The organism is Paenibacillus camerounensis (genome assembly GCF_000723885.1).
GTDB classification, from domain to species: domain Bacteria; phylum Bacillota; class Bacilli; order Paenibacillales; family Paenibacillaceae; genus Paenibacillus_AQ; species Paenibacillus_AQ camerounensis.
In genome coordinates this window covers 1-42,706 of the sequence record NZ_CCDG010000077.1, presented here as the reverse complement: position 1 = coordinate 42,706, position 42,706 = coordinate 1, and the positions used below count along the sequence as shown (strand labels likewise).

Here is a 42,706-nt window from a genome sequence, read left to right as displayed (position 1 = left end):
TGCACCGCGCTATTCGTCGGCAGCGCCAGAGGGGTATAAGAGACAGGGAAGGCCGTCAGCTGGGCGGCGGAGCAGGGTGAGGGCTCCGGCGCGGCGGTGCGGCGCGAGCCGCAGCACGGCGCAGGCCGGGCCGCAGGCGGACGCAGCGGCGCGGGTTCAGCCCCTGCCGGGGGGGGCGGCAAAGCCCGCAGCAGCAGTGCGGAACGCGAGAAGAACCGCAAGAACAAAGGAGCGCCAAAGTGGCTCAAGAACAAAACCACGGGAGGTGACGGTCAATGAATAATGCCCCCGTACTGCAAATTACGGGATTAAGCGGCGGCTACAGCCTGAATAAGCCGGTACTGCATGATATCGGCCTGCAGGTGCAGCCCGGCGAAATGGTCGGGCTGATTGGACTCAACGGAGCCGGAAAAAGCACGACGATGAAGCATATCCTGGGATTGATGTCGCCGCATAAAGGCGAGATCACGGTCAAGGGTAAAACCCGGAGCAGTAATCCGGAAGAGTATCACAGCGCGCTGACCTTTGTGCCGGAATCGCCGCTCCTGTATGAGGAGATGACAGTCCGCGAGCATGTAGAGTTTACCGCGAGGGCTTACGGCGTGGAGCGCAGCGATTATGAATCCCGCAGCATGCAGCTGGCCGCACTTTTCAATATGGAGGACAAGATGGATACGTTGTCCTCTCATTTATCCAAGGGTATGAAGCAGAAAGTAATGATCATGTGCGCCTTTGTGGCCCGCCCGGCGCTCTATGTTATTGATGAGCCGTTTCTGGGTCTTGATCCGCTCGGCATCCGCTCCCTGCTTGACTTCATGATGGAGCTGAAGAAATCGGGAGCGTCGATTCTGCTCAGCTCGCATATTCTCTCTACCATTGAGAATTACTGCGACCGCTTCATCGTGCTGCACCGCGGCAAGGTTATTGCAGAAGGTACACTGGCAGAGATGACCGAAGCCGCAGGCCTGCGGGGATTGAACCTGGAGCAGCTGTTCTACGAACTGGTGCAGGGAGGGAAATGATATGGATTTGAAAGAGCTGCGCCGGCAGCGGCGTAGCCGGTTCATGGGCAGCATGATCCCTTACGTGGGCTATGTAATCAGGAGCGGAGTAGCGATGGTGCTGCTTATGGTGCTGATTGTGTTCTCCGCCTGGTATACAGCGCTGCTTCGCGATATACCGGCAGATCTGCCGATCCGCTGGATTATGCTCGTGCTCCTGCTGCCTGCAGCAGTGCACAGCAGCTTCCGGACGTATCTGCAGAGTCCGGATACGATTTTTCTGCTGCCGCAGGGCCACCGGATGAAGGAGTATTTTGCTCCGGCCTGGGTGAGCGGGAATGTCTGGAAGCTTCTGCGGATGGCCTTTATCCTCATTACATTATGGCCGCTGTACATACGCACGGACGTTTCGCCTCAATCCCTGCTGTACACAGCTCTGCTGCTGGTTGCAGTGAAGCTGCTGTCCAGCTATGGGCTGTGGCGGGAGATCGCCATGCTGTCGCGTCCGGCTGCAGCCGGCTATCAGCTGCTGCGCTGGGCGGCGGGGGGATTAATGCTTGCGGCATGGCTGTGGCAGCCGCCGCTGCGGGCCCTGATGTTCGCCGCCCTGCTGGCAGCCGCTTATGTAGCGGCGCTGCGTGTTCCAGGCCGTCATGCCGTTCCCTGGGAGCGGCTGATCGCCACCGAGAAGAATCAGGGCACAAGAGCGCTGATGATACTCGGCTGGTTCGTAGATGTGCCGGGACGCGAGCAGCGGGCTTATGCCCGGCGTTATCTGTCCCGCTGGGGCAGGGGAATTGCCTGGCGCCGCGATAGCGCGTACCGCTTCCTGCTGACCAAAAGCTTCGCCCGCGGTGACGTCTTCGGAATTGTAATGCGGATAGCGTTACTTGGTATGCTGCTCGTCCTGTGGAACCGCAGCAGCTATGCCGGCACCGGCATCTACCTGTTGTTCCTGTTTTTGACCGGCATTCAGCTGTCGGCGCTGCGCAAGCTGCACAGTGAATCCTTCTGGCTGACCATCTACCCGTTGCCTGCAGGCAGCAGGGCGGACAGCACTACACAGTTTATTTTCCGGACCTTGCTTGTGCTGGCGCTGCTGCTGGGCTGGCCTTTCCTGCTGACGGTTGGCGAGCGGCCGCTTCCGGCCATCGGCAGCTTGCTGGCAGGGGCAGTGCTGGCTTTCTTGTTCAAACTGTACATGCAGCGTAAATCGGCTGATCCGGATGATGATCTGTAGCTGAACGTTTACAGAAGCCTTGTTAACAGAAAGAAGCCTTGACGGGGCTTGCGCCCGCATCAAGGCTTCTTTGCTGTATATCAAGAATTTCGGTTAGACAAAGAGTGAACGGCTGATGATAACCAGCAGGATGAAGAGTACCAGAATTGCGCCAGTGCTTGTGAATCCGCCGTATCCGTATCCGCCTCTTACTTCTTCGCTCATGTTCATTCCCCTTTCGAATGTGTTGTTGTACTTGAGTACACCGTATTGTATGTACGGAGGGAACAACGTGTATAGGCCAATGCCGCGAGACAGTAAAATAACCCGCAAAGCGGGAGGGAGATGAAAGCTTACACACATACTTAACAGAGACCCCGGAGAATCAAAAACAGTCCCGGGTGTCCGGGACTGTCTGCTGGTATTATATCCTCTTATTTATCAGCCTGCTCCAGGTCACGGATACCGGCATATACCATGTCGAACAGATCTTCGAGCTGGTCTTCTTCAATACAGGAGAAGGCGATGCGCAGATCGGTCTCACCGAGGGCGATCGTCCCCAGTCCGTACTGGTGGATTAGGTGCAGGCGCAGTGCTTCGGCCGGCACAGTGTTCAGCTTCAGGCACATGAAGTAACCGGAGTTGAACGGATAATACGTCCATACGTCATCTCCGTACTTACCGCTGTCCAGCAGCGCCTTCACTTTATTGGCACGGCCTTTCATAATCTGGAACTTTTCTTCCTTCTGCTGCGGGAACTCCGGCGCTTTTAGGGCATCCAGCACAAAGGTCTGCGAAGGATGGGCTCCGCTGGAGATCGTTGCGCGGATAATGCCGAGCGTCTTCTGCTCCAGTGCAGCCAGCAGCTCCTTGTCTTCAGAAGCGTAGGTGATGAAGCCGACGCGGAAGCCCCAGACGAATTCTTCCTTGGTGGCTCCGTCCACCTTAACTGCAAGCACCCGCGGATGCAGGTTAGCCAGGCGTCCGAACAGTGATTCCTTGAGTGAATCCTCGAAAAAGAGTCCGAAATAAGCATCATCGCTGACAACAACGACATTGATTCCCTCTTCAGCAGCACGGAGGACGGCGGCAACGATCGCTTCGCCTTCTTCAAGTCCCGGTGTGTAGCCGGTAGGATTATTAGGGAAGTTCAGCAGCACGATGGCTTTGCCGCGGTCCTTCTGGGCCAGCAGTGCATCCAGCAGCCCGTCGCTGTTAAACTTCATATCTTCAGTAAAAAGCGGATAATTCACGATGCGGCTGAGCCGGCGGATGCCGAAGGTCAGCTCGTAATTCTCCCAGTTCTTATCCGGATAGATGACGGCATCGCCTTCCTCAGCGAACAGATCGGCAACAATGCTCAGCCCGTGTGTCAGAGCGTTGGTTACAACAGGATTGCCGAAGGATTTGCCTTCAAGCGACGGGTTCTCGCGCAGCATCTTCTCCCGCCATACGGTCCGCAGCTCCGGTTTGCCGGCTGGAGGTGCATAGCCGTAGAGGTCTTTGGGATTGTAAGCGGACAGCTTATCCTGAATGACGGCAAGGTGCATAGGCACGCCGTGCTCAGTTGCAATACCGATGGTAGCATTATATTTCTTCGCATGAGCCGTCGCTTCTGCAGATTGGCTCAGAATGCCCTCTTTTGGAAAATAGATCGCTTTGCCGAGATTGGAGAGCATATCGTATACATGTTCATTGCCTGCCTTGATGTTGTCGTTCAATTGTCCAGCCAGTGGATTCATCCGTTTCATCCTTCCGGTATTCTTCTGGGATATATACGTTAACATTGCCTAACATTATATCACCGCGGCTTGCCGCCGTCACTGAAGAAAGCCGCGTTTTATGAATACTTTTCGAAAAATTTCTTTATGGATGAAAAGGACAGAATTTCTGCATCATCTCCAGCGTTTCTGCATCACGCGCTCCGCCGCGCTCTGTGAGGCCGCGTACAACGCCGGCACGCTTATCCTCTTTGAGATTCTGGCCGAATTTGAATTTGGCGGTCAATTCATCCGGAGTAATCCGGACAACAGCTACGCCTTTCAGCCGCGGCCGGTAGACGGGGTCCTCAGCAGTGATCAGGGTATAGCCGCCCTCAGGCTGGAGCTTCTGCATAAAGAGTGACAGGACGGCTGCTTTTTCGGCGAGGTCCTCAACCGGCTCGGCCTTTCCGTAGGCGGTTACGCTTTTGAAATAGGCTGTTGCGGGACAGGCCAGCTCGGGATCACTGAAATAGGACGGAATGAGCGCATATTCATCGGCTACCGTGAAGCAGACCTGCTGCTGGCGGCGGATACTGTCCATTTTGCCTCCGGCATGGCTGCCGTGGAAATAGAAATGGCCGTCCGAATATACAAAGTTCAGCGGAGTTACCCGGGGAAACCCCTGTTCATCTGCCGTTCCCAGAAAGCCGAAGCTCATCCCCTGGAGAAAGGATACGATCTCCTCCTCCTGTTCGATCTGGAATTCTTTTCTGCGCATGGCGTATCACCCTTTCCTAATTTCATCAAGCATAAAGCAAGAATTGACAATAAAAAAGGACCGGTTTACATTAATTTTATTAGTCCACTCTTGAGGAAGAAGGATAGGGATGAACTTTACACTTCCATATGAACAGTATCTGGACATCTACCGTTACAAATATCTGGCGCTGTACCACGCACTCCGCTCAGCAATTCTGGACGGAACACTGCCCGGAGGGACGAGGCTGCTTTCAACAAGAAAGCTGGCCGGGCTGTACCTGCTGTCCCGCGGCTCGGCATCCCAGGTGTACGATATGCTGCTGGCGGACGGTTATATCAGGACGGAGCGGGGGCGGGGGGCTTTTGTCTCGGAGGGCGGTTTTTTGGGCGATGACGATGAAGGGCAAGACGCCGGAAGCCTTCCATTTGTCCGGCCTGGAGTGGAGCGTGACGGCTATCTGAAGGCCGGTAGTTCAGCGCTCAGGGAGAATGGCGGGAGTGAGGCGGAAGCTGGCGGTTCTGTAACGGGGAACGGCGGCGGGAGCGAAACGGAAGCTGGCAGTGCTGCACCGGGGAATAGCGGCGGAAGTGAGACGGAAGCTGGCAGTGCTTCCACTCTTGTCAGCGTGGGATTGACTGCGGAGGGCGTATCTGGTTACGGGAGCGGGCCGGCTGCTGCCGGGCCGGTTAAGCTTAGTGCCTGGGGAGAGCGCCTTATGGAGCGTCAGCTCACTGTGTATGAGAGGACCGGGGATGGCTTCATCAGCTTCCGCAGCAGCGGAATGCAGGCAGGACAGTTCCCGTATGCGGAGTGGCGGAGCGCGCTGAACTATGCCGGAGGCAAGCAGGGCGGCCTGCTGGACAGCTACTGTCCGCCCCAAGGAGACGAAGGGCTGCGGCGGTCGATCGCTGCTCATCTGCGGATTACCCGGGGTATCCGTGCCGAGGCAGGACAGATTGTGCTGTTCAGCGGCTCAATGCAGGGCATCATGATCCTGACCCAGCTTCTGCTGGAGCAGGGCAGCAGCGCGGTGGTTGAAGACCCGGGCTATCACGGTATCCGCCGTGCGGTGGAGATCAGCGGCGGCAGGCTGCTGCCGGGCAGGGTGGATGCAGAAGGGCTGGTCCCCGAGGACTGGGCGGCCCGGCTGCTGTTCGTAACGCCGAGCCGCCAGTTTCCTACCGGGGCTGTACTTCCGCTGGAGCGCCGGCGCTGGCTGCTGGAATGGGCCCGGCGTCATGAAGCTGTCATTATCGAGGATGATTATGACAGCGAGTTCCGTTGGGGCGGCCGGCCTATTGAGCCGCTTAAGGCGCTGGACCGGGAGGAACGGGTCGTATATGTCGGCTCGTTCTCTAACAGTATGTTCTTCGGGCTGCGCGTGGGCTTCGCCGTGCTGCCTGCTTCGCTGGCTGCGCCCGTGATTGCAGCCAAGGCGCTGTATGAGCCGCTGCCCGCAGGCCAGCTGGAGCAGCGGGCTTTGGCGCGGTTCATGAGTACCGGCGGTTACGGCCGGCACCTGCGGCGCATGACGCGCATCTACGGTGAACGCGCGCGGCTTCTCCGGACGCTGCTCACAGTGCGGCTTGGAGGTGTTCTTGAGGTGCTGCCGGGTGACGCCGGCCTGCATCTGTATGCACGCTGGCTGCGCAGCGATGCGGAGTTCGCCGCCTTTCGGGCAGCGGCGCTCCGGCGCGGCACAGACTTCCGCGACGCTGTGCTGTACAGGATCAGGGCGGGCAGCGCAGCGGCCTGCTTCTCATTCGCCCACCTCGATGCCGCAGCGCTGGAGGAGGGAGTAAGCCGGCTGCTGCAGGCCTGGAATGATGTGCAAAACCTGCCGTGACAAGGTATTATTAAAGATAAGAAATAAAGTGTCAGCCATATTAGTTGTGCTTTACGGTGCTGGTAACACTAATCCGTCTGAACCGCGTCCAAAGCTCGGCCCTGACATACATCCATAAAGTAACAAACGATCAAGATCGTAGATGGCACCTTAATGCCCGGGTGCGTTTAAGGCGGGGCTGGTGAGTAAAGGGGGAAATACTTTAAAGAACCAGTGGCAAGTGGCGAGCTGCTTGAATAGGCGGAGCGGTAAATCCCTTTAATAGCACCAGTGCGTGCCGAAATGCTCTGCTCAAAGGGAAAAATCCCTTTCATGACACTATTAGTAGGCTAAACGGCTCTGTTTAAAGGGAAAAATCCCCTTGTTAATGCTAGTGCTGCTTTGGAGGTACCTGACTAAAGTGAATAATTCATATGGTAAGTTTTCGCCTAAAGCGGACGCCTAAGTAATGAAGAGCACAAATGCCTCTGAATCCGCTAAATGTAGGCTAATAAGCGAAATGAAGAGTATATATACCCTTGAATCCGCCGAATGTAGGCTAATGAGCGAAATGAAGAGCATAACTCCACAGCCCCCTAAAGAAGTTGGAGTCCTCCCCCACAAAAATGTAGACTAGATACAGGAGGAGGATGAACGGTATGGGACACTTAACAGGAACAAGAGAGAAGGCCGCGCAAGAGGTGTTGTCCGGCATTAAGTCAGCGGCGGTTGCCCGAAAGTATGGAGTGACCCCATCGACGGTGAATCAGTGGGTGAGAGATTACCGGGAAGCCCATGGGGAACAAGATCATCCGTATCCCCAAGATCAGGTAGAGGAACGGAAACGCCTGCTGGATGTCGAGCAGAAATACGAGAAGGCTGTGAAGATCCTTGGTGAAAAGGAGCTAGAGATTGAAATTCTGCGTGAACTGCTAAAAAAGCCAACCCCTGCTTATCCGAAAAAATCGAGGTAGCCGATATGTTCATTAAGCAGGGGAATAAAGCAGCGTTGGTACTACGTCTCGTGGGGCTAGCAGAGTCTACGTATTACGACCGTAAGAAACGCAAGTCACAGGATGAACAGGCCGTACCTCAGGGGTGCGGAAGACCCGTACCCGGCTATTCCCTGACCGAGTCTGGAGAGAAGATTAGCGACGGGCAGATCCAGGAAATGCTTCTGGAACTGGTCGCTGGAGAAGAGCACGTGTACGGGTACAAGCTCCTGGCCAAGTGCTTGTGGAACCAGCACAGGCTTAAGCTCAATCACAAGAAAAGCTACCGGCTGTGTCAGGCGCTGGAGATCCTGCAGCCCCAGCGTCACAAGCGCTTTAAGCATCCCCGGAAGCTGCCGGAGAACCGGGTTATTACCGGAGCGGGCCAGCTCTGGCAGATGGACATTAAGTACGGATACGTGGCGGGCCGGGACCGGCATTTCTTCGTCCTGAGCATTATCGATGTGTTTACCCGTGTCATTGTGGGCTACCACCGAGGATCGTCGTGTGAGGCCAAGCACGCCTGCCAGACGCTGGGGCGCGCCATGGACCGTCACTGTGCCCCTGACAGTGAACGCCCTGTCATTCGAACGGACAACGGCCCACAGTTCGTCAGCCGCCTGTTTGGAGACATGTGTGAAAGTTGGGGAATGACTCATGAACGCATTCCGCCTCGAACGCCGGATTTAAATGCTTTTATTGAATCGTTCCATAGTAATATCGATCGGGATTTGTTCCGCAAAGAGGCATTCGAAACGTTCGACGAGGCCTATGAAGCTGTGGACCGGTACATGGATTTCTATAACAACCGGAGAATGCACACCAGCCTTCGCAACATGCCACCGGTTGGATTTTCAGAGTGGGTCATGGGCCTAGAAGACCGGTCCGCCTTCTTCTGGCCGAGGAAAAAAGCGAAATAAAGAGCATAAATGCCCTTGAATCCGCCGAATGCAGGCTAATGAGCGAAATGAAGAGCATAATTGCCATTGAATCCGATGAATGTGGCCTAATAAGCGAAATGAAGAGCATAAATGCCCTTGAATCGGCCTGGCACAGGCAAGGGTTCCGCCTTTCGGACAGGCACTTTGAAGTTCCGGGAGTCGATATAGCTTGGCGGGAACCGGGTATTATGCCACCTGCCCTATGTCGGCTAACAGCGCCATACACATTTAATGAGTAATCTTTAGGAGGGGAATATTATGCTTCATGCATCGCCGTCCTCTTTTGTGATCCTGCCGGCCCTGGCGAAGATTGTTTGCGAACCGGGCTGGAGATGGCAGAAAAGAGAGAAGCCGCTGCAAAATTATGATTTGTTCTATGTCTGGAGCGGGGAGGGGACGGTTGTACGCAACGGTACTCCTTTTAAGGTGGGCAAGGGAAGCTGCTTCCTGTTCCGGCCGGGCGATCATACGTATGCGACACATAATCCGCAAAAGCCGCTGGTCCTTACATATATTCATTTTGATATCACCGAACCGGTGACGGAAGTTCCCGAGCCGTACCGTGAGCTGGGCGAAACCGTGGAGTTCGAGCATCTGCTGGCCCGTTATGTACGGCTGTTCCTGGTGAAGACCTTTGCCGCAGAGGAAGAGGGGTGCCTGATTCTCAAACAGCTGATGATTCATCTGCTGCGCGAGGACCGGATGATGCCGGTGGAACGCCATGTCAGCAACCAACTGAGTGAAATAATCCATGAGGTTGCCAATTACGTAAGCCAGCATCCGGGGGCATCGCACCGGGTAGAGGATCTGGCTGCCCGGGCGGGGCTGTCCCCCCGCTACTTCTCGATCAAATTCAAGGAGATCACCGGGTCGTCGGTGCAGTCCTATGTCATCAGAGCCCGGATCGAGCGGGCGCAGCATCTCCTGCTGTATGCGGGAATGAATGTGACGGAGGTGGCGGATGCGCTGGGCTACCGCGATATTTTCTTTTTCAGCCGCCAATTTAAGCAGCACACCGGCAAAAGCCCGTCCGAGATCCGCTGACTGCCTGGACCGATCCGCTTCCGGCTGCCATGTTTCAGCTTTTACATCCGGGGGTAAATACGTTGCAACCTGGTTTAACAGATGATCTAGATGCAGCTTGGAAGGGGAGAACACAGGTATGTTTAGAGGACGGAGAATATCCAATAATGCCCTCAAGTGCGGAAGCGCCGGATTTTGCCGGAGCCGCTGGAAACGCTTGAAGCAGACGAACAGCACAGGCATTGACCAGTGGTTCTAAAGCTATCAGCCCATACGTGCACGTATAGAGCAGGACAGACAGGGAACCGGGGCCGGCAGGCTGCCGGTTTTTTAATTTTGTTTTATATAAAAAAAGAAGTTCACGCTATCAGCAACTGGAATGCAGATTGATAATTATGCGTAGGCTAAACAGCAAATGAGCCATCGGGTGAAGGAGAGTGTGAGTATGTACGAAATCGTATTAATCCGGCACGGAGAGAGTGAATACAACCGCCAGAATCTGTTTACGGGCTGGAGTGATCCGGATCTGACGGAAAAAGGGGTTCAGGAGGCTAAGGCCGCCGGCAAGCTGCTGAAGGAAGCAGGCTACTCCTTTGATCTTGCATTTGCCTCGGTGCTGAAGCGTTCAATCAAGACGCTGAACTATGTGCTGGAGGAAATGGACCTGCTGTGGATTCCGGTACAGAAATCATGGAAGCTGAATGAACGGCATTACGGGGCGCTGCAGGGGCTGAGCAAAAGTGAAACGGCCGTTAAATACGGTGAGGAGCAGCTGCAGATCTGGCGGCGAAGCCTCTCGGTCCGCCCGCCGCTGCTTACACCGGATGATCCGCGCTATGCCCGAAATGATGTCCGTTACAAGGAAGTCCGTGCCGGTGATATCCCGCGCGGCGAGAGCCTGCAGGATACGGTGGGCCGTGTCGGTGATTTCTGGAACAACCGCATTGTTCCCCTGATCCGCAAGAAGGAACGGGTACTGATCTCAGCACACGGCAATACGCTGCGGGCGTTAATTAAATTCATGGAGGATCTGGATGAGCCGACCCTGCTGAAGCTGAATGTCCCTACAGGAGTCCCGCTTGTCTACAAGCTGGATGATAATGTGAAGCCGTTGAGCCGGTTTTATCTCGGTATTCCCGAGGAGGTCCAGGAGAAGGCGCGGGAAGTGGCTAATCCAAGTAAGGTAACGGAATAATACGTATACAAAAAGGGTACTCCCAGACCTGGCAGGCAGGCGGAGTACCCTTATCTGTGTGCAGTTCTATTGCGGTCTGCCCTGTGTGCCCAGCAGCTCGCCCATCCTGACCTTGGTTCCTTCCTGAAGCCCCGGGCGCGGGGTGAAGGTGCCGTTCTCAAGCAACAGCACTACGGTGGAGCCGAATTCAAAATAAGCTAGGTCATCACCGATCTGCCAATTCTCAGCCTGCTCATCCGCATAGCGGATGCTGCTGACATTCATTGCCCCCACCTTTACAACGGCAGCTTCACCGTTCGTTCCGGCAATATAAGTAATGAGCCGTTCGTTGCGGCTCAGCACGCTTGTCATATGTCTCATGCCGAATTCGTTGACTGGATATGCCCGGCCGCGGATATAATCGCTCTCAACCTTGCGTCCGGTAAGCGGTGAGTGAATACGGTGGTAATCGGTCGGGCTCAGATAAAGGACGAGATAATAGCCTTTCTTGTACAGCTCCTGGTGCGGTGAGTGGTTAAGCAGCTCCTCCAGCAGATAATTCTGCCCTTTAACATTCATTAGTGTTCCGGAATGAATCTCGCCCATCGCGGTAATCAGGGCGTCTACGGGACTGGCTACAGCGTTAGCCCCTTCAGCGACGGGACGCATGCCCGGCTTCAGCCGGCGGCTGAAAAATTCATTCAGTGTACGATATTCTCCGGACGGCTTCTCCGCTTCAGCGGCAGGAATATGATAAGCCCGGATAAATGTCGGGATCAAAAGACGGCTGAGTCTGCTATGGGCAAAAGCACCCATTAACCGCGAAAGCCACCGGTACGAGGACAGCTCGGTCATCAGCCGCAGCAATTGTTTAACCATGATTATCTCCTTCCGTCTTGCAGAGTAACGGTCCCGCAGCGCGGGACCGTTACTGCTCTGCATTATATTGACATAGAATGGGAGACAAATCAATAACGGATATACCTGGAGGGATCATCAAGCAGAAAACGGGCATAGCCCATCGGCTTGCGGTAGCTGTCTTTCCAGAGGTTGCCAAGACCGGCCTTCTGAAAGCCGTAGCGCTGGTCGCGGCCGTTGCATTCGATGAAATAGAGCCGGCCGTCCCGGGTAACCCCGATATCCAGGCCGATATCGGCAAGGCCGGGCAGGCTTCGTTCCAGCTGGCGTGCAATCATAACACTAAGCGCTTCGACAGACATACGGATGCTGGCAGCCGTCTCACCGCCGAATACCTGCTCCAGCACCGAAGAGCTGCTGTACGCTTCGCCGCCCCTTGCGATGTTGGAGACGAAGCCGCCCGGCGCCGCCAGCTTGGCGAACATGCCGGTAATCTGCCAGTCTCCCCCCCAGCCGCGCTGTACGGTAACACGCAGGTCAAAGGGGCGGCCGTTCAGCTCAGCCAGCGGAATGCGCTCCTGCACCAGATAAGGCATAGCAGACAGGCGTGCCCGCAGCGTCCGGGGCAGAGCCCCCGGATTCACTGCTCTATGCATCCAGCGGCGCGTTCCCGGAGGAAGATAGCTCCAGATCCAGCGCCGTTCATCCCTCCGTGACAGGCGCATAACCCCCTTCCCGACACTGCCGCGGCACGGCTTCAATATAAGGTCGGGATAGCGGCGCATCATGGTCTTCAGCCCGGACAGACCCGCCGCAGAGTCGGGCAAAAACCCCCGCAAAGCATCATTCTGCGCAAGCAGCCTGTGAATCTGATCCTTGCCATAGCGGTTGCATGTATTAAAAACTAGGAGGCCTTGCTCCAGCAGACGGTCGGTTCCGGTACTGTTCTGGCTATAGATCGCCCGGTTATGAATAACAGACGGTGTCGGGACGGCCATCCGCTGGTACCCCTGGCTTCCCTTTACATAGGCTAGACTGTAGCCGGATTCAAGGTTAATATCGGACAGCTGCAGGAAGCAGGGGACCATTCCGTATGCGGCAGCGGCCTCCTCATAGAGCTCCAGCGACTCCTGTCCCGTTTTTAACCGGGGAACGCCCCGGTGCATAGCGGCATTTAGCAGTATTCCCACGAGCTTTTGCCCCATGTTCGTTCCTCCTGTTAGCTTCTGTAGTGACGGCGGTTCCGCTTCTCTAGCATTGTATGTTTGTACGGGGCGTCCAGGATGGACGAATGCGCGGCGGCAGATGCCCTTTTTTAGTAAGAAAGGATGTATAAGCTTTCGGGGTCCCCGCAAAGCACCTGAGTCCGCGTCGATGTAAAGGCCCAGCTTCATTAAATGAGTGATCCGCTGCTGCAAAAGGGTGTCACCCGCCTATTCCACTGCATATGATGCCTAGAAGAAACATTCGATGGAAGGAGGAGACTGCTTGTGAAGGGCTCCAGAAAGAACCGGAATAACCAATCCAAACGGCGTCTTTATTACGTGGATAATCCCAATAAAAAGGAACTGGGCATGCTGCGTAGCGGTCCAAGGGCACAGGGGGATACAGCAACAGGGGAGACGGAGAGGATAGCCGACACGCCGGATCAGTCTTTGCAGGTCAGCGGGGTAGGCACGGCGGAGCTCCCGGCTCTGGCAGAGGCGGTTACAGCTGAACCGGCTCTGAAGCCGCAGGTGCTGCAACAGCCGGCGGCAGAGGCTCCGCCCGGAAGTGAAGCGGAAGTACAGGTAAGCCTCCCGGCCGCACCGCTGCTGACAGAGAAGGAACGCCTGCAGAAGGTGTACACTGACGATATCTCGGAAGCTGCTGTTACCGGCCCCAAAATCGCCCCCCGCACCATTGACGGGTCCAAGCTGAAGTTCGGCATTATCGGTACACCGTGGCTGCAGGATTACGCGGTACAGAGCATCAACATTGCGGAAAAAGCCGTTACCTCGTCAAAAATCGCCCATGAATCCATTTCAGGCGAGCATTTGGCGGAAGCCAGTATCAGCGGCGGCAAGCTGCTGGATCATTCTATCGGCGGTGAAAAGCTGAAGAACGGCAGCATCGGCCCCGAAAAGCTGGCTGACCGGACCATCGGCGGTGAGCAGATTGCAGACAGGTCCATTTCCGGCCGCCATCTGAGCGAGCTGCTGATCACCTCAGAGCTGCTGGAGGACGGTGCCGTAAGCGGTGAAAAAATCCTCAGCAGCAGCGTTGTCAGCCGCCACCTGGCGAACGGTAGTATTGACCGCTCTAAGCTGGCAGATGATGCGGTATCAGCAGACAAAATCGCCGACGGTGAAATCAGCGGCGACAAAATCGCCGAAGGCGCCATCGACAGCCGCCATCTGAAGGAAGGAACGGTGTCTGCGAGGCACCTGGCACCAGGAGCGATCGGGCGTGAACAGCTGGCCAGCCGGCTGATCGGCAAGGAGCAGCTGGGTTCTGCTGTCATTGAGAGCGGGCATCTGGCCGACGGGTCAGTCGGTGCGCGGCAGCTTGCAGAGAAGTCGGTGCGCAGCCAGCATCTTAGTCCGGAGAGCATCACCGGGTCGCATATCGGCGACGGGGAGATCAGCGGGAATCATCTGGCTGACCGGAGCATCTCTTTTGTGAAGCTGGCAGAGGGAGCGGTAGGGACAGCCCAGATCGTGGAGCAGGCAGTCACCTCCTCCAAAATTGCCGACCAGAGCATTCTGGCACATAAGCTGGCAGACGAAGCGGTAGCAACCCGGCATCTGGCGAAGTCAGCCGTCCGCGGCCCTCAGATTGCCATGCAGTCCATCTCCTCCGGCCATCTGCAGCTTGAAGCGGTGGACCAGTCCCATCTGTCGGCAGAGTCGGTCGGTTCAGACCAGCTGCAGGCTGGTGCCGTGCTGGGCAGTCATCTGGCCTCCGGCTCCGTTAGCGGTAAAGTGCTGGCGAATGACTCTGTCAGTACAGAGCATCTTCTTCCTCACAGCGTGACCGCAGCCAAACTGGCAGACGGTGCTGTGACAGGCGCCAAGCTGGCCCACAGTGCAGTGAACGCAAATGCGCTTGCCCGAGAAGCGGTGAGCGGTGAGCATATAGCCTTTTGTGCGGTGGAGGAAAAGCATCTGGCGGATGCCAGTATCAGCGGCCGTGTGCTGCAGGGCGCCGCAGTAGATACGGAACACCTGGCTACCGGGGCTGTAGAACGCAGGCACCTGGCTGAGAACAGTGTTAACAGCTCAGCACTCCAGGCCGGGGCGGTAACAAGCGATAAGCTGGCTTCCGGTACAGTAAAGGAGATACATCTGGCTGCCGGTGCAGTACAGCCGCATCATCTGGCTGATCATGCGGTTACTTCATTAAAGCTATCACCGGAAAGCATCTCGACGGATAAGCTCAGCGATTTATCTGTTACCTCCATTAAACTTGCGGACAGCAGTGTGACTTCTCCCAAGCTGGCACCTGCTGCTGTAACTGCCGAGCATCTGGCTCCGGGGGCAGTCGTTCCGGCCTCACTCAGCGATACCGCTGTACAAGGCAGACATCTGGCGCCGGGCAGCATCGGCGGAGCCCATATCCGGCCGATGTCAGTCGGCAACGGGCATATTCTTCCTGGTTCGATTTCCTCCATACAAGTGCAGGAAGGCAGTATCAACAGCTCCAAGCTGGCTGATGCGGCAGTGGTTTCCCGCCACCTGTCGCCGGATAGTGTGCGGGGTAGCCATCTGGCGGATCATGCGGTAGAGAGCCGTCATATCAGCGGAGGCGAAATTACGCTTGCACATCTGGCCGATGAGGTGCTTGATGCGCAGTGGCTGCCCGATGGCAGTATCGGCAGCGGTAAGCTGGCTGAGGGCGCCATTCAGGCTTCACATCTGGCTTCCGGCAGTGTGGATGAAGGGCACCTGGTTCAAGAAGCGGTAGACAGCTGCCATATCAAGAGCGGCAGCATCCTGCTGAAGCACCTGTCCGGAGAAGTGTTCACCTCAGAGCTTCTGCCGGACGGAAGTGTTGAAGGCTCCAAGCTGGCTGAAGGGTCTATCGTGGCACAGCACTTGTCGGCGGACAGTGTGTACAGCAGCCATCTGACGGATGATGCGGTACAGAGCCGCCATATCGGCGAGGGTGAGATTACACTTGACCATCTGGCTGAGGAGATCCGCAGCGCCCAGTGGCTGCCCGACGGCAGCATCAGCGCCGGTAAACTGGCAGACGGTACGATCGGTCCGCTGAAGCTAGCACCCGGCAGTGTGTATGGAGACCATCTGATTAAAGATGCGGTAGACAGCCGTCATATCAGGAACGGCAGCATTACCCTGAAGCATCTGGCTGATGAGGCGTTCACCTCTGAGCTGCTGCCGGACGGCAGTGTCAGCAGCTCCAAGCTGGCTGAGGATTCTGTAAGCTTCCGTCATCTGTCAGCGGACAGTGTGTACGGCAGCCATCTGGTGAACGATGCAGTAACAGGCCGTCATATCGGCGAAGGCGAAATCACGCTGGACCATCTGGCGGCGGAAATCCGCAGTGCGCAGTGGCTGCCTGAAGGCGGGATCAGCGGCGGAAAGCTGGCCGACGGGACAGTCGGTCCGCAGCAGCTGGCTCCCGGCAGCATTGACAGTGCTCATCTGGCAGAGCATGCAGTGGCAGGCCGCCACATCGCGGAAGGCGAAATCACGCTGGCGCATCTGGCAGATGAGGCTAGAGGTGCGAAGCTGCTTGCTGACGGCAGTATTGGAGCTGATAAGCTGGCTGATGGTATCATCGGTTCCCGGAAGCTTGCCGCGGGCAGTGTGTACGGAGGCCACTTGGCTCCTGAGGCAGTGGATGGCCGCCATATCCGCAGCGGCAGCATTACGCTGAAGCATCTGGCTGAAGGGACGCTGACCTCTGACCTGCTGCCTGACGGCAGTATCAGTGCTGCGAAGCTGGCCGAGGGTTCGATCGGCTCCTTCCAGCTGGCGCCCGGCAGCATCTACGGAGGGCATCTGGCATCAGAGTCGGTAGACAGCCGCCACATCCGCAGCGGCAGCATTACGTTGAAGCATCTGGCTGAGGAAGTGGAGATCTCGGATCTGCTCCCGGACGGCAGCATTGGAGCTGTGAAGCTCGCTGAGAGCTCGGTCGGTTCCAGCCAGCTGGCCCCGGACAGCGTGCATGGCGCCCATCTGGCTGCGGAGTCAGTCGATAGCCGCCATATCCGCAGCGGCAGCATCACCTCCGGCCATCTGGCTGAAGGAGCATTGAGTGCTGATCTGCTGTCTGAAGGCAGTATTGACGCGGAAAAGCTGGCTGCCGGAGCCGTGCATTCCCGCCATGTGCAGCAGGAAAGTATATACGGTGAGCATCTGGCTGACGGTATTCTGGAAGAGCGGCATCTGCTTCCGGAAACGATTAAACTGGCGCATCTTGCAGAAGAGGTCCGCACAGCCGATCTGCTGCCTGACGGCAGTATCACCGGAATCAAGCTGGCTTCAGGCAGCATCGGGGAGGAGCAGCTGGCTGAGCATGCCGTTAGCACATCTGCAATTGCTGACGAAGCTGTGGATTCCGCTAAATTGGCTGCCTTCGCTGTACAATCCAAGCATCTTGAGGAAGAAAGCGTGCAGAGCTATCATATTGCAGCCGGCGCTGTTACCGGGGATCATCTGGCCCAAGGTGCAGTCTCGGCAGAGCATCTGTCCTTTAGTCCCGTTCAAAGCTCCGGAAACAAGCAGGTTCTGCAGCAGTTTGGCATGACGGCATTTATGTTCAACGGCAATGCGGAGAGCGTGGAGGTCACTGTAACATTCGACGAAGCTTTTGGCCATACCGGTTACGTGCTGGTTGCCATGACCAACCAGCCGTACTTCCACTCTTCGCTGAAGAGCAGAGGCAGCGGAGAAGCGGTGGTCGTTATCAACCGCCTGCGGGAAACCCCGCATTTCTACGGTGTGTTATCATGGATTGCGCTTGGTTCTCCGCTGGTGAAACCGGTGGCCGAGCACCGGGCATTTGATTAAGGGGCTGGCCGGCGGGTGTATTGCTTTGCCCGGTCACTGCAAGGCCTGAATAGATTTAGGAAACGGCGCAGCCCCGGGGCTGCGCCGTTTCTGTTGACAGAATGCAGCAGGATTTGGTGCCTGCTAATTCATATACGTAAGGTGCCAGCTGCTGCAGACAGGCTTATGGACAAATATCCGTCAGGCGGCATTTGTCCAATTATCTGTACAAAGAGAGACATTTGCCGTTACGGAGGACGGCAGATTACATAGACTGTGGTGTAACCCTCAGCCCGGAGTGTGCCCTCCGAAGGAAGGTGGATGAGCTTGAAACAGCATAGACGAACATCTGCCCGCCGCTCGGGGCGGCGGGCTTCTCAAGCAGTGCGGAGGAACTCCCGGCAGCAGCGGCCTGCGGAAGCAATCCCTGTAGTGAATCACCCGGAGCCTTATGTGTCGGTAATCATTCCGGCTATGAATGAGGCGGGAACGATTGCTGCTGTTATTGCCGGAGCCAGAGGCGTTCATCCGCGCTGTGAGGTTATTGTGATAGTCAACGGTTCCGCCGACAATACAGCAGAAATTGCCCAGAGGATGGGTGCAAAGGTTATTACATTTCCGCAGCCGCTTGGGCATGATGTGGGGCGGAGCGTAGGAGCGGAGGCGGCGAGCGGAGAAATTCTGCTGTTTACTGACGGGGATATGGTCATCCCGGCAGCGGAGCTGCGCCCTTTCGTGGAGGCGGTCAGCGGTGGGGCAGACGTGGCGCTGAATGATTACTCCGGCCCGGTCCGCAGCCGGATTCCGCATCCGGTGGTGCTCTCCAAGCATACGCTCAACCTTATGCTTGGCCGGCCTGACCTGCAGGGCTATTCCCTTACTGCGGTGCCCCATGCAATCAGCCGTAAGGCATTGTCATTGCTGGGAAGCGCAATCCTCTCCAGACCGCCGCTGGCGTATGCCCGCGCAGTGCTGGACGGACTGAAGGTGAGGGCGGTGCATAAGGTGCAGGTCGGCAAGATGAATGCGGTCCGCCGAAAGGACGGCGGCAGAGACCCTCTCCAGGAGGTCATTCTCAGCGATCACCTGGCGGCGGTCGCGATGCTGCTTGAACGCAGGGGAGAACGGGCAGGTTATGATGATGCAGGACGGCGAAGGGAGATGGTGCGATGAAGGCGGCAGGCGTAAAGTACAGAAAGCATCAGCAGCAGAGAAAACGGCCGGCCGCCGCAGCGCGTACCTCCAGCATCGGCCCGGCAGTCGCCGCAGCAAGTAACTCCAGCGTCGGCCCGGCAATCGCGCCAGCACGTACCTCCAGCGTCGGCCCGGCAATCGCCGCAGCACATAACTCCAGCATCGGCCCGGCAGTCGCCGCAGCACGTAATTCCGTCATCAGCGCGGCATCCGCTGCCGGGCATAGCGGTTTCACCCGATTAGCGGCTGTGACGCCGCCTGACACTGCTGCCGGTGCTGTATCTGTGTCCGCACTCGGCTCCGGCAAGCGTCCTGTGTCCGGCAGAGTCCGCAAATCCGGCGGCCGCCCGGCCTCCGGCAAAAAGCGGGCTGCCGGCCCCAAGCCCGTAGCCCGCCGGCAGCCGAATGCGGCCCGCGCGAAGCAGGCACAGCAGCCTTCCGGCAAACGGCGCGGCACGCTGTCAGTCATTATCTCGGCAAGGAACGAGGCGCAGACCTTGCCGCTGCTGCTGAAGCAGGTGCAGCGGCTGGCGCCTGATGAGATTATCGTAGTGCTCAACGGGTGCACGGACAACAGCCTTCAGCGTACCCGTACATGCAGGCAGGCAATAATTGTGCATATCCCGGAATCGGCAGGCCATGATGTAGGCCGTGCGCTTGGAGCCAAGCTCAGCAAGGGCGATATCCTGTTGTTTCTTGATGGTGATATGGTTATTCCTGCTCCGCAGCTGGCCGGCTTTACAGCAGCGGTAGACGGTGGAGTAGATGTAGCGCTGAATGATCTGGATCATCTGCTGCCGCCTTTCAAGCTCAGCGATTCTGTCACACGCTGCAAGCTGTACCTCAATATAGTGCTTGGCCGGAGTGATCTCGGAGCAAGCTCGATGACTGCCGTGCCCCATGCACTGTCCCGGCGGGCGCTGGAAATGATCGGGTACCGTGAGCTGATGGTGCCGCCCAAAGCGCAGGCGCTCGCGCTGCTGAAGCAGCTGCAGGTGCAAAAAGCAGGCACAGTCAACGTATTCAAGCAAAACCGGCTGCGCCGGGACAATACCGGAGCCGGCAACAAGATGGAGCAGCTGATAGCCGGAGATCATGCCGAAGCACTGAATATCATAATCGGCCAGCATATCAGTCATATGCAACGATCTGGCCATGCTGAAGCCGTTCATATCGTGCCGGAACAGGACGAAGCGCATTCTGCCCCAAGCCTGCAGGAGCAGCGCAGCAGGCTGGCAGCCTGGAGGAATGCGTTATGACCTTGACCAGCATCATTATCCCAACCTATAACGGGCGTAAGCTGCTGGAGGCCTGTGTCGAATCAATCAGGCAGCACACAGCTTCGCCCTATGAAATCATTGTGGTCGATAACGCTTCCGACGACGGTACGGCAGCCTATTGCCGCAAAAACCGGCTGACCTTCATATCGCTTCCTGAGAACCGCGGTTTTCCGGCTGCCTGCAACATGGGTCTGCAGCTGGCTTCGGGTGACGATCTGCTGCTGCTGAACAATGACGTCATTGTCTCGCATAACTGGCTGTCGAATCTGAAGGGAGCCTTGTACAGCGCGCCTGAAGTCGGCATTGTCGGACCGGTGACGAATTATGCCAGCGGGCGGCAGCAGGTAAGGACGTCTTACAGCGATATGCCCGGGTTTCATGCTGAGGCGCTGGCGGCTAACGTTCCTGATCGTGTGAAATGGCAGGAAACCGTGCGGATTGTAGGTCTGTGTTTTTTATTCAAAAGAACCGTGCTCGACCGTGTCGGCCTGCTGGATGAGCGGTATTCGCCGGGGCATTACGAGGACGATGATTATTGCTACCGTGCAAGGCTGAAGGGCTTCCGGCTGCTGATTGGCGGCGACTGCCTGGTGCATCATGAAGGAAGCGCAAGCTTCAAGCAGGTTTATTCAGCAGAGCTTCAGGAGCTGGTGGAGCGTAACCGTAAGCTTTTTATAGATAAATGGCATTTAGATCCGGCACAGTTCATCTAACCTGCCGGCCCGAAGGCTAAAGACACAGATAATAAAGGAGGAAAGTAAGTGAAAGGAGTCATACTGGCGGGCGGAAAAGGAACAAGGCTTCATCCGCTGACCCGGCTGATGAACAAACATTTGCTTCCGGTCGGCAAATATCCTATGGTGTGTTACGGCATAGACCGGCTGCGCCGGGGCGGGATAACCGATATTCTCCTGATCATCAGCAAGCAGTCTGCGGGGCAGTATACGGATTTTTTAGGCAGCGGTGCGGAATTCGGCGTAAACTTAACCTACAAAATCCAGGAGGCTGCAGGAGGCATCGCAGAGGCGCTGGAGCTGGCGGAAGGATTCATTCTCCCGGGTGAACGGTTTGTCGTGCTGCTGGGTGACAATCTTTTTATGGATGATCTGACGCCTTATATTGAGAAGTATATGCAACAGCCGCAAGGGACGGCAAAAGTGCTGCTGAAGCCGGTTGAGGATGCCCGCAGGTACGGGGTTCCGGTGTTCGATGCTACGGATGCTTCCCTGATTGCTTATATTGAAGAAAAACCGGCGCAGCCGAAAACTAATTTTTGCGTGACTGGTATCTATATGTATGACGAGGCTGTTTTTGGCATTATCAGGCGTATTGCGCCTTCGAACCGCGGAGAGTTGGAGATTACCGATGTGAACAATATTTATGCCGGAGAAGGTAAGCTCAGCTATGATGTGCTCGAGGAATGGTGGAGTGACGCCGGAACGTTCCAGTCCCTGCAGGAGGCCGGAGAAAAGCTGAAGAACACGCTGCCTTAGGGCGGCGTGTTTTTCTGTACATAGGGGCAGTATCTCATGTACGGGCTTTATGCAGGATTTGATCCGGTAAAAGCGGGCTGTTGCGTCTGCGGCCGGCCGATTCTCCACCAGATCAGCTCATCAGTCTCACGGTATCGTTCTGCGCCCAGATGCTGCAGCAGCTTGTGGGAGCCCGTGTTGTCCGGCTCGGTATCAGCGATAATCCACTGTGCCTCAGGATGACTGAAGATCCAATCGCTCAAGCACCGCACCGCTTCTGTCCCATAGCCCTTTCCCCAGTGGCCCTCATCGATCACGTATCCGATAATGACCTCGCCCTGCCCGTTCGGACGTCCCTTTAGAATGAGGAAGCCGATCAGTTGCTGCTCTTCCCTGTGAATTACAGCCCAGCATGTATACCAGAGATAGTGCTCTGCATTCTGCAGCACTTTGGAATAACGCACCTGGATTGCATACAGCATCTCATCATCCAGGACAGCCGGCGCCAGCTTCAGCCCCAGTTCCTGCTCAAGTGCGCCTCCCTAACCACCTGTCAATATATTCCTGATACCCATAGCATCTGTGCCGCAGCAAGCCCTGTTCCTCCGCACCGACAGGGCTTCTGCCGCATATGCTGTAGCAGGGCGTTTGAGCAAAGGAGACATGAAGGTGCAGAATAAAATAACCAAAGTGCTGCAGCACATGGCCCATACGCACGAACAGATGGCGCGGATTCTTGACGCCGAACGCCACGTTGCCGTCCGTATGTCGCAAATAGTCCACGATCTGCCGGATGCGGAGCCTGATTTCGGCGGATTCAGCGGGCTGGTCGAAAGCCACGGCCAGATCAACAAGAATATCATCGCTTATTTGAATGCACTTGCTGATCTGGAGGAGGCAATGGCTGAGGGGGTAGGCCGGGTAATCAAGGAATTAGGCGGCCAGGATGAAGAGTAGCGCTTAAAGAGCAGGAGGCGGAATATGAGCAGGGAAAAGGCTTATCTGCAAATGCTGGAGTCGACCGCTACTATCCAGTGGAACATCGCGATGATTCTCGAGGCCAAAGCGGTGGAGGCGGAAAAGGTCAAGCAGTGGACGCATCATCACATCCACGCCAGATCCTTCGACAACCATGAAGAGCAGCTGAAAGAGACTCTCTCCATCCATGAGGTAATTGTGGAGATGGTAGAGGGGCTGACCAAGCTGGAAAACGGGCTGTACAGTAACCTGAAGGCGGTGCTGGGCAGCGGCGAGGAAGAAGGCGGCGAAGGCTTCGGCGGCATGTCCGGTGACGGCTTCGACTTCGGGGACGACAGCAAATGAGCGGCGGGCTTCTCTCCGAACACGCCGTCAAGCTGGAGATGATCCGCTCCATTGCCCGCAGCCAGGCCGCACTGGCTGCGATACTGGAGAGTATCGCCGAAATTACGGGGCAATCGGAGCTGACGGCCCGCAAGCTGAGTGACAATATCAGAATCCTAAGCCAATATCAAAGCGCCATGTGCCGGATGATGTCCGGTATTTCGCTGCATCAGCCTAAGCAGGGAAAGCCTGCGGCACCATGGCTTAATAAGCATGCGCAAAGGGCGCCGCGACGAGCAAATGGAGTACAGGAGGAGTAAACGGATGAAGAGAAAGAAAGTGACCAAGCGCGCAGGCAGAGCAGTCAAGAGACGGACGCTGCTGGTAACACGGAAGGCCAAAATCCGCAGAGGGGCGGGGCGTAAAGTCCGCAAGCTGCGTTCAGGCAAGACGAAGAGAGGCCTGCTGCTGCGTAAAAAAAGAAGACTCCGCCGCCGGATTGCGGCCCGGAGAGTGCAGGTGGTTGTCCAGCCGCCGGTCCAGGTAACGCCGGCTGCTCCGCTGGTCGTTCCGCTCCCCCCGGATCTGGGCGTCTCTCCGGAAACGCCGGCGGGAGACGCCTATCAGCAGGGCTACACCGAAGCATACAACGTGGGGTTCGACGCCGGTTTCGCCAAGGGCTTCGAGGACGGGCATAAGCTGGAGCTGGGCTGATTAACGGCACGGGTGTAATGGCTGAGGATGGTAATGGAGTCTGTCAGGAGAGCGCTGCCGTTAACAGCAACTGAGGCTCTTTCCGGCAGGCTCCTTTCAGCAGCTGGACCTTTCTGCGCTGCCTGACGGGGATAATCCGGATCATCCGCCACGGGCTTGCCTGTATAGTAAGGGCAGGCCCTGCTGCGGTGCTGCGGTTTGGTGCCGGGCTATTGAATTTGGCCTCTGATGTGATAAACTTCACTAGTGAATCATTGAGAGATTCAAATTTTCAGGCACGGAAAGCAGGGGTACCATGAGCAGTAATGACATCCGTAAAGCGCGGACAGAGGATATGGAAGAGATTATGAAGCTGATCGCCAGATGCGTACAGGTTATGCAGGCGGGCGGCAGCGACCAGTGGGATGACAGCTATCCTAACCGTGAAATCATTGGACAGGATATTGAGCAAGGGACCTTATACACATATATAGACGACGGTGCGGTTGCCGGCATTCTTGTGCTGGACGAGCATCCGAATGAGCTGTACCGGGAGATTCAGTGGAGACAGGAGCAGGGGAAGGCGCTGATTATGCACCGGCTGGCTGTTCATCCCGAAGCCCAGGGTAAGGGCATTGCACGGAAGCTGACTATATACGCTGAGCAATATGCCCTTGAAGCAGGCTACAGCAGCATTCGGCTGGACACCTATTCCAAAAACACGCCCGCTCTGGCCTTGTATCCGAAGCTCGGATATGAACGCAGAGGCGAGATCTTTTTCCCGCAGCGTACGGCGAGCTTTCCGGTATTTGAGAAGGTGCTGGTGCAAGACCAGGAATAGTCTTCTCAGACGTATGGCCGTTGCTAATGCAATTTAATGTTATGTTATATAAAGTTACGCTGAATTGAGGAATTTCATAATAAAAGGTGAAATATAGTATCGATTCTGATTTAAATGTTAAATATGTTGACATGGGTTTTGTCCTTCGTTTATTATGGGGTTATTCAGAACCAATTGAATAATCCTTTTTTTCGTATATCCTTAATAATTGGTTTAAGGGTCTCTACCGGGAACCGTAAATTTCTGGCTACGAAAATATGCTGCGGCATATTTTTGTGGCCTTTTTATGTTATCTGGATTTGGCTGTGCGGAAAGCGATCTGTGAATTGAACGAGGGGGAAACGGACATGGCGAACATACTGATCAAAAACGCGGAGATTATTACAATGAACAAACAGGAAGAAATCGTTCACGGGGATATCCGGATCAAAGATGATCTGATTACAGAAATCGGCAGCGGGCTTACGGCCCAGGGGGATGAGCGGGTTATTGATGCAACGAACCGGACGGTAATTCCGGGCTTTGTGCAGACGCATATTCATCTCTGCCAGACGCTGTTCCGCGGCAAAGGCGATGACCTTGAGCTGATGGACTGGCTGCGAAAACGGATCTGGCCGCTGGAAGCCGCCCATGATGAGGAATCGCTGTATTACTCTGCCATGCTCGGGATCGGGGAGCTGATCTCCAGCGGCACAACGACGATTGTTGATATGGAGACGGTCAACCATACAGATTTTGCATTCCAGGCCATTGCCAAAAGCGGCATCCGTGCCCTCTCGGGCAAGGTGATGATGGATCAGAAGGGCGGCGACGTCCCGGCAGCGCTGCAGGAGGACACGGCGGCTTCGCTGCAGGAGAGTGTAGATCTGCTGGAAAAATGGAACGGCTACGGCAACGGGCGGATTCAGTACGCTTTTTCACCTCGATTCGTGATCTCCTGTACAGAGCCGCTGCTCAAGGAAGTGCGTGACTTGTCTGCCCGTTATAATGTCAAGGTGCACACCCACGCTTCAGAGAATCAGGGTGAGATTGAGATCGTTCAGGCCATGACCGGCATGCGCAATGTTGTATACCTCGATCACCTGGGGCTGGCGAATGAACGCTTGATTCTGGCCCACTGCGTCTGGCTGGATGCTGAGGAGAAGCGGATTCTGCGCGACCGCGGGGTGCATGTCAGCCACTGCCCGGGCTCCAACCTGAAGCTGGCTTCAGGGATCGCCGATACGCCGGGGATGCTGCACGATCATATCCACCTCAGTCTGGGTGCCGACGGCGCGCCGTGCAACAACAACCTCGACATGTTCAACGAAATGCGTCTGGCCGCAGTCATCCAGAAGCCCCACCACGGCCCGACCACCATGGACGCGCGCAGCGTCTTCCGCATGGCGACCATCGGCGGCGCCAAGGCAGTCGGCATGGAAGACCAGATCGGCAGCATTGAGGTAGGCAAAAAAGCCGACCTGGCGATCCTGAACCTCTACAACTTCCACACCTTCCCGTCCTATGATGTCGATCCAATCTCCCGGATTGTCTACTCCGCCACCCGCGCCGATGTCGAGACGACGATTGTCGACGGCGAGATTTTGATGGATAAAGGCCTGCTGAAGACCGTAGATAAAGACACTGTGCTGCATGAAGCCAACCGTTCGATTAAAAGATTGCTGGTGCATACGCAGGTTAGCTGAGGTGTATATTATCGACACATTCGACAAAATACCACTGTTTCGCCAGCTGGATTTTTAACATATGATTGATTTGTGTGAATGCTGCCCACGGTTGTGGGCTGTTTTTTTGTGGAGATATTGTAGGGGGGGATGGTGCCGAACCCTATAAGGAAGGGCGGAGCTCATATTTTTAGGATGAAGTTAGTACGGTTAAAGTCGTTGGAAAGTATACCCGAAACAGAATATATGCCATCCGATTTGGAAAACAATGCTGTGGTGGGAATTCTAACGTGTATGTGCGATGCGTTTAAAATTTCAAAAGCAGTATCGTTCGATGCCGGCGGTTTTGGGCAAGATAATTGGCTTGTTGATTGCAGAACAGACTTGTGCACTGTTATTGAACAGGTTCCTGATATTTTAGACAAAACCAGAGCGGGCATATACGCCTTTGAATTAGATTTTTTCGAACAGGGAACAGAAAGACTGCTTCTATTCGAAGAAGAGGATAACCTTGTTAAGATTACTTGCAGTAGCCGCACAGATTGGGTACCTGATCCCACTTTTGTATATATGGAGAAGGCTGCAGTTTCAAAAATGTTCGAGGACATATACTGCGATTTTCTGGATTGTAGTAGCGTGATTTGTGGGAGGCTGGTGAATCATGCTTTGTTGCAGGAATGGAAAAAATAAATCTATTTCAGGATGTCTTATTTTACTGATATTTGCCAATATATTATCTGCTTTTGTCAATGGCGTTGAGGTTAAGGGGAATGATATTTTTTACGATGTCATAAAAACTTTTCTGCCCGAAGATATAATTTAAGGATTTGGATAGTTATAGGGCTTAAGGTATTTAGATGGAGGCGTGAAAACTGAAATTTTCAAAAAGAAAAAAGCTGATTGTTGTTGGTGCCATTCTCCTTTTATTTATTGCTGCATTAGGCTTTACTATGTATTCACCGACTAAAAATGAGGTTCAGTACAGAACAGATATTAAACCTGTCAGTGATCGGATTCCAAATTTAAAAAACATTCAAAAGGTTTATTGGAGCGCAAAAAAATTTAACGACGATTTTGGACCCACTGCCTATTGGATGAGGGGATACGTGTTTTTGGATCATGCTTCGATAATGAATCTTAAAGCTACCTATACTTGGGAAACAGTGAATCTAAAGCCTAAACTAGACTATGATTTTAATGGAAAGACTCAAAAATGGAGTTACAGCGAGGAATTAAATTCTTTTATGATGGGTTCAAAGTATGTTACAGGTGAAATTTATCTTGATCTAAATAGTGACGTACTTTACTTCGAGATAGAAAAATAGGAAATAAGATACAGCCGCCTGTGATTGAACTCCATGTGGTTTTTTTGGATGTCTGGGGGATGAAGATGATAACTGTATTTAGAATAATTGGAGTAATTGCTATATCTATTGTTCTATTATCCGGCTGCTCTACTGTAGAGTACGGCAGCAAGTATGCTTCGGATCAGGTAACAACCCAATTGCCAACATACAACGATGAGTTAAAGTGGAAATGGGTTGTGGAGGCCGGTGCCTATGCCGATTTGTTTTTTGTAGATGAGGATTGGATTGCGGTTAAGGGCAGTAACGGAAAATATAAGGTGATAGACACAAATGGAGAAACGGTTTTGCCGGTTGAATACGATAGTATTGGCCGTTTCTATGACGGTGTTGCTGTGGTAAGCATGGACGGGAAGACTTCATACATTGATAAAAAAGGAAAAAGCAGACAGGTAAGTGTTAAGTGTTGAATTAAAGTATGATGACGCCGGGAATTTTAGTGAAGGCAAAGCCGCTGTCAAAGTGTCGGATTACACGGAGGATGGGGATGCCTGGGCGTATATAGATTATGGTGGAAATATAGCAATTGATTTTTACCCGTACAACGCTACGGAAGGCCGGATGATTGAGGTTGGAGAATTTAAGGATGGGCTTGCCTTCGTCTCAAAAGACTTATACTGCATTATCGATAGCGAAGGAAATAATGTTTTCTTGGGCGACTCCGCATTTTTTATTAGTGCATTTTATTATGATAAGTATTTGAATGTGATCCCTGGCTATATTTTTACAGATGAAAGTATGAAGGTTCGCAAATATGGCTTAATGGGATTACATGGAGAGCAACGGCTTGCGCCAAGCTTTGACTTTTTGGGAGAAATGAACGGTCCCTACGCTATCGTCATCAATGTAGAGAATGGTGTAGATAAGAAGGGAATTATTGAGATTTATAAATGAATGTACAATTGATCGGGGGGATTTCGCAATAGACTGAAAATTATGCTTTAGGCAACCGCCGACGAACTATAAGTAATCATTTGTAGACACAACTTTACACACTACACCACGGATTTTCCCTCAAATTACAATTGCGGGGAAACAATCTGTGTGAATAGATCTCATTTTTTCTAAATTCTTCAATCTGTTATGCCGACACTAATAATGAGAACTCTTGAACTCGTTCAACCGATACATAAAAAATGAGGTGGCATTATGCAGCTAAACATGTTTGCTTATGGCTTTGCACTACGTAATGACTCATACATCATTGAACAAAAACCTGAACGTCTTCCATCCGTCACGTCCCCGATCGCTGGTTCGTTTTCCACGAATTCTTTATTGCAGCCGTGGAAGCCAGCCATTATTCTAACAAATCAAATGAATGCGATCGGGATCGAAGATTATCGGGCGAATGCGAATAGCATGCGGGAACAGGCAATTCTCCGGGCCGCAACATCTACGATTCGCATCGGAAGAAATGAAGATGGCTCGATCTGGACGGAAAGCATATCCGATCCAGAAGCAGCGCTGGCCAATAAAAGAGCAACAGGCGGAGATTCGGTCATTTCCTGGAAGCATGTAGACTTCAACTTGCAAACGCATGGGATGATGATCGGAGAAACAACGTTGGATGAGGTTGGACAACAGATTGATTACTTTGCTTCGGAATATGCCCAATACAAGAGTCGGATTGAACGCCAATTTACCGGAGAAGAGCAAGCAACCGAATTGGCAAAGCTGGATGATATGTTTGCTCAACGGGTAGGCGAATCTGCCAATCACTTTGCCGAATCGGTCGGTGGATTCTTGGAAGCAAGCGGCGTGCCAGGCGAGCAAGAAGCTATACGGAGCAGCTTCCTCGATATTTACGAACAGCGGAAAACAACTTATATGCAATTTATCCAGGAGAATCCCGACTACGCCAGCGTTGAGGGGACACGGGACGAATGGCTATTGACAGCAGGCGATTTCATGGGAGAACAGCTTCGGTATGCACTAAATTCGCAGCAATCGGAAATGTCAATTAAGAGTGAGAATGGATATAGTATCGACGATTTGCAAGCAGCCGGCACGATGGTCAAAGCTCTAACACAATTGCAAGATCGTTCTCAAACATCTAACCGCTCTGAAGAAGAACTGGGCTTCAAACTGGGTCTTGCTGCCATGAAGTATGAAATGATCTCCGGTCATTTTCAAGTAAGCGATCGCATAAAATCTAAGCTTGATCAAGCGTTCGGCGGATTTATTCAGGGAGAGATTGATCGGGCAGTTGCCTATATTGAGCAGCAGCGGAAAGATCCATTTGTGCGGAATAAAGAAGCGTATGCAGCGGATTATGACAAAAAAGCTGTTTTGAGCCTGATTAAGCAAATGGTGGACAACGTTCGGGCCGATGACGTCAATGCAGCGTTTCGATCCGATCTGAACACGTTTGTCGCTTTATATAAAAACAAAATGAATGACATGCAGAGTGGTCAATTAGCTCGCTATAACGCATACACTAGCGCTTGGGTGAATCAAAACTATGCCAGTGACTGGAATCGTTTTATCCATTCCTTGTCGTCTACTAACCAAAATGATTTAAACCGCTTTCTATTGAAAGATCAAGTGAAATTGATGGATATCTCTGTTTAATTCACATATTTGCAGATGGTGATGAAAAGTTAGTATAATAACCCTTCTTTTTCATTTAAAATAACTTTAATTCTCTCGGCTAGTGGACTATCTCCAACTGGGGCGTTAACATTTAGTCGGACATAAAAAAGGTTTGTAGAATAAACCTATCAAGCTAAGGAGCTGAACTGGCTCATTTATCGGGAGATATGGGGTTTACAACTTGGTCTGGAACGATAGTCCATAGTAAGACAAAATACCTAATTTCTTTATCGCATCTACATAATAATTCAAAGTTCGACAAAATAACACCGTTTTAAAATGTGATTTTCTGTCATATGATTGTGTTAGGCGGGAAGTGGTTAATTTCACAAATATGAATTATGCCCACGTTGGTCTGTTTGCGTGGGCTTTTTGTGCGTACTGATATTTTGAAAGTGTATAGGAGGTTATTTGAAGCAAAGCTACTGTTATCAATTTAGCTATCACTTAAATTTAATTATGAATTAAGGGGAATTGTAAATGAAACTATTATTTAAAAAGACGCTTTCAATAACGCTTATTGTACTAATGCTTTTCATTTCAACAGGGCTGTCTGACCTGAAACACGTACTTGCTGATTCTGTCAGCTCCGAAAACTTAATAGTTAATCCGGGTTTTGAGAATACAACCAGTAATACGGGTGTAGCGGATGGTTGGGGAAAGCATGGGACGGGTGTTTTTAATATTGTTGGTTATCCGATTTCAGGGGGGAGTAAGGCACAAAAGATATCAGTTAATAACCAACCCTATAACGAAATTTCGGCTGTCAAACAAACTGTGAGGGTGGAACCGGGTAGGTCATATACCTTTAGTGGTAGATTCTTTATAGAAAAGATATCCAATGCAAAAGTTCAGTTATATGCTGATTTTTATCAAGGAAATACGATTGTGGATAGTAAAGTATTTGATCTGCCAAGTGAAGCTAGTATTCAGTATCTAACATTAGGCGGTAATGGTATCGTTCCGGATACATCCTCAGTGGTCATCTATGCATTAATTCGGTCAACCTCTAACGGTGGATCAGGTGACGTTATAATAGATAATCTAGTATTTAAGTATACGAATGATTCCAATTTAATTGGAAATGCAGATTTTGAGAATGTTAAAAATGATCAAAGTACTTCTAATGATTGGGATTATGTTAGTTTATCATCTAATTCATCAATAAATACTGTAGCATACCCAGTAATGAGTGGAACTAAAGCTCAGAAAATATCAGCTTCTTCGTTATCTGTAAACGGCTCGGTAGGCGTACTTCAGAAACTGAAAATTGACGGAGGGAAGAGATTTCATATAAGCGGGTCTTTATTTATTGAGGCAATTTCCAATGCGAAGGCTCAAATCTACATAGATTTTATGAATTCTACTAATTATATAGATGCTAGCATTATTGAATATGATCAACTATCAAACGGTGGTTATATCACCTTGTCTAACATTGGGCGAATACCGGACAATGCAACTTACGCTGTAATATATGTACTTCTTAGAGGGACTAAGGCAGGTGGCTCTGGAACAATTTATGCAGATTCTCTGAACTTCCAATATACCGATGATTCTAATCAATTTTCTAATGGTAATTTTGAAAGTCAAGGCTCCTCTACCATAGGAAACGGCTGGCTTCCCAGTTACGGTTTGGACACGCATAGCTTTCAAATAAAAACAGAGGAATATGGAAATAGCGTTCAATATATAAATGCCTCGAACATTAGGGCAAATGAATATGTGGGAGTAAGTCAAATATTAAAGGTATCTCCAAACGAAAGCTATACAATCGGCGGCAGGCTTAAAGTTGAAAGTATTAATAATGCGAAGATCCAACTGTACGCTGACTTCTTCTCAGCCCAAGGAGCATATCTTGATGCGAATGTAGTTGAACACTCCAATACTACGTATGGGGGATACATAACAATCTCAAATACAGGGAAAGTACCTTCAAATGCTGTTTATACCCGTGTATATGCTCTAATTCGAGCTACCCAAAATAACGGTTCTGCAAGCATCTATATTGACGATATGAATTTTAGCTATGACACCAATTTATTAAGTAACGGAGATTTTGAAATTAATAATTTTGGAACAGAGATTCCACATAATTGGACTATTCATAAACAGCTAGAGCTTGCTGGGGGAGTTTTTTTAGTCAAGGATAATCCAGTAGATAGAGCTGTAAACAATAGTTATTCATCCAATGGCCGTTTAGCAATGCAGAGTTTATTGGATGGTGATAAATCATTTAGCATTTTGTTCAAATATGATCGTAATGGAAATCTCACGAATAGAATAATGGCTGCCACTAAAGATGATGGTTCAAGGATTCGTCAGGGGCATAAGTCGCTAAAAGTTTACGCTGCGGACTTGCAAAATAATAATTATGTAGGTATATCGCAGAATATCCGTGTGTTTCCAAATAAATCTTTCAGTGTCGAAAGCTATTTCGATGTAAATATGTTGTACCGATCTAAGATCCAGATGTATATTGACTTCTACGCGCAAAATGGATCTGTTATTTCGAGTAACATTAAAGAAACGGCAGAAGTGAATGGGAAATACGTAGTGTTAGCCAATAACGGAACTGTACCAAGTACTGCGGTAACTGCTACTGTATATTTTCTGCTGAGATCAACTGGTGATCAGGGTGCAGGAATGTTCCATTTGGACTCAGTCAATTTTAAATATAATTAATTTTTTTTGAAGAATTTTAAGTACAAGAGACTATACCAAAAGAGGTGTACATTTTTTTGGAAAAAAGTATGGAATTTATCAACATTATTGTCGTTTGTATTGTATTAGCGTTTTGCCTTCCTCAATTTAAAACCTTTGCTGCAGAGAACACACTGACTGTCAAAGAAGACTTTGAAAAAGGAACTTATACGGGAACTAATTACATCCCGGTTAGCGGGGCCATTACCAATGATCCGCAAAAAATTGTAAATGGAAAATACTCTGCTTTCTTAAGCGCTCAGACATCGGAAGTATGGAAGGAATTCAATCATTCCGATCCGGCAAAAGTGAAATTCGAGAAAAATACGACTTACAATGTAACATTTTCTTATAAATCGATAGATATGCAACCTCAAGATCCAAACCGCTTTTTTTATTTTCTAGCACGTAGTACGGATGGTAAAGAGGATAAAGGTTATTTTACCTGGAACGATGTAAGTGGAAGCACAGGTACAAGAACAATGACAGTTACGACTGGAAGTAAGGATAACTATTATTTAATCTGGGGTATTCACGCCGGGGGAAGCATATCCATTGATGACATCCAGATTATAAAGCAAACTTCAGCTGGCAGTGAGTCGTTTGAAAAGGGTGCCTTTAATCAGACTAATTTTCTTGCAGGCTCCGGTAGTATAACAAACGATCCGGCAAAAGTAATCAGTGGGCAATTTTCTGCTTTTCTTAACTCGGTACAGTCTGAGACATGGAAAGAGTTTGCATACACTGATACTAATAAAGTGAAGTTTGAACAGAATACTACATACCAGGTTACGTTCAAATACAAATCCATCAACATGGCATCAAATGATAGCAATCAGTATTTTTATTTTCTGGCAAGAAGCCAGGATAAAGCTGAAGATAAAGGATGGACAACTTGGTCTGACGCCAGCGGAAGCAGTGGCACTAAGGTCATAACTGTTACTACCGGGGCTAAGGAGAATTATTACCTGATTTGGGGTATTTACAATGGTGGTGCACTTTCTATTGATGATATAGATATTGTAAAGATGAGTGAATCCTTTGAAAAGGGTTCATTTGCAGAGACATCCTTTAGAGCAGGTTCAGGTGTTCTCACAAAGGAACCGGATAAAGTGATCAGCGGACAATACTCTGCCTATCTTACTTCGACAATGAGCGAAGATTGGAAAGAGTTTGCTTATAGCAACCCTGATAAATATATATTCGAAGGAAACACAACTTACAGTGTCACTTTTTCTTTTAAATCATTGAATATGGATTCAACGGATAGTAATCGTTATTTTTACTTTTTAGCTAGGAGTACTGATAATCAAGAAGATAAAGGTTGGACGACATGGAATGAGGCAACTGGAAATAAAGGTAAGAAGACAGTAACATTCACAACCGGAAATAAAGAAAATTATTATTTGATCTGGGGCATTCATAAAGGGGGCGCTATTTCTTTAGATGATATAGTTATCAGAAAAGGTAGTGAATCTTTTGAACGAGGTTCATATAGTAGCACGGGATTATTATCCGATTCCGGAATCATAACAAAAGATCCTTTGAAAGTTGTCAGTGGAATGTATTCAGCTTATCTGAATTCCGCTAAGACAACAGAATGGGCTAATATTGCAGTTACTGATACAAGTAGAGTGAAGTTTCTAAAGAACACAACCTACTCGGTTAGCTTCTCGTATAAGTCCGTTGATATGCAACCTGAGGATATTAATCGGCACTTTTATTTTTTTGCGAGAGGTATCGATAATGTAGAAGTCATAGGCTGGACAAGTTGGAATGAAATCTCAGGAACGAAAGGAACAAAGACCGTAACGTTCACTACAGGGAATCAAGATAATTATTATTTATTGTGGGGAATTAGAAATGGGGGCGCCCTTTCACTGGATGATATTGTAATTGAACAATTAACTACTTATCAATATGATTCCAATGGAAGACTACTAGAAATTCGATATCCGGATAATAGAGTCGTCAAATATACATATGACCTAAACGGAAATTTAATAAAAGCTGCAGAATGATGAGGCTTATGAAACGGAGAAACTCTAAATGAAAAAGTACATCCTATTTATATTTATCTGTATATTTGCCCTTGGTACTGCTCCTTCAGCTACTGCTATGAAATATACTTATACGAAATCAGGACAGTTAGGCTTGGTTAGTGTTTCAGAAGGGAAGTACATAAGCTTTCAATATGATAATAACGGAAATATGATCGGAAGGAAGAGTTTAACATGCCAGGATTCGGAATATAAATTTATTAATATCAATAGTGGTAAAGCATTAGATGTATACGCGGGGGACACAAACAATGGATCAAAAGTACAGATTGAGTCAGATAACGGAACGGATGCACAGCGGTGGTTGCTATGTAATGCGCCAAACAATACCTATAAGTTAATTAATGTAAACAGCGGCAAGGCTCTTGATGTAGCAGATGGTAAAATAACGGATGGAACCCGAGGGCAATTATGGAATGATAATGGAACAGATGCTCAAAATTGGCGCTTGGTTAGTAATGGAAATGATATCTACACATTTGTTAATGTTAATAGTAATAAAGTGCTTGATGTAGCAGGCGGAAGTGTGAGTAGCGGTACAACTGTACAAATATGGACTGGGAATGGAACAACAGCTCAACAATGGAAAATGGTAAGGGCACTTTCAAATGGTACAGAACTCAAAATAATAAATGCCGGTAATGGAAAAGCTATAGATGTCTCAGGGGGGCAAACAGCTGATGGAACACCTGTACAAGTTTGGACATCCAATAATACGACGGCTCAAAGATGGAAGATATTTGATACGGGAAGTAATCGATATAAATTAATAAATGTTCATAGTGGTAAAGCTTTAGAAGTGGCAGGTGGTGGTGTTACGAATGGATCGGGTGTGCAGATTTGGGACGATAATGGAACGGCTTCACAACAGTGGACTTTAACAGAAATTACTAACGGCGTATATACATTAATGAACGTAAACAGTAATAAGATGCTGGATACACCGGGTGGAAGCAGTATAGACGGCACTCAATTACAAATCTATACAGCGAATGGAACTACCTCGCAACAGTGGAAATTGATTAAGTAAGCTCAAACAAAATCGTCTGAGACTCTCATTACGCTCTTTTTGTGCAATTTAGATATAATTGAGGATTAGGATGAAATTATATACGGATTATTCGCTGAATCTCTACTATATTTATGTTATCCTACAAATTTCAACTATTTCCATAATGAAGTCGATCCTTTATGATGGGGAAGGAAAATACATATGAAGGAAACTTAATTCATACAGTGGTGCAATTGACTGAATGACGGATGGCATCGTGTGAAATTCCACATGGTTAGTATGGATTGGTAAGAATGTAAGGAGGAGAAAGGAGACACGAGGAAAAATCTTTATCTTTATATTGATTTGTTCATGGAGGGATGTTAGTGAAAGATTTTAAGAAAAGGAACTTTTATATTAGGGGATTGAAGAAAATGAAATTTATATATAGGATAGCTCTTGTTCTCATTATTATTATTGTCTTTACTAATAATGTTTCTATTAAAATCCCGATTACTACTAATTTTCCTATAGTTGGGGAGATTCCGCATGCGTTAGCTGCTGATAATCTTAACGGATTAAAGGGTGAATATTACGACAATAATGACCTTACTGGGTTAAAGTTCACGCGTATAGATTCAACTGTGAATTTTAATTGGGGTTCTGGATCACCAGGTTCTTTAATAGGAGAAAATACTTTCTCTGTAAGATGGACAGGAATGATTAAACCTAAATACAATGAGGTTTATACATTTTATATGAATTCGGATGATGGGGTTAGAATCTGGATTGATGGTCAATTGATTATTGATAAATGGGCAGCACAGGCAAGTGAGTTAATAAGCCTCCCTATTAATTTGAAAGCTGGACAGAGCTATAAAATCCGTATCGAGTATTATGAGGATTACGGTGGTGCCGCTGCAATATTACAATGGGCAAGTACAAGCCAAACCAAACAAGTTGTTCCCCAAAGCCAATTGTATCCACCTCAAGATAGTCCGGGAACGGGATTAAAAGGAGAATATTACAACAACTCTGACCTTACTGGACTAAAATTAACACGAATAGATGCCAATGTTAATTTTAATTGGGGTGAGAATGCTCCACACGATTCAATAGGAGCGGATAATTTTTCTGTAAGATGGACAGGTACGGTCAAACCTCAATATAGTGAAAGTTATACTTTTTACATAAATTCAGATGATGGTGTCAGGCTTTGGGTTGACGGGAAGTTAATAATTGATAAATGGAAGGTACAGGCTAGTGAACTGACTAGTTTACCTATTAGTCTAAGCTCAGGACAAAATTATGATATTCGAATTGAATACTTCGAGAATACAGTAGGAGCTGCTGCAATACTCAAATGGTCGAGTGCAAGTCAAGTCAAACAAGTAATACCCCAAAATGTATTGTATCCACCTCAAGGAGTTCAAGGGGTAGGACTCGCAGGGGAATATTATAACTCCATGGATCTTAGTAACCTAAAAATGTGTCGTACAGATCCTAGCATAAATTTTAATTGGGGAGCCAATTCTCCCGACCCTAATATGAAATCGGACTCTTTTTCAGTGCGATGGAGAGGAACATTAGAGGCCAAGTATAGCGAGAGCTATACGTTTTATGTGAATGTAGATGATGGAGTACGTTTATGGATAGATGGCCAGTTAATCCTTAATCAATGGGGAGATCAATCTGCACAATTTGCAAGTAGCAAGATAAATTTAATAGCTGGTAATCACTATGATATTCAACTGGAGTATTATGAAAATTCAGGTGGCGCAGCAATTAGCCTTCTATGGGGAAGTCTCTCACAAATGAAAGAGGTTGTACCTCAGATGTATCTTTACCCGCCTGTCGAATTGCAAGGTGTTGGTCTTATGGGGGAGTACTATAATAATATGGATTTAACAGAACTGAAAACGATACGCACTGATGGTAAAGTTGATTTTAGTTGGGGAAATGGTTCTCCAGATCCGGGCATCGGTGAAGATACTTTTTCTGTAAGATGGACTGGATACATAAAACCAAAATTGAGCGAAACATATACATTCTATGCTGATTCGGATGATGGTGTTCGTGTTTGGGTTAATGATCAGCTAATAATAGATAAATGGATTACTCAAGCCAGTGAAATAACTAGTCTTCCTATATATTTGACCGCTGGGTTTAAATACCGCATTCGGGTTGAATATTTTGAAAATGGGGGCGGAGCGTCTTTTCGATTGTCTTGGTCCAGTAATAACCAGGTAAAAGAGACAGTACCTCAATCTCAGTTATACTTACCACCAGTTTCATATGCTCCACTAGAGTATCATTATGATTCTAATGGACGATTAGACTATATAAGATATCCTAATTCTGATATTGTCCGCTATTATTATGACTCTAACGGTAATTTGAAAATGAAGATAAAGAGTTATTGAATAATGAAGTCAATCATCAGCAAAACCTCAGACGAATTTTCCGTCTGAGGTTTTTGCGTAAATGAACATCTGTCTGATAAGAAGGAGTAGTTTATTATGCATTTCTTTATATTGTCATAAATAGTGCAGAATATTCATTTATTTCTACTCAATTCCCTATTTTTCGACAAAATACAACCATTTTCAAATTCTATGTAATCCCTTATGATTGTGAAGGAAAATACATATGAGGGAAATTTCATTTCATACATTAGTGCAAATGTACTGAATGGCGGGAACCCATTGTGCGATATTCTACATGGGTTTTTTATTTTGAATCAAAAACGGGGGGATAAGCAGAATCGTATTCAAATTTTGTTTGAAGATCTGTGGGGGATATTAGTGAAATATTATAAGATTATTGGTTTTTTATTAGTGTTTATAGTCTTGGCTCCGCCTTTCGCGTTTGCTGAGTCTAATATAGTCTACCATTATGATTCAGGCAACCGCTTGGAGTATACGATTAATTCATCGAACAACGTTACTTATTATCTGTATGACCGAAACGGAAATCTTAAACGTAAGGTTCCCACACCAGGCTATCCTGTTTTTACATCCTCAAGTATAGAGGGCTGGGAGGCGTATAAATTAAGTGATAATAATCCCGGTACATTATGGTCAAGTAAGAATAAGGGAACTGATAGTGAAGCGGAGTGGGTGACCGTGGATATCGGGAAAAATAGTATTGTAAGCGGGGTTCAGCTAACCCCAAGGGGCAAGCTGGCATTTCCGGTGAATTTCAAAATACAATCCAGTGATGATGCGGAAACATGGATAGATATTCCGGGACAGTCTTACAGCAATTATATTAACGATGGTTCTGTTCATACTTTTGAATTTGTTTCCAGGGTCATAGGGAGATACATAAGAGTTTATGCTACCAAGCTTGGTACTGATGATAATGGAGGGTATTACTTTCAGCTTGCTGATATTAAGGTTCAGGAATCCACTGTAGCGGCCTCCTCTACAACGAATGGTTGGCCGGCATCCCGGCTGGTTGATCAAAATCCTTCAACAGTCTGGTCAAGTATAGCCCGTTATCCGGCGGCGAGTACAGAATGGGTGGTCGTGGATGCGGGGACAACTCAAATGATCGGTGGCATTCAATTAACCCCAAGAGGCAATCTTGGATTTCCTGTTGATTTTAGAATACAGAGCAGTAACGACGCCAAATCTTGGGCTGATATACAAGGGCAGTCCTACACAGGTTATATAAACAACGGTTCCGTTAAAACCTTTACCTTTGATGCACCTGTAATTGCCCGGTATATACGGGTTTATGCTACCAAACTGGGTACTGACGATAATGGAGGATATTACTTTCAGCTTGCTGAAGTGAAGCTTCAGGCATCTACTGTAGCCACATCGTCTACAACAAGCGGTTGGCCGGCATCCCGGCTGGTTGATCAGAACCCTTCAACCACCTGGACGAGTATAGCGCGTCATCCATCGACTAGTATAGAGTGGGTAGCTGTTGATTCAGGAGCTACACAAACAATTAGAGGTATTGAATTGACTCCAAGAGGTAATCTTGGATTTCCTGTTGATTTCACAATACAGAGCAGCAATGATGCTAAATTCTGGACAGATATAGAGGGGCAGTCATACTCAGGCTATATAAACAACGGTTCCGTAAAAACTTTCACTTTTAAAACTCCTGTAGTTGCCCGGTATATACGGGTATATGCTACTAAACTGGGCACTGACGATAATGGAGGATATTACTTTCAGCTTAATGAGTTCCGGATTATAAAATGAGTGGAAAGATAAGATATGGGCTAACATTGAAAACTAAGGAGTGGAATTAACATTCGGAGAACTATAAGCTTTGTTCTAGCAAGTGTACTTTTCCTGTTTTTGTTTAGCAATTATATTTATGCCGAGTATTATGAATATAATTCGGAAGGGAGATTAGTAAATCAAGACATGGTTAACGGTGCCAGCTATTCATATCAATACGATAAGAACGGAAACGTTATCAAGAAAACATATAATAATGACATTGCTTTGGGTAAGCCAGCAACTGCAATTGCATATAGTGGTTCAAACCAACCCTCTAGAGCCAACGATACAGATCGAACAAATAATAGTTTTTGGGGAGTTGACTTAAACGGAACATCTAAATGGTGGAAGGTTGATTTAGGAGACATATATGAACTAAATAGAGTGGTTCTACGAAATTACGTGGATGGAACCCGTTACTACACATATAACATTGAAGCGAGTGTAGATGGAGTGAATTGGATTGAGGTTGCTAAGAAAACAAATTCAAGTGTAGCTACAGATCAAGGGGATAGTTATACGTTGCAAAATATTAACGCTCGTTATATGCGGGTAAATATGAATTCCAATTCTGCTAACTCGGGAGTACATATTACCGATTTTCGTGCATATGGAGAGAAGGCGTCAATAGCGCTATATAAACCTGCAACAGCAGTATCATATAGTGGTTTAAACCAACCTTCTAGAGCGAATGACACAGATCGAACAAATGATAGTTTCTGGGGAGTTGACTTAAACGGAACATCTAAATGGTGGAAGGTTGATTTAGGAGACATATATAAACTAAATAGAGTGGTTCTACGAAACTACGTGGATGGAACTCGTTACTATACATATAACATTGAAGCGAGTGTAGATGGGGTGAATTGGATAGAGGTTGCTAAGAAAACAAATTCAAGTGTAGCTACAGATCAAGGGGATAGTTATACGTTGCAAAACATTAGCGCTCGCTATATGCGGGTAAATATGAATTCTAATTCTGCTAACTCGGGAGTACATATTACCGATTTTCGTGCATATGGAGTCAAATTATAGGCCGGACTTTAACTACTAAGCTCTTTCTAAAAATTTAATATATGGGAGGTATTATGTTCAGATTATTAGCTCCCTGAGATATACAAAAGATTGGAGTATATCACACTGACGTCAGAAAATATATTTATTCTCACTATAATTCTAATGGCAACTAACTTTAGGAAGTTACAAGTGATGACTAACTGTATTCCTTAAGCTTGCATCAGGAGTTTATTCGGTATTTAAATAAAAGAAAAATCTTGTATTACTGATTATTATCTTAGTTTTAAATGTTAAATATCAATTCGAGGGAGCTGAAAATGAATCGACTTAAACTAAGTATGTTTATCTTTATGTGTTTATTATTCGGGTAAGTATCAATTGCCGAAGCGGCTGAAGCTCCAACGTCCAGCTATATTATTTTAGATATGGGAGGATCAGTGCCAAAACAACAGATATTTGTTTACAACCAAGGTAGACTAGAGACGCTGATTCAGCAGGATAATTCAATTATTCAATATACATATGATTCAAACGGAAACCTAAAGGGACGACAGAAAGGCTACTCTTCTGAACCATATGTTTTTAGCTTAACGGCAGTTTCATATGATATATACATAAAGGGAGTTCCGGATACCGTGTCCTTGGTGCGCTTTCCAACATGGACTGAACAAGATGGACAAGACGATATTGAATGGATTGTTGGAGAAAAAGTAGCTGCAGGTGTATGGAAAGGTACTGTAGTTTTCTCAAATCACGGCGGGCTAGGAACATATATTACACACGTATACATTGATCAGAAAGGTATAGTTGGTGTAAGCGCACAAGTTAAAGACACCAGGAAAATAACAAGTCCACAAACAGCATCATTAGTAGATGGATTCTATGAGATTTATGTAGAAGGAGTTGCCCGAACTGTATCGGAGGTTCGTTTCCCTACATGGACTGAATACAATGGGCAGGATGATCTTGTGAATCCTTGGATTACCGGCGAGAAGATAAATGATACAACTTGGAAAATACGTGTTCCGTTCAGCAAACATAACTTTGAGACGGGGAACTATTTTACTCATTTCTATTATTTGGACAAATATGGGAAGATACTGGGTATTGGTGGAACCACAGTTACTGTTAGCGGTGGAACGACAGGACCGAAGGAACCCAAACGTTCAAATGGTTCTTACGAAGTCTATATTTACGGTGTAGATCCGGCAGCATCAAAGGTTCAGTTCCCAACCTGGACAGCATACAAGGATCAGGATGATATTGAATGGATTGATGGAGTGAAAGTAGCCAATGGCGTATGGAAAGCGACTGTGTATTATTCCAAACATAATTCCGAGACAGGAAGCTATATTACTCACATCTATGCGGATGGAAAGTATGTAGGAGCTTGGACTGCTAATGTCATTGCTCAGTAATCATGTACTTATATGCATTAATAATGAAGATACATATTTATTTATAAGAGGAGTAGGATATGAAGAATCTAGGACGTAAGCTTTTAATTATTTTATTGGTTATTTCTATTGTATTGCCTGATTTGGGTGGGCAAATGTGGTCATCTTATGCGGCGGCGGAAGGCAGTATTGCTAGAGATTCTGATAGTATTACTGCTGAACCCTTGAGCGAAGAGACCGTGTCAACCGGAACCTATGATGCCCCTGCGGTAGATTCAACTCCAGGCATTGTACAGGAGTACCCGGATTATATTTTGAAAGGCCAGGAGATTGATCCATCAGAGGCTCCAGAAATGGAAACGCAAGAGGATCGTATCCAGGCCATCAAAGAGAAGTA

The 42,706-nt window shown here is 49.3% G+C and carries 38 protein-coding genes and 1 riboswitch; of the genes, 32 read left to right on the top strand and 6 right to left on the bottom strand.

The window, feature by feature from the left end; translation table 11 throughout:
* Positions 1-96: 96 nt before the first annotated feature.
* From BN3772_RS25345 to BN3772_RS25335, 3 genes are read left to right on the top strand one after another with little or no spacing between them, the layout of a single operon-like run.
* Entirely contained in the window at positions 97-279 is a 183-nt protein-coding gene (locus BN3772_RS25345) for a hypothetical protein (protein WP_042203101.1), read from the top strand.
* Positions 276-1,022 carry an ABC transporter ATP-binding protein gene (locus BN3772_RS25340; protein ID WP_042180350.1) on the top strand — a complete coding sequence of 249 codons (747 nt, stop codon included), beginning with the start codon at positions 276-278 and terminating at the stop codon, positions 1,020-1,022. The genes BN3772_RS25345 and BN3772_RS25340 overlap by 4 nt, the downstream gene beginning before the upstream one ends.
* 1 nt (position 1,023) lies before the next feature.
* Complete coding sequence (locus BN3772_RS25335) at positions 1,024-2,241, top strand: ABC transporter permease (protein ID WP_042203100.1); 1,218 nt, start codon at positions 1,024-1,026, stop codon at positions 2,239-2,241.
* 93 nt (positions 2,242-2,334) lie between these two features.
* Here the strand turns inward: BN3772_RS25335 and BN3772_RS31100 are convergent, their stop codons facing one another.
* The 3 genes from BN3772_RS31100 to BN3772_RS25325 form a co-directional block, all read right to left on the bottom strand.
* Positions 2,335-2,445 carry a YjcZ family sporulation protein gene (locus BN3772_RS31100; protein ID WP_209443706.1) on the bottom strand — a complete coding sequence of 37 codons (111 nt, stop codon included), beginning with the start codon at positions 2,443-2,445 and terminating at the stop codon, positions 2,335-2,337.
* Between the two features lie 209 nt (positions 2,446-2,654).
* Positions 2,655-3,962 (bottom strand): aminotransferase class I/II-fold pyridoxal phosphate-dependent enzyme, encoded by a 1,308-nt coding sequence (locus BN3772_RS25330; RefSeq protein ID WP_042203099.1) that lies wholly within the window; start codon positions 3,960-3,962, stop codon positions 2,655-2,657.
* 124 nt (positions 3,963-4,086) lie between these two features.
* Entirely contained in the window at positions 4,087-4,701 is a 615-nt protein-coding gene (locus tag BN3772_RS25325) for a pyridoxamine 5'-phosphate oxidase family protein (RefSeq protein WP_042203098.1), read from the bottom strand.
* Positions 4,702-4,810: 109 nt separating this feature from the next.
* Here BN3772_RS25325 and BN3772_RS25320 point away from each other — a divergent pair, with 109 nt between their 5' ends.
* The 5 genes from BN3772_RS25320 (at position 4,811) to gpmA (ending at position 10,659) form a co-directional block, all read left to right on the top strand.
* Positions 4,811-6,529 carry an aminotransferase-like domain-containing protein gene (locus BN3772_RS25320; protein WP_042203097.1) on the top strand — a complete coding sequence of 573 codons (1,719 nt, stop codon included), beginning with the start codon at positions 4,811-4,813 and terminating at the stop codon, positions 6,527-6,529.
* A gap of 638 nt (positions 6,530-7,167) precedes the next feature.
* A complete protein-coding gene (locus BN3772_RS25315) occupies positions 7,168-7,482 on the top strand; it encodes a helix-turn-helix domain-containing protein (protein ID WP_052380688.1) in 315 nt (104 codons plus the stop codon).
* Positions 7,483-7,487: 5 nt separating this feature from the next.
* On the top strand, positions 7,488-8,420 hold the full coding sequence (locus BN3772_RS25310; protein ID WP_052380687.1) for an IS3 family transposase: 933 nt from the start codon (positions 7,488-7,490) through the stop codon (positions 8,418-8,420).
* Between the two features lie 279 nt (positions 8,421-8,699).
* Positions 8,700-9,485, top strand: coding sequence for a helix-turn-helix domain-containing protein (locus BN3772_RS25305; RefSeq protein WP_042203095.1), 786 nt, complete (start codon positions 8,700-8,702; stop codon positions 9,483-9,485).
* A gap of 424 nt (positions 9,486-9,909) precedes the next feature.
* Positions 9,910-10,659: a 2,3-diphosphoglycerate-dependent phosphoglycerate mutase gene (gpmA, locus tag BN3772_RS25300; RefSeq protein WP_086074752.1), complete on the top strand. Its 750-nt coding sequence runs from the start codon at positions 9,910-9,912 to the stop codon at positions 10,657-10,659.
* A gap of 66 nt (positions 10,660-10,725) precedes the next feature.
* On the opposite strand, the gene asd is transcribed toward gpmA, so the two are convergent.
* On the bottom strand, positions 10,726-11,517 hold the full coding sequence (gene asd, locus BN3772_RS25295) for an archaetidylserine decarboxylase (protein ID WP_042203092.1): 792 nt from the start codon (positions 11,515-11,517) through the stop codon (positions 10,726-10,728).
* 89 nt (positions 11,518-11,606) lie between these two features.
* Positions 11,607-12,701 carry a YheC/YheD family endospore coat-associated protein gene (locus BN3772_RS25290; protein ID WP_042203091.1) on the bottom strand — a complete coding sequence of 365 codons (1,095 nt, stop codon included), beginning with the start codon at positions 12,699-12,701 and terminating at the stop codon, positions 11,607-11,609.
* A gap of 285 nt (positions 12,702-12,986) precedes the next feature.
* Here BN3772_RS25290 and BN3772_RS25285 point away from each other — a divergent pair, with 285 nt between their 5' ends.
* From BN3772_RS25285 to BN3772_RS25265, 5 genes are all read left to right on the top strand, one after another.
* Positions 12,987-17,516, top strand: a complete 4,530-nt coding sequence (locus BN3772_RS25285) for a WIAG-tail domain (RefSeq protein ID WP_052380686.1) — start codon at positions 12,987-12,989, stop codon at positions 17,514-17,516.
* Between the two features lie 300 nt (positions 17,517-17,816).
* Positions 17,817-18,668, top strand: coding sequence for a glycosyltransferase family 2 protein (locus BN3772_RS25280; RefSeq protein ID WP_042203090.1), 852 nt, complete (start codon positions 17,817-17,819; stop codon positions 18,666-18,668).
* The gene (locus tag BN3772_RS25275; RefSeq protein WP_052380685.1) at positions 18,665-19,948 is read left to right on the top strand and encodes a glycosyltransferase family 2 protein; all 1,284 of its coding nucleotides are present in this window, start codon (positions 18,665-18,667) and stop codon (positions 19,946-19,948) included. Before BN3772_RS25280 ends, BN3772_RS25275 begins: the two co-directional genes overlap by 4 nt.
* Positions 19,945-20,682 carry a glycosyltransferase family 2 protein gene (locus BN3772_RS25270; protein WP_042203089.1) on the top strand — a complete coding sequence of 246 codons (738 nt, stop codon included), beginning with the start codon at positions 19,945-19,947 and terminating at the stop codon, positions 20,680-20,682. Before BN3772_RS25275 ends, BN3772_RS25270 begins: the two co-directional genes overlap by 4 nt.
* Before the next feature lie 48 nt (positions 20,683-20,730).
* Positions 20,731-21,462: a sugar phosphate nucleotidyltransferase gene (locus BN3772_RS25265; protein ID WP_042180322.1), complete on the top strand. Its 732-nt coding sequence runs from the start codon at positions 20,731-20,733 to the stop codon at positions 21,460-21,462.
* Between the two features lie 47 nt (positions 21,463-21,509).
* Here BN3772_RS25265 and BN3772_RS25260 read toward each other — a convergent pair whose 3' ends face one another.
* Positions 21,510-21,923, bottom strand: coding sequence for a GNAT family N-acetyltransferase (locus BN3772_RS25260; protein ID WP_052380684.1), 414 nt, complete (start codon positions 21,921-21,923; stop codon positions 21,510-21,512).
* 181 nt (positions 21,924-22,104) lie between these two features.
* Here BN3772_RS25260 and BN3772_RS25255 point away from each other — a divergent pair, with 181 nt between their 5' ends.
* The 19 genes from BN3772_RS25255 to BN3772_RS25165 all read left to right on the top strand — a co-directional run.
* Entirely contained in the window at positions 22,105-22,398 is a 294-nt protein-coding gene (locus BN3772_RS25255; RefSeq protein WP_081947748.1) for a nucleoside-diphosphate sugar epimerase, read from the top strand.
* Between the two features lie 24 nt (positions 22,399-22,422).
* A complete protein-coding gene (locus tag BN3772_RS25250) occupies positions 22,423-22,764 on the top strand; it encodes an alpha-helical endospore appendage domain-containing protein (RefSeq protein WP_042180317.1) in 342 nt (113 codons plus the stop codon).
* On the top strand, positions 22,761-23,063 hold the full coding sequence (locus BN3772_RS25245; RefSeq protein ID WP_042203088.1) for a hypothetical protein: 303 nt from the start codon (positions 22,761-22,763) through the stop codon (positions 23,061-23,063). The genes BN3772_RS25250 and BN3772_RS25245 overlap by 4 nt, the downstream gene beginning before the upstream one ends.
* A 4-nt stretch (positions 23,064-23,067) precedes the next feature.
* Positions 23,068-23,457 (top strand): hypothetical protein, encoded by a 390-nt coding sequence (locus BN3772_RS25240; RefSeq protein ID WP_052380683.1) that lies wholly within the window; start codon positions 23,068-23,070, stop codon positions 23,455-23,457.
* Between the two features lie 295 nt (positions 23,458-23,752).
* On the top strand, positions 23,753-24,277 hold the full coding sequence (locus tag BN3772_RS25235) for a GNAT family N-acetyltransferase (protein WP_042203087.1): 525 nt from the start codon (positions 23,753-23,755) through the stop codon (positions 24,275-24,277).
* Between the two features lie 171 nt (positions 24,278-24,448).
* A riboswitch (purine riboswitch) is annotated at positions 24,449-24,547 on the top strand.
* A gap of 77 nt (positions 24,548-24,624) precedes the next feature.
* Positions 24,625-25,962 (top strand): 5'-deoxyadenosine deaminase, encoded by a 1,338-nt coding sequence (locus BN3772_RS25230; protein WP_042203086.1) that lies wholly within the window; start codon positions 24,625-24,627, stop codon positions 25,960-25,962.
* Positions 25,963-26,136: 174 nt separating this feature from the next.
* The gene (locus BN3772_RS25225; RefSeq protein ID WP_157643650.1) at positions 26,137-26,631 is read left to right on the top strand and encodes a hypothetical protein; all 495 of its coding nucleotides are present in this window, start codon (positions 26,137-26,139) and stop codon (positions 26,629-26,631) included.
* 422 nt (positions 26,632-27,053) lie between these two features.
* Entirely contained in the window at positions 27,054-27,266 is a 213-nt protein-coding gene (locus BN3772_RS30770; RefSeq protein WP_157643649.1) for a hypothetical protein, read from the top strand.
* 59 nt (positions 27,267-27,325) lie between these two features.
* Positions 27,326-27,715 (top strand): WG repeat-containing protein, encoded by a 390-nt coding sequence (locus BN3772_RS25215; RefSeq protein WP_052380682.1) that lies wholly within the window; start codon positions 27,326-27,328, stop codon positions 27,713-27,715.
* Entirely contained in the window at positions 27,702-28,199 is a 498-nt protein-coding gene (locus BN3772_RS25210) for a WG repeat-containing protein (protein WP_052380681.1), read from the top strand. The genes BN3772_RS25215 and BN3772_RS25210 overlap by 14 nt, the downstream gene beginning before the upstream one ends.
* Before the next feature lie 255 nt (positions 28,200-28,454).
* Complete coding sequence (locus BN3772_RS25205) at positions 28,455-29,876, top strand: hypothetical protein (protein WP_042203082.1); 1,422 nt, start codon at positions 28,455-28,457, stop codon at positions 29,874-29,876.
* A gap of 501 nt (positions 29,877-30,377) precedes the next feature.
* Entirely contained in the window at positions 30,378-32,582 is a 2,205-nt protein-coding gene (locus tag BN3772_RS25200) for a carbohydrate binding domain-containing protein (protein WP_042203080.1), read from the top strand.
* A gap of 56 nt (positions 32,583-32,638) precedes the next feature.
* Complete coding sequence (locus BN3772_RS25195; RefSeq protein WP_042203079.1) at positions 32,639-34,621, top strand: RHS repeat protein; 1,983 nt, start codon at positions 32,639-32,641, stop codon at positions 34,619-34,621.
* A 28-nt stretch (positions 34,622-34,649) separates the two neighbouring features.
* Positions 34,650-35,690 (top strand): RICIN domain-containing protein, encoded by a 1,041-nt coding sequence (locus tag BN3772_RS25190; protein ID WP_042203078.1) that lies wholly within the window; start codon positions 34,650-34,652, stop codon positions 35,688-35,690.
* A 347-nt stretch (positions 35,691-36,037) separates the two neighbouring features.
* A complete protein-coding gene (locus BN3772_RS25185) occupies positions 36,038-38,074 on the top strand; it encodes a PA14 domain-containing protein (RefSeq protein ID WP_052380680.1) in 2,037 nt (678 codons plus the stop codon).
* 312 nt (positions 38,075-38,386) lie between these two features.
* The gene (locus BN3772_RS25180; RefSeq protein ID WP_167336694.1) at positions 38,387-39,871 is read left to right on the top strand and encodes a discoidin domain-containing protein; all 1,485 of its coding nucleotides are present in this window, start codon (positions 38,387-38,389) and stop codon (positions 39,869-39,871) included.
* 99 nt (positions 39,872-39,970) lie between these two features.
* Entirely contained in the window at positions 39,971-40,930 is a 960-nt protein-coding gene (locus BN3772_RS25175; RefSeq protein WP_157643648.1) for a discoidin domain-containing protein, read from the top strand.
* A 419-nt stretch (positions 40,931-41,349) separates the two neighbouring features.
* Entirely contained in the window at positions 41,350-42,330 is a 981-nt protein-coding gene (locus tag BN3772_RS25170; protein ID WP_052380679.1) for a GBS Bsp-like repeat-containing protein, read from the top strand.
* Between the two features lie 59 nt (positions 42,331-42,389).
* Positions 42,390-42,706 (top strand): hypothetical protein (locus BN3772_RS25165; RefSeq protein WP_042203074.1); only part of this gene is annotated, 317 nt, incomplete at its 3' end.

What these genes read in the sequence shown, in the direction of transcription:
- BN3772_RS25340 (WP_042180350.1), top strand. Translation starts at nt 276, where the DNA reads ATGAATAATGCCCCCGTACTGCAAATTACGGGATTAAGCGGCGGCTAC.
- BN3772_RS25335 (WP_042203100.1), top strand. Translation starts at nt 1,024, where the DNA reads ATGGATTTGAAAGAGCTGCGCCGGCAGCGGCGTAGCCGGTTCATGGGC.
- BN3772_RS31100 (WP_209443706.1), bottom strand. Translation starts at nt 2,445, where the DNA reads ATGAGCGAAGAAGTAAGAGGCGGATACGGATACGGCGGATTCACAAGC.
- BN3772_RS25330 (WP_042203099.1), bottom strand. Translation starts at nt 3,962, where the DNA reads ATGAATCCACTGGCTGGACAATTGAACGACAACATCAAGGCAGGCAAT.
- BN3772_RS25325 (WP_042203098.1), bottom strand. Translation starts at nt 4,701, where the DNA reads ATGCGCAGAAAAGAATTCCAGATCGAACAGGAGGAGGAGATCGTATCC.
- BN3772_RS25320 (WP_042203097.1), top strand. Translation starts at nt 4,811, where the DNA reads ATGAACTTTACACTTCCATATGAACAGTATCTGGACATCTACCGTTAC.
- BN3772_RS25315 (WP_052380688.1), top strand. Translation starts at nt 7,168, where the DNA reads ATGGGACACTTAACAGGAACAAGAGAGAAGGCCGCGCAAGAGGTGTTG.
- BN3772_RS25310 (WP_052380687.1), top strand. Translation starts at nt 7,488, where the DNA reads ATGTTCATTAAGCAGGGGAATAAAGCAGCGTTGGTACTACGTCTCGTG.
- BN3772_RS25305 (WP_042203095.1), top strand. Translation starts at nt 8,700, where the DNA reads ATGCTTCATGCATCGCCGTCCTCTTTTGTGATCCTGCCGGCCCTGGCG.
- gpmA (WP_086074752.1), top strand. Translation starts at nt 9,910, where the DNA reads ATGTACGAAATCGTATTAATCCGGCACGGAGAGAGTGAATACAACCGC.
- asd (WP_042203092.1), bottom strand. Translation starts at nt 11,517, where the DNA reads ATGGTTAAACAATTGCTGCGGCTGATGACCGAGCTGTCCTCGTACCGG.
- BN3772_RS25290 (WP_042203091.1), bottom strand. Translation starts at nt 12,701, where the DNA reads ATGGGGCAAAAGCTCGTGGGAATACTGCTAAATGCCGCTATGCACCGG.
- BN3772_RS25280 (WP_042203090.1), top strand. Translation starts at nt 17,817, where the DNA reads ATGAGCTTGAAACAGCATAGACGAACATCTGCCCGCCGCTCGGGGCGG.
- BN3772_RS25275 (WP_052380685.1), top strand. Translation starts at nt 18,665, where the DNA reads ATGAAGGCGGCAGGCGTAAAGTACAGAAAGCATCAGCAGCAGAGAAAA.
- BN3772_RS25270 (WP_042203089.1), top strand. Translation starts at nt 19,945, where the DNA reads ATGACCTTGACCAGCATCATTATCCCAACCTATAACGGGCGTAAGCTG.
- BN3772_RS25260 (WP_052380684.1), bottom strand. Translation starts at nt 21,923, where the DNA reads ATGCTGTATGCAATCCAGGTGCGTTATTCCAAAGTGCTGCAGAATGCA.
- BN3772_RS25255 (WP_081947748.1), top strand. Translation starts at nt 22,105, where the DNA reads ATGAAGGTGCAGAATAAAATAACCAAAGTGCTGCAGCACATGGCCCAT.
- BN3772_RS25250 (WP_042180317.1), top strand. Translation starts at nt 22,423, where the DNA reads ATGAGCAGGGAAAAGGCTTATCTGCAAATGCTGGAGTCGACCGCTACT.
- BN3772_RS25245 (WP_042203088.1), top strand. Translation starts at nt 22,761, where the DNA reads ATGAGCGGCGGGCTTCTCTCCGAACACGCCGTCAAGCTGGAGATGATC.
- BN3772_RS25240 (WP_052380683.1), top strand. Translation starts at nt 23,068, where the DNA reads ATGAAGAGAAAGAAAGTGACCAAGCGCGCAGGCAGAGCAGTCAAGAGA.
- BN3772_RS25235 (WP_042203087.1), top strand. Translation starts at nt 23,753, where the DNA reads ATGAGCAGTAATGACATCCGTAAAGCGCGGACAGAGGATATGGAAGAG.
- BN3772_RS25230 (WP_042203086.1), top strand. Translation starts at nt 24,625, where the DNA reads ATGGCGAACATACTGATCAAAAACGCGGAGATTATTACAATGAACAAA.
- BN3772_RS25225 (WP_157643650.1), top strand. Translation starts at nt 26,137, where the DNA reads ATGAAGTTAGTACGGTTAAAGTCGTTGGAAAGTATACCCGAAACAGAA.
- BN3772_RS25215 (WP_052380682.1), top strand. Translation starts at nt 27,326, where the DNA reads ATGAAGATGATAACTGTATTTAGAATAATTGGAGTAATTGCTATATCT.
- BN3772_RS25205 (WP_042203082.1), top strand. Translation starts at nt 28,455, where the DNA reads ATGCAGCTAAACATGTTTGCTTATGGCTTTGCACTACGTAATGACTCA.
- BN3772_RS25200 (WP_042203080.1), top strand. Translation starts at nt 30,378, where the DNA reads ATGAAACTATTATTTAAAAAGACGCTTTCAATAACGCTTATTGTACTA.
- BN3772_RS25190 (WP_042203078.1), top strand. Translation starts at nt 34,650, where the DNA reads ATGAAAAAGTACATCCTATTTATATTTATCTGTATATTTGCCCTTGGT.